The 53,374-nt window shown below is 59.3% G+C and carries 47 protein-coding genes, 4 tRNA genes and 1 pseudogene (1 of these 52 only partly in view); 28 read left to right on the top strand and 24 right to left on the bottom strand.

Going from position 1 to position 53,374, the window contains the following annotated elements; all coding sequences use genetic code 11:
• Positions 1–51 precede the first annotated feature (51 nt).
• The 14 genes from gluQRS (at position 52) to NL64_RS11825 (ending at position 20,020) form a co-directional block, all read left to right on the top strand.
• Positions 52–948 (top strand): tRNA glutamyl-Q(34) synthetase GluQRS, encoded by an 897-nt coding sequence (gluQRS, locus tag NL64_RS11890; protein WP_034148270.1) that lies wholly within the window; start codon positions 52–54, stop codon positions 946–948.
• 77 nt (positions 949–1,025) lie between these two features.
• Entirely contained in the window at positions 1,026–1,202 is a 177-nt protein-coding gene (locus NL64_RS30115; protein ID WP_003176118.1) for a hypothetical protein, read from the top strand.
• Positions 1,186–4,140 (top strand): sensor histidine kinase, encoded by a 2,955-nt coding sequence (locus NL64_RS11880; protein WP_172668664.1) that lies wholly within the window; start codon positions 1,186–1,188, stop codon positions 4,138–4,140. The genes NL64_RS30115 and NL64_RS11880 overlap by 17 nt, the downstream gene beginning before the upstream one ends.
• A 22-nt stretch (positions 4,141–4,162) precedes the next feature.
• Entirely contained in the window at positions 4,163–5,596 is a 1,434-nt protein-coding gene (locus NL64_RS11875; RefSeq protein ID WP_034148268.1) for a sigma-54-dependent transcriptional regulator, read from the top strand.
• Positions 5,597–6,332: 736 nt separating this feature from the next.
• On the top strand, positions 6,333–7,733 hold the full coding sequence (locus NL64_RS11870; RefSeq protein WP_034148267.1) for a polynucleotide adenylyltransferase PcnB: 1,401 nt from the start codon (positions 6,333–6,335) through the stop codon (positions 7,731–7,733).
• Positions 7,734–7,735: 2 nt separating this feature from the next.
• Entirely contained in the window at positions 7,736–8,221 is a 486-nt protein-coding gene (folK, locus tag NL64_RS11865; RefSeq protein ID WP_034148266.1) for a 2-amino-4-hydroxy-6-hydroxymethyldihydropteridine diphosphokinase, read from the top strand.
• Positions 8,222–8,603: 382 nt separating this feature from the next.
• Complete coding sequence (gene panB / locus NL64_RS11860; protein ID WP_034148265.1) at positions 8,604–9,404, top strand: 3-methyl-2-oxobutanoate hydroxymethyltransferase; 801 nt, start codon at positions 8,604–8,606, stop codon at positions 9,402–9,404.
• Positions 9,401–10,261, top strand: a complete 861-nt coding sequence (gene panC, locus NL64_RS11855; protein ID WP_034148264.1) for a pantoate--beta-alanine ligase — start codon at positions 9,401–9,403, stop codon at positions 10,259–10,261. Before panB ends, panC begins: the two co-directional genes overlap by 4 nt.
• Before the next feature lie 137 nt (positions 10,262–10,398).
• Complete coding sequence (gene panD, locus NL64_RS11850) at positions 10,399–10,779, top strand: aspartate 1-decarboxylase (RefSeq protein ID WP_003228271.1); 381 nt, start codon at positions 10,399–10,401, stop codon at positions 10,777–10,779.
• Between the two features lie 247 nt (positions 10,780–11,026).
• Positions 11,027–12,691: a glucose-6-phosphate isomerase gene (pgi, locus tag NL64_RS11845; RefSeq protein ID WP_034148263.1), complete on the top strand. Its 1,665-nt coding sequence runs from the start codon at positions 11,027–11,029 to the stop codon at positions 12,689–12,691.
• Positions 12,692–12,862: 171 nt separating this feature from the next.
• A complete protein-coding gene (gene acs, locus NL64_RS11840) occupies positions 12,863–14,800 on the top strand; it encodes an acetate--CoA ligase (protein ID WP_034148262.1) in 1,938 nt (645 codons plus the stop codon).
• A gap of 106 nt (positions 14,801–14,906) precedes the next feature.
• Positions 14,907–15,779: an oxygenase MpaB family protein gene (locus tag NL64_RS11835; protein ID WP_034148261.1), complete on the top strand. Its 873-nt coding sequence runs from the start codon at positions 14,907–14,909 to the stop codon at positions 15,777–15,779.
• Positions 15,780–15,955: 176 nt separating this feature from the next.
• A complete protein-coding gene (locus NL64_RS11830) occupies positions 15,956–16,972 on the top strand; it encodes a class I SAM-dependent rRNA methyltransferase (RefSeq protein WP_034148260.1) in 1,017 nt (338 codons plus the stop codon).
• A 93-nt stretch (positions 16,973–17,065) separates the two neighbouring features.
• Positions 17,066–20,020 (top strand): DUF748 domain-containing protein, encoded by a 2,955-nt coding sequence (locus NL64_RS11825; RefSeq protein ID WP_034148259.1) that lies wholly within the window; start codon positions 17,066–17,068, stop codon positions 20,018–20,020.
• Positions 20,021–20,330: 310 nt separating this feature from the next.
• Here the strand turns inward: NL64_RS11825 and NL64_RS11820 are convergent, their stop codons facing one another.
• Both NL64_RS11820 and NL64_RS11815 read right to left on the bottom strand, forming a co-directional pair.
• Complete coding sequence (locus tag NL64_RS11820; protein ID WP_034148258.1) at positions 20,331–20,684, bottom strand: BON domain-containing protein; 354 nt, start codon at positions 20,682–20,684, stop codon at positions 20,331–20,333.
• A 308-nt stretch (positions 20,685–20,992) separates the two neighbouring features.
• On the bottom strand, positions 20,993–21,412 hold the full coding sequence (locus tag NL64_RS11815; RefSeq protein WP_034148257.1) for a pilin: 420 nt from the start codon (positions 21,410–21,412) through the stop codon (positions 20,993–20,995).
• Positions 21,413–21,637: 225 nt separating this feature from the next.
• Between NL64_RS11815 and pilB the strand changes: the two genes are divergently transcribed.
• The 5 genes from pilB to yacG are packed head-to-tail and all read left to right on the top strand — an operon-like array spanning position 21,638 to position 26,249.
• Positions 21,638–23,338 (top strand): type IV-A pilus assembly ATPase PilB, encoded by a 1,701-nt coding sequence (gene pilB / locus NL64_RS11810; RefSeq protein WP_034148256.1) that lies wholly within the window; start codon positions 21,638–21,640, stop codon positions 23,336–23,338.
• Positions 23,339–23,340: 2 nt separating this feature from the next.
• The gene (locus tag NL64_RS11805; protein WP_034148255.1) at positions 23,341–24,558 is read left to right on the top strand and encodes a type II secretion system F family protein; all 1,218 of its coding nucleotides are present in this window, start codon (positions 23,341–23,343) and stop codon (positions 24,556–24,558) included.
• A 1-nt stretch (position 24,559) separates the two neighbouring features.
• Complete coding sequence (locus NL64_RS11800) at positions 24,560–25,432, top strand: prepilin peptidase (protein ID WP_034148254.1); 873 nt, start codon at positions 24,560–24,562, stop codon at positions 25,430–25,432.
• On the top strand, positions 25,429–26,052 hold the full coding sequence (coaE, locus tag NL64_RS11795) for a dephospho-CoA kinase (protein WP_034148253.1): 624 nt from the start codon (positions 25,429–25,431) through the stop codon (positions 26,050–26,052). Before NL64_RS11800 ends, coaE begins: the two co-directional genes overlap by 4 nt.
• Positions 26,049–26,249, top strand: coding sequence for a DNA gyrase inhibitor YacG (yacG, locus tag NL64_RS11790; RefSeq protein WP_034148252.1), 201 nt, complete (start codon positions 26,049–26,051; stop codon positions 26,247–26,249). The genes coaE and yacG overlap by 4 nt, the downstream gene beginning before the upstream one ends.
• Positions 26,250–26,274: 25 nt before the next feature.
• Here yacG and NL64_RS11785 read toward each other — a convergent pair whose 3' ends face one another.
• Positions 26,275–26,964, bottom strand: coding sequence for an energy-coupling factor ABC transporter permease (locus tag NL64_RS11785; protein WP_034148251.1), 690 nt, complete (start codon positions 26,962–26,964; stop codon positions 26,275–26,277).
• Positions 26,961–27,428 (bottom strand): hypothetical protein, encoded by a 468-nt coding sequence (locus NL64_RS11780; protein ID WP_034148250.1) that lies wholly within the window; start codon positions 27,426–27,428, stop codon positions 26,961–26,963. The genes NL64_RS11785 and NL64_RS11780 overlap by 4 nt, the downstream gene beginning before the upstream one ends.
• A gap of 128 nt (positions 27,429–27,556) precedes the next feature.
• Between NL64_RS11780 and NL64_RS11775 the strand changes: the two genes are divergently transcribed.
• From NL64_RS11775 to NL64_RS11760, 4 genes are read left to right on the top strand one after another with little or no spacing between them, the layout of a single operon-like run.
• Complete coding sequence (locus NL64_RS11775) at positions 27,557–28,183, top strand: DUF1780 domain-containing protein (protein ID WP_007970534.1); 627 nt, start codon at positions 27,557–27,559, stop codon at positions 28,181–28,183.
• A complete protein-coding gene (locus NL64_RS11770; RefSeq protein WP_034148249.1) occupies positions 28,180–28,680 on the top strand; it encodes an MOSC domain-containing protein in 501 nt (166 codons plus the stop codon). Before NL64_RS11775 ends, NL64_RS11770 begins: the two co-directional genes overlap by 4 nt.
• 51 nt (positions 28,681–28,731) lie before the next feature.
• Positions 28,732–28,905 (top strand): DUF3094 domain-containing protein, encoded by a 174-nt coding sequence (locus tag NL64_RS11765; RefSeq protein WP_007970531.1) that lies wholly within the window; start codon positions 28,732–28,734, stop codon positions 28,903–28,905.
• A gap of 60 nt (positions 28,906–28,965) precedes the next feature.
• Complete coding sequence (locus NL64_RS11760) at positions 28,966–30,264, top strand: NAD(P)/FAD-dependent oxidoreductase (RefSeq protein WP_034148248.1); 1,299 nt, start codon at positions 28,966–28,968, stop codon at positions 30,262–30,264.
• A 99-nt stretch (positions 30,265–30,363) separates the two neighbouring features.
• Here the strand turns inward: NL64_RS11760 and NL64_RS31070 are convergent, their stop codons facing one another.
• The 9 genes and pseudogenes from NL64_RS31070 to rluD all read right to left on the bottom strand — a co-directional run bounded on the left by NL64_RS31070 (position 30,364) and on the right by rluD (position 37,504).
• On the bottom strand, positions 30,364–31,227 hold the full coding sequence (locus NL64_RS31070; RefSeq protein ID WP_437176912.1) for a methyl-accepting chemotaxis protein: 864 nt from the start codon (positions 31,225–31,227) through the stop codon (positions 30,364–30,366).
• Positions 31,219–31,989, bottom strand: a pseudogene (locus NL64_RS31065) (MCP four helix bundle domain-containing protein); the annotation flags it as partial. The gene NL64_RS31070 and the pseudogene NL64_RS31065, both read right to left, overlap by 9 nt.
• Before the next feature lie 419 nt (positions 31,990–32,408).
• Positions 32,409–32,485 (bottom strand) — tRNA-Pro (locus tag NL64_RS11750).
• A 96-nt stretch (positions 32,486–32,581) separates the two neighbouring features.
• A tRNA-Lys gene (locus NL64_RS11745) sits at positions 32,582–32,657 on the bottom strand.
• 5 nt (positions 32,658–32,662) lie between these two features.
• A tRNA-Pro gene (locus NL64_RS11740) sits at positions 32,663–32,739 on the bottom strand.
• Positions 32,740–32,748: 9 nt separating this feature from the next.
• A tRNA-Asn gene (locus tag NL64_RS11735) sits at positions 32,749–32,824 on the bottom strand.
• Between the two features lie 300 nt (positions 32,825–33,124).
• A complete protein-coding gene (gene clpB / locus NL64_RS11730; RefSeq protein ID WP_034148246.1) occupies positions 33,125–35,689 on the bottom strand; it encodes an ATP-dependent chaperone ClpB in 2,565 nt (854 codons plus the stop codon).
• A gap of 130 nt (positions 35,690–35,819) precedes the next feature.
• A complete protein-coding gene (pgeF, locus tag NL64_RS11725) occupies positions 35,820–36,545 on the bottom strand; it encodes a peptidoglycan editing factor PgeF (protein ID WP_034148245.1) in 726 nt (241 codons plus the stop codon).
• Entirely contained in the window at positions 36,542–37,504 is a 963-nt protein-coding gene (gene rluD, locus NL64_RS11720) for a 23S rRNA pseudouridine(1911/1915/1917) synthase RluD (protein ID WP_034148244.1), read from the bottom strand. Before rluD ends, pgeF begins: the two co-directional genes overlap by 4 nt.
• Positions 37,505–37,655: 151 nt before the next feature.
• Between rluD and NL64_RS11715 the strand changes: the two genes are divergently transcribed.
• The 4 genes from NL64_RS11715 (at position 37,656) to NL64_RS11700 (ending at position 41,958) form a co-directional block, all read left to right on the top strand.
• Positions 37,656–38,678: an outer membrane protein assembly factor BamD gene (locus NL64_RS11715; RefSeq protein WP_034148243.1), complete on the top strand. Its 1,023-nt coding sequence runs from the start codon at positions 37,656–37,658 to the stop codon at positions 38,676–38,678.
• A gap of 136 nt (positions 38,679–38,814) precedes the next feature.
• Entirely contained in the window at positions 38,815–39,048 is a 234-nt protein-coding gene (locus tag NL64_RS11710) for a PP0621 family protein (RefSeq protein ID WP_034148242.1), read from the top strand.
• The gene (locus tag NL64_RS11705) at positions 39,038–40,627 is read left to right on the top strand and encodes a sensor histidine kinase (protein ID WP_034148241.1); all 1,590 of its coding nucleotides are present in this window, start codon (positions 39,038–39,040) and stop codon (positions 40,625–40,627) included. The genes NL64_RS11710 and NL64_RS11705 overlap by 11 nt, the downstream gene beginning before the upstream one ends.
• 2 nt (positions 40,628–40,629) lie before the next feature.
• Positions 40,630–41,958 (top strand): sigma-54-dependent transcriptional regulator, encoded by a 1,329-nt coding sequence (locus NL64_RS11700; protein WP_034148240.1) that lies wholly within the window; start codon positions 40,630–40,632, stop codon positions 41,956–41,958.
• Positions 41,959–42,144: 186 nt separating this feature from the next.
• On the opposite strand, the gene thiO is transcribed toward NL64_RS11700, so the two are convergent.
• From thiO to NL64_RS11665, 7 genes are read right to left on the bottom strand one after another with little or no spacing between them, the layout of a single operon-like run.
• Positions 42,145–43,245 (bottom strand): glycine oxidase ThiO, encoded by a 1,101-nt coding sequence (gene thiO / locus NL64_RS11695; protein WP_034148239.1) that lies wholly within the window; start codon positions 43,243–43,245, stop codon positions 42,145–42,147.
• Between the two features lie 58 nt (positions 43,246–43,303).
• Positions 43,304–43,705: a type IV pilin protein gene (locus NL64_RS11690; protein ID WP_034148238.1), complete on the bottom strand. Its 402-nt coding sequence runs from the start codon at positions 43,703–43,705 to the stop codon at positions 43,304–43,306.
• A gap of 14 nt (positions 43,706–43,719) precedes the next feature.
• Positions 43,720–46,803: a pilus assembly protein gene (locus NL64_RS11685; protein ID WP_034148237.1), complete on the bottom strand. Its 3,084-nt coding sequence runs from the start codon at positions 46,801–46,803 to the stop codon at positions 43,720–43,722.
• Positions 46,790–47,254, bottom strand: coding sequence for a pilus assembly PilX family protein (locus NL64_RS11680; RefSeq protein ID WP_172668663.1), 465 nt, complete (start codon positions 47,252–47,254; stop codon positions 46,790–46,792). Before NL64_RS11680 ends, NL64_RS11685 begins: the two co-directional genes overlap by 14 nt.
• 11 nt (positions 47,255–47,265) lie before the next feature.
• Positions 47,266–47,979 carry a prepilin-type N-terminal cleavage/methylation domain-containing protein gene (locus tag NL64_RS11675; protein ID WP_034148235.1) on the bottom strand — a complete coding sequence of 238 codons (714 nt, stop codon included), beginning with the start codon at positions 47,977–47,979 and terminating at the stop codon, positions 47,266–47,268.
• On the bottom strand, positions 47,976–48,425 hold the full coding sequence (gene pilV, locus NL64_RS11670; RefSeq protein WP_034148234.1) for a type IV pilus modification protein PilV: 450 nt from the start codon (positions 48,423–48,425) through the stop codon (positions 47,976–47,978). Before pilV ends, NL64_RS11675 begins: the two co-directional genes overlap by 4 nt.
• Complete coding sequence (locus NL64_RS11665) at positions 48,422–48,895, bottom strand: GspH/FimT family pseudopilin (RefSeq protein ID WP_034148233.1); 474 nt, start codon at positions 48,893–48,895, stop codon at positions 48,422–48,424. The genes pilV and NL64_RS11665 overlap by 4 nt, the downstream gene beginning before the upstream one ends.
• A 127-nt stretch (positions 48,896–49,022) precedes the next feature.
• Here NL64_RS11665 and NL64_RS11660 point away from each other — a divergent pair, with 127 nt between their 5' ends.
• A complete protein-coding gene (locus NL64_RS11660; RefSeq protein ID WP_034148232.1) occupies positions 49,023–49,580 on the top strand; it encodes a GspH/FimT family pseudopilin in 558 nt (185 codons plus the stop codon).
• Here the strand turns inward: NL64_RS11660 and ispH are convergent.
• The 4 genes from ispH to ileS all read right to left on the bottom strand — a co-directional run.
• Complete coding sequence (gene ispH, locus NL64_RS11655) at positions 49,549–50,496, bottom strand: 4-hydroxy-3-methylbut-2-enyl diphosphate reductase (protein ID WP_034148231.1); 948 nt, start codon at positions 50,494–50,496, stop codon at positions 49,549–49,551. The genes NL64_RS11660 and ispH overlap by 32 nt on opposite strands.
• A gap of 141 nt (positions 50,497–50,637) precedes the next feature.
• On the bottom strand, positions 50,638–51,075 hold the full coding sequence (fkpB, locus tag NL64_RS11650; RefSeq protein WP_172668667.1) for an FKBP-type peptidyl-prolyl cis-trans isomerase: 438 nt from the start codon (positions 51,073–51,075) through the stop codon (positions 50,638–50,640).
• 7 nt (positions 51,076–51,082) lie between these two features.
• A complete protein-coding gene (lspA, locus tag NL64_RS11645) occupies positions 51,083–51,595 on the bottom strand; it encodes a signal peptidase II (protein WP_034148230.1) in 513 nt (170 codons plus the stop codon).
• Positions 51,588–53,374, bottom strand: the 3' portion of a protein-coding gene (gene ileS, locus NL64_RS11640) for an isoleucine--tRNA ligase (RefSeq protein WP_034148229.1). The gene runs 1,045 nt beyond the window's last position; the window shows 1,787 of its 2,832 coding nt (coding positions 1,046–2,832); its start codon lies off the right edge, out of view; it ends in the stop codon at positions 51,588–51,590. The genes lspA and ileS overlap by 8 nt, the downstream gene beginning before the upstream one ends.

Genomic DNA, 53,374 nt, shown 5'->3' with positions numbered 1-53,374 from the left:
ATCGCCAGCAAGCCGGCTCCCACGAAATGCTGATCGCGTAATATCTGGCCCATGACCTCCACCACTTCCCCCACCTACATCGGGCGCTTCGCCCCCACGCCGAGCGGCCATCTGCATTTCGGTTCGCTGGTTGCTGCGCTGGCCTCGTATCTCGACGCGCGCTCGGTGGGGGGCCGCTGGTTAGTGCGCATGGAAGACCTTGACCCGCCGCGAGAAGAACCCGGCGCTCAGGCGGCGATTCTCAAGGCTCTGGAAGGCTACGGCTTTGAGTGGGATGGCGAAATGGTCCGCCAAAGCGATCGCCACGATGCCTATGCCGAAGTGCTCAATCGCCTGTTCAATCACGGCCTGGCCTACGCCTGCACCTGCTCGCGCAAACAGCTGGAGCCGTATCACGGCATTTATCCGGGACTGTGCCGCAATGCCGGGCATGGCACCGAAGACGCCGCCATTCGCATACGCGTCCCCGAACTGGACTACCACTTCATAGATCGGGTGCAAGGCGAGTTCCATCAGCACTTGGGCCGGGATGTCGGTGACTTCGTGATTCGCCGCCGTGACGGGCTCTACGCCTATCAACTGGCGGTGGTGCTGGACGATGCCTGGCAAGGCGTCACCGACATCGTCCGTGGTGCCGACCTACTGGACTCCACGCCGCGCCAGCTCTACTTGCAGGAACTGCTCGGCCTGCGCCAGCCGCGTTACCTGCACATCCCGCTGATCACTCAGCCCGATGGCAACAAACTCGGCAAGTCCTACCGCTCACCGCCGTTGACCGAAGATCAAGCCACGCCGTTGCTGCTGCGGGCACTGCGCGCATTAGGGCAGAAGCCTGGCGTCGAACTGGCTTACGCCGCGCCGCGCGAGGTGTTGAACTGGGGCATCGCTCACTGGGACGCCTTGCTGATCCCGCGCACACTGACCCTGCCCGAGGCCCAGCTACAGTGATCGTACTTGCAGTGACGCGCCCATCCGTTACCATCGCCGCACGTTTTCGGGCACGCGCATAAAAAAGAGAGGCCGGGATGTACATCTATCGCTTGGTCCTGCTTTTGGTAGTGGGGATTTATCTGTTTTCCCCAGCCATCATGGATTGGTGGATCGACGCCACTGGCGCCTGGTATCGCCCTTATCTGCTCTGGCTGATTCTGATCGTCGTGACCTTCATCCTGCAGAGCCAAAAAGATGCCGATGAGCTTTAGCCTGACCCAGATGATCCTGATCAGCGCCGCGTACCTGGCGGTGCTGTTCGGCGTGGCCTGGATCAGTGAAAGGGGCATGATCCCCCGGGCGATCATTCGCCACCCGCTCACCTACACCCTGTCGCTGGGGGTCTATGCCAGTGCGTGGGCGTTTTATGGCACGGTCGGCCTGGCGTATCAGTACGGCTACGGCTTTCTGTCCAGCTATCTGGGCGTTTCCGGGGCGTTTCTGCTAGCGCCGGTTCTGCTCTACCCGATCCTGAAGATAACTCGCACCTATCAGCTGTCGTCCCTGGCCGATTTATTCGCCTTCCGCTTCCGCAGCACCTGGGCCGGTGCACTGACGACAATTTTCATGCTGGTCGGCGTGCTGCCGTTGCTGGCGTTGCAGATTCAAGCGGTGGCCGACTCCATCGGTATTTTGACCCGCGAGCCGGTGCAACATCGCGTCGCCCTGAGCTTCTGCGCGCTGATTACGCTGTTCACGATTTTCTTCGGTTCCCGCCACATCGCCACCCGCGAGAAACACGAAGGCTTGGTATTCGCGATTGCCTTCGAGTCGGTGATCAAGCTGATCGCCCTCGGCGGTGTCGGCCTGTATGCGTTGTACGGCGTGTTCGACGGCCCGCAACAGCTGGAGTTGTGGCTGCTGCAAAACCAGACCGCCCTCGCCGCGTTGCATACGCCATTGCAGGAAGGCCCGTGGCGCACGCTGCTGCTGGTGTTCTTCGCCTCGGCGATCGTGATGCCGCACATGTACCACATGACCTTCACCGAAAACCTGAATCCACGCTCGCTGGTCAGCGCCAGCTGGGGTTTGCCGCTATTCCTGCTGTTGATGAGCCTGGCGGTGCCGCTGATTCTCTGGGCCGGCCTGAAACTCGGCGCCACCACCAACCCGGAATACTTCACGCTGGGCATCGGCATCGCCGCCAACAGCAAGGCCTTGGCATTGCTGGCGTACGTCGGCGGGCTGTCGGCTGCCAGTGGCCTGATAATTGTTACCACCCTGGCACTGTCGGGGATGGCGCTTAGCCATCTGGTGTTACCGCTGTACCAGCCTCCCGCCGAAGGCAACATCTACCGCTGGCTGAAGTGGACGCGCCGAGCGCTGATCGTTGCGATCATCATGGCCGGCTACGGCTTCTACCTGCTGTTGGGGGCCGAGCAAGACCTGGCCAACCTCGGCATCGTCGCCTTCGTTGCCACCTTGCAGTTCTTGCCCGGCGTGCTGTCGGTGCTGTACTGGCCGACCGCCAACCGTCGCGGCTTCATCGCCGGGTTGCTGGCGGGGATTCTGGTGTGGCTGGTGACCATGCTCCTGCCGCTGGTCGGCAATCTGCAAGGCTTCTACATTCCACTGCTGAACATGATCTACGTGCTCGACGACACCAGTTGGCACATGGCAGCGATCGCTTCGCTGGCCGCCAACGTGCTGATGTTCACCCTGATCTCGCTGTTCACCAACGCCAGCACCGAGGAAGCCAGCGCCGCCGAAGCCTGCGCTGTGGACAACGTGCGTCGCCCGCAGCGCCGCGAATTGCACGCCGCCTCGCCCCAGGAATTTGCCACGCAACTGGCCAAACCGTTGGGCGCCAAGGCTGCGCAAAAGGAAGTCGAGCAGGCGCTGCGCGACCTCTACCTGCCGTTCGACGAACGCCGACCTTATGCCTTGCGTCGCTTGCGTGACCGGATCGAAGCCAACCTTTCCGGCCTGATGGGCCCGAGTGTGGCTCAGGACATGGTCGAGACGTTCCTGCCTTATAAGGCGGGCGGCGAAAACTATGTCACCGAGGACATCCACTTCATTGAAAGTCGCCTCGAGGATTACCACTCGCGCCTGACCGGCCTGGCCGCCGAACTCGATGCCCTGCGCCGCTATCACCGCCAGACCCTGCAAGAATTGCCGATGGGCGTCTGTTCGCTGGCCAAGGACCAGGAAATCCTCATGTGGAACAAAGCCATGGAGGAACTCACCGGCATCGCCGCGCAGCGCGTGGTCGGTTCGCGCCTGAGTACCATTGCCAACCCGTGGAAGGAGTTGTTACAAGGCTTTATCAACGTCCCGGACGAACACTTGCACAAACAGCACCTGGCCCTCGACGGGCAGACCCGCTGGCTGAACCTGCACAAAGCAGCGATCGATGAACCGCTCGCGCCGGGCAACAGCGGCCTGGTGCTGCTGGTGGAAGACCTGACCGAAACCCAGATGCTCGAAGACAAATTGGTGCACTCCGAACGTTTGGCCAGCATCGGCCGACTGGCGGCCGGCGTGGCCCATGAAATCGGCAACCCGATCACCGGCATCGCCTGCCTGGCGCAGAATCTGCGCGAAGAGCGTGAAGAGGACGGCGAACTTAAAGAAATCAGCGGGCAGATCCTTGAGCAGACCAAACGCGTGTCGCGCATCGTTCAGTCGCTCATGAGCTTCGCCCATGCCGGCAGCCACCAGCACAGCGACGAGCCCGTTTGTCTGGCCGAAGTCGCCCAGGATGCCATCGGCCTGCTGGCCCTGAACCGACGCAATTTCGAAGTGCAGTTCTACAACCTGTGCGACCCCGATCACTGGGTCGAAGGCGATCCGCAGCGGCTCGCCCAGGTGTTGATCAACCTGCTCTCAAACGCCCGTGACGCCTCGCCTCCCGGCAGCGCGGTGCGGGTCAAGAGCGAAGCCGGCGAGCACACGGTCGATCTGATCGTGGAGGACGAAGGCAGCGGTATTCCGAAGAACATCATGGACCGATTGTTCGAACCCTTCTTCACCACCAAGGATCCTGGCGAAGGCACCGGTCTGGGCCTTGCACTGGTCTATTCCATCGTTGAAGAGCATTATGGACAAATCACCATCGACAGCCCGGCTGATGTTCAGAGCCAACGCGGCACCCGTATCCGGGTGACATTGCCGCGTCATGTCGAAGCGACGTCCGCTGTGAACTGAGACCGTCGAGAGTATCGAATCAATGCCGCACATTTTGATCGTCGAAGACGAAACCATTATCCGCTCCGCCTTGCGCCGCCTGCTGGAACGTAACCAGTATCAGGTCAGCGAAGCCGGTTCAGTGCAGGAAGCACAAGAACGCTTCACCATTCCCACGTTCGACCTGATCGTCAGCGACCTGCGCTTGCCTGGCGCGCCTGGCACCGAGTTGATCAAACTCGGCCAGGGCACTCCTGTGCTGATCATGACCAGCTACGCCAGCCTGCGCTCAGCCGTCGACTCGATGAAAATGGGCGCGGTCGATTACATCGCCAAGCCTTTCGATCACGACGAAATGCTCCAGGCTGTCGCGCGAATCCTGCGTGATCGGCAAACCGTGCAAGCCAGTGAACCGGTTGCCGGCAAAGTCGCCAATGGCGCGGCAAAACCGGGTGTCGACAACAGCAACGGCGAGATCGGCATCATCGGCTCATGCCCACCCATGCAGGATCTGTACAGCAAGATTCGCAAAGTGGCACCGACTGACTCCAACGTTTTGATTCAGGGTGAGTCCGGCACCGGTAAAGAGCTGGTAGCGCGTGCGCTGCACAACCTCTCAAAACGCGCCAAGGCACCGATGATTTCGGTGAACTGCGCGGCCATTCCGGAAAGCCTGATCGAGTCCGAACTGTTCGGCCACGAAAAGGGCGCGTTTACTGGCGCCAGCGCCGGGCGTGCCGGTTTGGTGGAAGCGGCGGACGGTGGCACCCTGTTCCTCGACGAAATCGGTGAACTGCCACTGGAAGCCCAGGCTCGCCTGCTGCGCGTATTGCAGGAAGGTGAAATTCGTCGCGTGGGCTCGGTCCAGTCGCAGAAAGTCGATGTGCGCCTGATCGCCGCGACGCACCGTGACCTCAAGAGCCTGGCGAAGATCGGCCAATTCCGTGAAGACTTGTATTACCGCCTCCACGTAATCGCCCTGAAACTCCCTGCCCTGCGTGAGCGTGGTGCGGACGTCAACGAAATCGCCAATGCGTTCCTGGCGCGACAGAGCGCGCGGATCAACCGCACCGACCTGAAGTTCGCCCCGGACGCCGAGCAAGCGATTCGTCATTACTCGTGGCCGGGTAACGTTCGTGAGCTGGAAAACGCCGTCGAGCGCGCCGTGATTCTGTGCGAGAGCCCGGAGATTTCCGCCGAGCTGCTGGGTATCGACATCGAACTGAGCGACCTGGAAGACGACGAGTTCATCGGCCTGGCGCCGCAACAGGGCAACAATGCTGCCAACAGCAGCCATGAACCGACCGAAGACCTGTCGCTGGAAGACTATTTCCAACATTTCGTGCTCGAACACCAGGACCACATGACCGAAACCGAGCTGGCGCGCAAACTCGGGGTCAGCCGTAAATGCCTGTGGGAACGCCGTCAGCGCCTGGGCATTCCACGACGCAAGACCGGGGTGGCCAGCGAGAGCTGAACCACGCCTGTCTGATGTGGGGGTAACACGTGAGTTTGTGAAAAAACTGTTACCTCAGCTTTTTCACGTAACAGAAGCCGGGGCTTACGGTAACGAAGCCCCGGCTTTTTTTGGCCTGCGAAAACCCCATCGGCATGCCTAACCCCTTGTTTTACTGGGGTTCGCAAAAGTTGGCACGCACCCTGCTATATGTTTGGTACAAGAACAATAACAAGCAATGCACAAGACAATAAAAATAAGACGAATCGACTCACGCACAATAAAAACAAGACGGCGAGAGGCGCAGCTAACTGATTCTTTTGGAGAGGCGTTGTATTTGGGGCTTGCCCCACGACCAGGCTGAGAACAACAAAAAACTGTCACTCAGACAGAGCCTGTACTGGTTGGATCGAAAGATCACTGCAATTCAGCGACCAAAGCAATCCGTTTGCTCTTGGCTCCCGATTGGGAGGGTCATGAAGGAAGCTTCATGGCGAGGGCACTTAACAAAAACAAAAAGCCCGAAACCAATAACAAAAATAGAGCATGCAACTACTTCTTGGGGAGCTTCGGCTCCCCTTGTAGTTTCCGCGATTTGGAAATCCCCGCGAATCAGCCCGTTTCTGCCTTGAAGCATGCGGCTTACAGCTCATATCTGCTGCGTCCTACACCATCCCCCGACTAAATGCTAGAATCCCCGCCCATCATGCGGTCATTCTTCGTTTTTGGCCGAACATTCCTTCAAACAGTGCATCCCATGCTGAAGAAGTTGTTCCAGTCATTCCGCACTCCCGTGCGTCGTACGCAACACATCCGCAGCACGCCTGAAGTGCTTAATAGCGGCCAACATTCGCTGCAAAAGGCGCAATTCAGCCGTTACGCGGTGAACATCGTCGAACGCCTGCAGGGCGCCGGTTACCAGGCCTATCTGGTCGGCGGTTGCGTGCGCGACATGCTGCTCGGCATCACGCCGAAAGATTTCGACGTCGCCACCAGTGCCACGCCTGAACAGGTACGGGCCGAATTCCGCAACGCGCGGATCATCGGTCGCCGGTTCAAACTGGTGCACATCCACTTCGGCCGCGAAATCATCGAAGTCGCGACCTTCCGCGCCAACCACCCGCAAAACGAAGAAGAGGAAGACAGCAACCAGTCTTCTCGCAACGAGAGCGGGCGCATCCTGCGCGATAACGTCTACGGCACCCTGGAAGAAGACGCGCAGCGCCGCGATTTCACCATCAACGCCCTGTATTACGATCCGGTCAGCGAGCGCATCCTCGATTACGCCAACGGCGTACACGACATCCGCAATCATCTGATCCGTCTGATCGGCGATCCAAAGCAGCGCTACCAGGAAGACCCGGTACGGATGCTGCGCGCCGTGCGTTTCGCCGCCAAGCTGAATTTCGGCATCGAAAAACACAGCGCTGCGCCAATCCGCGACCTGGCACCAATGCTGCGCGAGATTCCGTCGGCCCGCCTGTTCGAAGAAGTACTCAAGCTGTTCCTCTCCGGCCATGCCGCGGACACCTTCGAGATGCTGGTCGACCTGCAGTTGTTCGACCCACTGTTCCCGGCCAGTGCCGAGGCGCTGGAATACAACCCGACTTACACCCACACCCTGATCAGCGAAGCACTGATCAACACCGACCTGCGCATCAAGCAGAACAAGCCGGTGACCCCGGCGTTCCTGTTTGCGGCCCTGCTCTGGCCAGCCCTGCCCGCCCGCGTCCTGCGCCTGCAAGAACGCGGCATGCCGCCGATTCCGGCAATGCAGGAAGCAGCGCACGAGTTGATTGCCGAGCAATGCCAGCGCATCGCGATCCCGAAACGCTTCACCATGCCGATCCGCGAGATCTGGGACATGCAGGAACGCCTGCCCCGCCGCAGCGGCAAACGCGCCGATCTGCTGCTGGACAATCCACGCTTCCGCGCCGGTTACGACTTCCTTCTGCTGCGCGAAAGCGCCGGCGAGCAGACCGATGGCCTGGGCGAATGGTGGACGGATTATCAGGACGCCAACGAAAGCGAGCGTCGCGACATGATCCGCGACCTCAGCGGCAAGGACGAAGGCACCGGCGCACCGCGCAAACGTCGCCGTAGCAGCGGTTCCAAGCGCAAACGCGTTGCCGGCGCGCCGAGCGCTTCGGGCGAGTAGTCATGGAGCGCATCTACATCGGCATGGGCAGCAATCTGGCTGAACCCGCCGAACAACTGCGCAGCGCTGTCGAAGCGCTGTCGCGGTTGCCGCAATCGAAACTGGTCGAGGTTTCGGCGTTTTATCAAAGCGACTCGCTGCTCCCCGGCCAACCGCGTTACACCAACGCGGTCGCGGCCCTCGACAGTGCGTTGGCGCCGCTGGATTTGCTGGACGCCTTGCAAGCCATCGAGAACGAACAGGGTCGCGAGCGTCTTGAACGTTGGGGACCGCGCACGCTGGACCTCGACATTGTGTTGTTCGGTGACCGTCTGATCGACGAGCCTCGCCTCAAGGTGCCGCACTATCACCTGCAGGAACGGGCCTTCGTCCTGTATCCGCTGGCTGAATTGGCGCCTGCTGATTTGCGTCTGGCGGACGGTCGCCATCTCAGCGAGTTGCTCGCTGACTGCCCGTTCGTCGGGTTGGAACGCCTAACTACAAATTGACACAAATCCCTGTAGGAGTGAGCCTGCTCGCGATTAGCGATCCGGCATTCAGCAGAAATGTTGACTGCCATTACGCCATCGCGAGCAGGCTCGCTCCTACATTGGTTTGTAGAGGACGAAAATCCGCGACAAACCCCACCCAGCCTGCTGAATCGCATCAGTCCCCACCGGTAACACCCCCGACGTAACAATGCGGTAACACATGCAATTGACTTCCCGAGTTCTCCTCACGACTATAGGCGTCCCGCTGCCGCCAACACGGCGTTGAAGGGCGCAATCCAGGCCTTACAAGCACGACAACAGACCGTGCGCCTGTATTTAACGAAGAATCACGCGCGTTACTCGCAGTAGTTTCCACAGCGCCTGAATGAGGAACATTTTCATGCCAGCCATCACCCTGACCACCCTGCAAGGTCTCAAGCAAAAAGGTGAAAAAATCACCATGCTGACCTGCTATGACGCGACCTTCGCCCACGCCTGCAATCAGGCTGGCGTTGAAGTGCTGCTGGTGGGCGACTCCCTCGGCATGGTTTTGCAGGGCCACGACAGCACCCTGCCCGTCACCACTGCCGACATGGCTTACCACGTGGCAGCCGTCAAACGCGGTAACACCGATGCGTTGATCCTCGCCGACCTGCCCTTCATGGCTTATGCCACCACCGAGCAAGCCATGATCAACAGCGCCCTGTTGATGCAGGCCGGCGCGCACATGGTCAAAGTCGAGGGCGCATTGTGGCTGGCGGACTCGATCCGCCTGCTCGCCGAACGTGGCATTCCCGTCTGCGCGCACCTGGGTCTGACGCCGCAATCGGTGAACATCCTCGGCGGCTACAAGGTTCAGGGCCGTAATGAAAACCAGGCGCGGCAGATGCGTGCCGACGCGATTTCCCTGGAACAGGCCGGCGCGGCGATGCTGCTGCTCGAATGCGTGCCGAGCGAACTGGCCGAAGAAATTACTCAGGCGGTGAAAATTCCGGTGATCGGCATCGGTGCCGGCAACCGCACCGATGGCCAGGTGCTGGTCCTGCACGACATGCTCGGCCTGTCGATTACCGGTCGCGTACCGAAATTCGTGAAGAACTTCATGACCGGCCAGGCAACCATTCATGCCGCCCTGAGCGCTTACGTCACTGAAGTCAAAGCGGCGACATTCCCTGGCATCGAACACGGATTCTCTGCATGAACACCGTAAAAACCGTACGCGAACTGCGCGCCGCCGTGGCCCGCGCCCGTGGCGAAGGCAAGCGCATCGGCTTCGTGCCGACCATGGGCAACCTGCACAGCGGCCATGTCGCGCTGATTACCAAAGCCACCCAACGGGTGGATTTCGTAGTCGCGAGTATTTTCGTCAACCCGCTGCAATTTGGTGCCGGTGAAGACCTCGACAAGTATCCACGCACCCTCGCGGCCGATCAGGAAAAACTGCTCGAAGCCGGTTGCGACTTGCTGTTCGCGCCGACCGTTGAAGAAATGTACCCCGACGGCATGGCCGGCCAGACCCGGGTCAGCGTTCCGCAATTGTCCGAAGGCCTGTGCGGCGCCAGCCGTCCGGGGCATTTCGAAGGTGTGGCAACGGTGGTCAGCAAGCTGTTCAACATGGTCCAGCCGGACCTGGCGATTTTTGGCCAGAAAGACTTCCAGCAACTGGCGGTGATTCGCGCATTGGTCCATGACCTGAACATGCCGATCCAGATCATTGGCGAGCCGACCGTTCGCGCGGCCGATGGCCTGGCGCTGTCGTCGCGCAATGGCTTCCTCAGCGAAGATCAGCGCGCCGTTGCGCCGGTGGTGTATCGCACGCTGAGCGAGATCGCTGATTCGATCAAGCAGGGTCAACGGGATTTCCCGGCGCTGATCAACGCACAGGTAAAGCAGCTCGAAGCCGCTGGCCTGCGTCCGGATTACCTGGAAATCCGCCATGCGCTGACCTTGCGCCCGGCGACTCCCGAAGACCGCGACCTGGTGATTCTGATGGCGGCCTTCCTGGGCTCGACGCGGTTGATCGACAACTTGCATCTGAACCTCGATACGCCAGCTTAAAGACAAGATCAAAAGATCGCAGCCTTCGACAGCTCCTACATGGATTTGCGCAAGGCTGCGATCTTTTGTGGCGTATTGCCGCCCCCAATACCATTGGGCACAATACCCGCCGTTCGATTCCGACCTGGGAAACACTCATGCACGCCATCATGCTCAAAGCCAAGCTGCATCGCGCCGAAGTCACCCACGCTGTTCTCGATTACGAAGGCTCTTGCGCCATCGACGGCGAATGGCTGGACCTGTCCGGCATCCGTGAGTACGAACAGATCCAGATCTACAACGTCGACAACGGCGAACGCTTCACCACCTACGCCATTCGTGGCGAAGAGGGTTCGCGCATGATCTCGGTCAACGGTGCCGCCGCGCACAAGGCCAAGGTCGGCGATCGCGTAATCATCTGCGCTTACGCTCATTACAGCGAAGCCGAACTGCTCAACTTCAAGCCGCGCATGCTCTACATGGCGCCGGGCAATGAACTGAGCCACACCAGCAACGCCATTCCGGTTCAGGTCGCCTGATCGAACCCGCCATTCTCCTCCCCGGAAACCCCCTCTATTGTCCTCGCCTGCCGTACCGGTATAAAAAAGTACCGGTCGCAGGTCAGACAAAGCCAAGACAGATCACCCCGCGAGGTTTACTGTTACCGGTCTGCGCTATTTAATCGTGTGCACGCAGGCTGACCGGACTTCGCCCAATCAGTGGTCGAGACATTCCGGGACTTTCAGTGTCATAAAAGCCGTTCAAGTAAAAAGGAAACCCGCAGCGATGGCGTATTACCGCACCCCTCACGACGTTACCGCTCTGCCTGCCTGGCAAGCGTTGAAAGACCACCGCCAAGCCATGCAGGATTTCAGCATGCGCGAGGCCTTCAATGCCGACCCGCAGCGCTTTACTCAATTTACCCTCAGCAGTTGCGGCCTGTTTCTCGACTATTCGAAAAACCTGATTAACGCCGAGACCCGCGACTTGCTGGTGGGCCTGGCCAATGAAGTCGATCTCAAGGGCGCGATCAAGTCGCTGTTCGACGGCGAAATCGTCAACGCTTCCGAGGGTCGCCCGGCCCTGCACACCGCGCTGCGCCGTCCAGTCGGCGACAAGCTGTCGGTCAATGGCGTCAACGTGATGCCTGAAGTGCACAAAGTGCTGAACCAGATCACTGACCTTGTGGGCCGCATCCACGACGGTCTGTGGCGCGGTTACACCGAGAAGCCGATCACCGACGTGGTGAACATCGGCATCGGTGGCTCGTTCCTCGGCCCTGAACTGGTGTCCGAAGCGCTGCTGTCCTACGCCCAGAAAGGCGTGCGTTGCCATTACCTGGCGAACATCGACGGCAGCGAGTTCCACGAACTGGCCATGAAGCTGCGCGCCGAGACCACGCTGTTCATCGTCTCGTCGAAATCCTTCAACACCCTCGAAACCCTGAAAAACGCCCAGGCTGCCCGCGCGTGGTACCTGGCCCAGGGTGGTTCGGAAGCCGAGCTGCACCGTCACTTCATCGCGGTATCGAGCAACAATGCCGCAGCCATCGCGTTCGGCATCCGTGAAGAAAACATCTTCCCGATGTGGGACTGGGTCGGCGGCCGCTACTCTCTGTGGTCCGCCATCGGCCTGCCGATTGCCCTGGCCATCGGCATGTCGAACTTCAAGGAACTGCTGTCCGGTGCCTACACCATGGACCAGCACTTCCTGACCGCCCCGTTTGAACAGAACATGCCAGTGCTGCTGGCCTTGCTCGGCGTGTGGTACGGCAACTTCTGGGGCGCACAGAGCCACGCGATCCTGCCGTATGACCACTACCTGCGTAACATCACCAAGCACTTGCAACAGCTGGACATGGAATCCAACGGCAAGAGCGTGCGCCAGGACGGCACTCCCGTCAGCACCGACACCGGCCCGGTCATCTGGGGCGGCGTGGGTTGCAACGGTCAGCACGCCTACCACCAGTTGCTGCACCAGGGCACCCAACTGATCCCGGCCGATTTCATCGTGCCGATCGTCAGCTTCAACCCGGTGGCCGACCACCATCAGTGGCTGTACGCCAACTGCCTGTCGCAGAGCCAGGCGCTGATGCTCGGCAAAACCCTTGCCGAAGCGCAAGCCGAACTGCGCGACAAAGGCATGAGCGAAGAAGAAATCCAGAAACTCGCGCCGCACAAGGTGATCCCGGGCAACCGTCCGAGCAACACCCTGGTGGTGGAACGCATCAGCCCGCGTCGTCTCGGCGCTCTGGTGGCGATGTACGAACACAAAGTTTTCGTGCAAAGCGTGATCTGGGGCATCAATGCCTTCGACCAATGGGGCGTGGAGCTGGGCAAGGAACTGGGCAAAGGCGTCTACAACCGTCTGGTCGGCAGCGAAGAAGCGCCGGCTGACGACGCGTCCACCCAAGGGCTGATCAACTACTTCCGTGGTCGTCACCGCGGGTGATCTGACGCGACCCTGCGTGTGGTACTAACCTTGTAGGAGCCGGCTTGCTGGCGAAAGCGGTGTCTCAGTCGACAAAAATGTTGAATGACACATCGCTTTCGCCAGCATGCCGGCTCCTACGAGGGTCGCGCAGCTCCCCTCTTGTCGCCAAAACAACAAGAAGGAACCGTCATGTTCGATATCAGCACGTTCCCCAAAGCCGATGCCGTCCGCCGGGCTGCACAACTGAGTCAAGACGACTACCACCGTCTGTACCGCGAATCCATCGAACACCCCACCACGTTCTGGGCCGAACAGGCCACCCGCTTCCTCGACTGGAGCGCTCCATGGGACACCGTTCAGCGCTACAACCTGAAAACCGGCGAGGCCAGCTGGTTTGCCGGCGGCCAGTTGAACGTCAGCTACAACTGCATCGACCGTCATCTTGACAAGCGCGGCGATCAAATCGCGATCATCTGGGAAGGCGACGACCCCGCTGAATCCACGCAAATCACTTACAAAAAACTGCATCACTACGTCTGCCGCCTGGCCAACGTGCTCAAAAGCCGTGGCGTGAAAAAAGGCGACCGCGTGTGCATCTACATGCCGATGATCCCCGAAGCGGCCTACGCCATGCTCGCCTGTACGCGCATCGGTGCGGTGCATTCGGTGGTGTTTGGCGGTTTCTCCCCGGATTCCTTGCGTGACCGGATTCTCGATGCCGATTGCCGCACGGTGATCACCGCCGATGAAGGCGTGCGCGGCGGCAAATTCGTGCCTCTCAAGCAGAACGTCGACAAGGCACTGCAAAGTTGCCCGGACGTCAGCACCGTGGTCGTGGTCGAGCGCACGCAGAACCCGGTGAACTGGGTCGAGGGCCGCGACCTCTGGTATCACCAGGCACTGCGCGACGTCAGCGACGATTGCCCGCCCGAACCGATGGACGCCGAGGACCCGCTGTTCATCCTCTACACCTCCGGCAGCACCGGCAAACCCAAAGGTGTGTTGCACACCACTGGCGGCTACCTGCTGCAAGCGGCGATGACCTTCAAATACGTGCTCGATTATCGCGACGGTGAAGTCTTCTGGTGCACCGCCGATGTCGGCTGGGTCACCGGCCACAGTTACATCGTCTACGGTCCACTGGCCAACGGCGCCACCACGCTGATTTTCGAAGGCGTGCCGAGCTACCCGAGCACTTCGCGTTTCTGGCAAGTGATCGACAAACACAAAGTGAACATCTTCTACACCGCCCCCACTGCCCTGCGTTCCTTGATGCGTGAAGGTCCCGGACCGTTGAAGGAAACGTCCCGCGCCAGCGTCAGACTGCTCGGCACTGTAGGTGAGCCGATCAACCCGGAAGCGTGGGAATGGTATTTCCATGTGGTCGGCGAAGAGCGTTGCCCGATCGTCGATACCTGGTGGCAGACCGAAACCGGCGGCATCATGCTCAGCCCGCTGGTGAGCGCGCAACGGATCAAACCCGGCTGCGCCACACAACCGATGTTCGGCGTACAACCGGTGCTGCTCGACGAACAGGGCAAGGAAATCAAAGGCGCCGGCAGCGGCGTTTTGGCGATCAAGTCCAGCTGGCCGGCGCAGATCCGCAGCGTCTACCGCGACCCGCAACGGATGGTCGACACCTACTTCAAACCCTACCCCGGCTATTACTTCACCGGTGACGGTGCACGCCGCGACGAGGATGGCGACTACTGGATCACCGGGCGTATAGACGACGTGATCAACGTGTCCGGACACCGCATCGGTACCGCTGAAGTGGAAAGCGCATTAGTGCTGCATGACAGCATTGCCGAGGCCGCCGTGGTCGGGTATCCCCATGACGTCAAAGGCCAGGGCATCTACGCCTTTGTCACGCCCATGAACGGCACCGATCCCAACGATGAGCTGAAGAAAGAATTGCTGGCCCACGTCAGCAAGGAAATCGGCAGCTTCGCCAAACCGGACCTGATCCAATGGGCACCGGCCTTGCCGAAAACCCGTTCGGGCAAGATCATGCGGCGTATCCTGCGCAAGATCGCCTGCAATGAATTGGATAGCCTTGGGGATACCTCGACCCTGGCCGATCCGAGCGTGGTACAAGGTTTGATCGAAAAACGCCTGAATCAGTAAATTGCTTTTCGTAGGAGCCGGCTTGCTGGCGATGGCGGTCTTGAGGACGCTATCGCCAGCAAGTCGGCTCCTACAGGTTGTTATTAATCTTCGCCACTGAGTCGCCATGGAATTCATCCGCACCCGCATCGAAACCCAAGTCATGAGCCTGACCGGTCTGTCCCTGGGCAAGCTTGATCTGGAAAACCCCAAGGGTGATCCCGGGCTGTTCGGGCCGGATTCGGTGAGCTGGCAAGTGCACGGCGATTTCAGCAGCATGCTCATCGGCGGCATCAGTGCCCTGATGCTGCAAGCGCTGCATCCGCTGGCCCTGGCTGGCGTGTGGGACCACTCGAATTTTCGCGAAGACATGCTCGGCCGCCTGCGCCGAACCGGGCAGTTCATCTCCGGCACCACCTTCGGCTCAAAGCAGGACGCCGACTGGCTGATCGAAAAAGTCCGCACCATTCACCTGCAAGTCACCGGCACCGCGCCCGATGGCCGACCCTACGCCGCCAGCGATCCCGACCTGCTGACCTGGGTACACGTGGCTGAGGTCAGCAACTTCCTCGCCGCGCATTTGCGCTATCGAAATCCGCACTTGTCCCTGGCCGATCAAGATCGGTATTACGCTGAAATCGCGCTGGTGGCAGAACGCCTTGGCGCCCGTGACGTGCCGCGCTCACGGCAGGAAATTTCCGATTACCTGGAGAGCATTCGTCCGCAACTGCTGTGCGACGCGCGCAGCCGTGAAGTGCTGCGGCTGTTGTTGAACGCCCCGTCGCCCAGCCGCTTGGCCAGGCCTTTTGGTGGTTTGATGATGCAGGCTGGCATTGACCTGCTGCCGGACTGGGCCAGTGACATGCTCGGCGTGAGTCAAGGCCCATTGCAACGCAAACTGATCCGCGCCAGCGTCAATCGCAGTGCGCCGATGTTGCGCTGGGCAGTGCGCAATGGCTCGGTGCAGCGGGCCAAGCGGCGGATGGGTTTGCTGACCTGACCTCCGGACTCTGTGGCGAGGGAGCTTGCTCCCGCTGGGCTGCGAAGCGGCCCCAAAATTCCGGGACATTTCGATTTTTTGCGAGCGCTGCGCACTCGAGCGGGAGCAAGCTCCCTCGCCACAGGTGCAATACTGTTAAACTCCCGCGCCAAATTACCTCCTGCAAGGCGCTCAGCATGTCTTCCTTGAATCAGGCGCTGCGCGCCGCCCTCGATCATCGTCAGGACCTGCTCGCCGAGCTGCACAGCCAGGGCACCGACTGCTATCGCCTGTTCCACGGCAGCCAGGAAGGCGCTGGTGGCCTGACCATCGACCGTTACGGTCCGCAACTGATGGTGCAAAGTTTCCATCAGTCGCTGGAACGCGAAGACCTGCTGCACCTGCACGAAACGATCAACAGCCATTTGGGCCTGGAAACCCTGTTGGTCTACAACGACCGCTCCCGCGGCAACTCGCGCATCGACCGCGAAGATACCGTCTACCGCGCCGACGAAGCCGCGCTGCAAGACCTGGTTGGCCACGAATGGGGTCTCAATTACCGGGTCCGTGGCCGCCACGCCGGGCAGGATCCGCTATTGTTCCTCGACCTGCGCAACACCCGCGGCTGGGTCAAGGACCACAGCAAAAATAAAAGTGTGCTCAACCTGTTTGCCTACACCTGTGGCGTCGGCCTCAGTGCTGCGGCCGGTGGCGCCAGCGAGGTGTGCAACCTCGACTTCGCAGAAGGCAACCTGGCGGTCGGTCGTGAAAACGGCCTGCTCAACCCGCAATTGCCAACCATGCAATTCATCCAGTCCGATTACTTCCCGGCGATCCGCCAATTGGCCGGTCTGCCCATCAGCCAGCGTCGCGGGCAAAAACTGCCGAGCTATCAGCGCCTGGATCAGCGCCAGTACGACCTGGTGCTGCTGGATCCGCCAGCCTGGGCCAAGAGTGCTTTCGGCACCGTCGACCTGCTGCGCGACTACCAGAGCCTGCTGAAACCGGCCCTGCTGACCACGGCCGACAACGGCGTACTGATCTGCTGCAACAACCTCGCAAAAGTCAGCATGGACGATTGGCGCGAGCAGGTTTTGCGTTGCGCGGAGAAATCCGGTCGCCCCGTACGCGAGTGGACGGTGATGAAACCGGGCGGCGATTTCCCGTCGATGGATCAGCAACCACCGCTGAAAACCTTGATTCTGCAGCTCTGAAGGACGTCGGACTAATCTGAAAGATCGTCAATCGGCGGATTGCTTCGGAACCGGAATCGCGTGCCATACTCCAAGGCACTCCGATTCAGACAGATGAAGCCATACATGTACAAAGGATTGATTCGCGCCCTCGGCGCCTTGTTGACTGCTCTGGCTCTCTACAGTCTGCTGGGCTTTCTGATTTTGCCGGGCATCGCGTTGCGCGTTGCCAACCAACAATTGGCCAACTACGCCACGACGCCCGCCACCATCCAACGGATCGAACTCAATCCGTTCAGCCTCGAACTGACCGTTTGGGGCCTGAACATCGGCGACCCCGGCAAGGAACAGATCGGCTTCGAACGCCTGCACGCCAACTTGCAGATCGACAGCCTCTGGACCAAGGCGCTGCATCTGTCCGACATCGAACTGGAAAAATCCAAGACCGAAGTCATCTTCACCAAGGACGGCAAACTCAATCTGCGCAGCTTGTTCAAACTGCCAGTGAGCGAGCCAACGCCGGACGACCCCAATGCCAAGCCGTTCCCGCTGCGCATTGACCGGATCAAACTGGCTGGCGGCGCCTTGCACTTCAAGGATGAACGCCCCAGCGAACCCATCGAATTTCTCTACGACCAACTCGACTTCGAACTCAAACACCTCAGCACCCTGCCCGAAGACAGTGCGGACATGGAGTTGGTGGCTGTCGGCCCCAATGGTGGACAAGTCGACTGGACAGGCAACTTCAGCCTGATTCCGTTCGCCTCTGAAGGTAAGTTGAAAATTACCGATGGCAAGATGAAAGCCTTTTGGCCCTATGTTCGCGATGCGGTGCCTCTGGACCTCGAAAGCGGGGTAATGAGCCTCAGCACTGACTACAAACTCAGCCTGGCCAAGGAAACCGAACTGCTGCTGAGCAATGTCGCCGTCAGCGTGGCGCCCTTCGCCATCAAGGCTCCGGACGGTCGGCCGCTGGTGAAACTTGAGCGACTGGACGTCAGCGAAACCACCATCGACCTGGCCAAGCAGCAGGTAGTGGTCGGCAAGGTCCGCAGCCATAAACTCGAAACCTGGGCCGCCCTCGAAGCCGACGGCCAACTCGACTGGCAAAAATTGTTCGCCAGCCAACCGTCCAGACCGGTCGCCAAGGCCAACGCCGAGCCCATCAGCGCGCCGGCCGCCGCCGATTCTCCGAAACCTGAGCCGGCGGCACCGAGCAAACCCTGGCAAGTGCTGCTCAACGATGTGCAATTGCGCGATTACCAGGTGCATCTGGCCGACCGCAAGGCGCAACCCGCCGTGGCGCTGGAACTGGGCCCGCTGAACCTCGACTTGCAGAAATTCGACAGCCTCAATGGCTCACCCTTTACGCTCAAGCTCGATACCGGGGTGGGCAAGCAAGGCAAGCTCACGGCGGACGGCGAGGTCAATCTGGCGCCGGTCAGCGCCAAACTCAATGTACAGACCAAAGACATCGACCTGCGCGTCGCCCAGTCTTACATCAACCCGTTCATTCGCCTGGAACTGCGCAGCGGCATGCTCGGCAGCGATCTGGCGGTCAACCTGAAAAGCACCGAACCGCTGGCCTTGACTGTCACCGGCCGCGCCCAGGTCGATCAACTGCACACCCTCGACACCTTGAAAACCCGCGACTTCCTCAAATGGCAGCAGCTGGTGGTTGAAGGTCTGAACTATCAGCACGGTGACAGCCTGACGATCGACAAGGTCAACCTGTTCCAGCCCTATGCGCGCTTCATGATCAACGACGACCGCACCACCAATATCGATGACCTGCTGATCCCGCAACCGCCCGACTCCGGCGCGAAGACCGCTGGGGCCAAACCCGCCGCCAGCAAAGACAAGCCACTGGGTATCCACATCGGCGGCATTGCGATCAATGACGGCTCGGCCAACTTCGCCGACTTCAGCCTGACGCCGAACTTCGCCACCGCCGTCCAACAACTCAACGGGCAGATCGGCACCATCGACAGTCGCCAGGCGAAACCGGCGAGCGTCGACATCAAGGGCAAGGTCGACCGCTATGCACCGGTGACCATCAAGGGCGCGGTCAACCCGTTCGACCCGATGGCCAGCCTCGACATCGCCACCAGTTTCAAACGTGTGGAGCTGACCACGCTGACGCCCTACTCCGGCAAATTCGCCGGCTACCGCATCCGCAAGGGCCGGCTCAATCTCGACCTGCATTACAAGATCACCAAGGGCCAGCTCCAGGCCGAAAACAAAGTGGTGGTCGAACAACTGCAACTGGGTGAAAAAGTCGACAGCCCGGACGCCGTGAGCCTGCCGTTGAAACTGGCGATTGCCTTGCTTAAGGACGTCGACGGCAAGATTTCCATCGAACTGCCGGTGACGGGCGACTTGAATAACCCGCAGTTCAGTGTGATGCCGATTGTCTGGCAGACCCTGCGCAACCTGATCGTCAAGGCTGCCGCGGCACCGTTCAAACTGATTGGCGGCCTGGTCACCGGCGGTGGTTCGGAAGACTTGGGCACCGTGTCCTTCGCACCAGGCTCAAGCGACCTGAGCAAGGACGCCGAAGCCGCGCTGGTCAAGCTGTCCCAGGCCCTCAAGGAACGCCCGGCCCTGCGCCTGGAAATCGAAGGCACCGCCGCCAAGAGCAGTGACGGCCCGTTGATTGCCGAACAACGACTGGAGCGTGAATACCAGTACAACTACTACAAAATGCTCCAGCGTCGCGGCGATAAGGTGCCGGCGAAAGCGAATCTGCTGGAAGTGCCCGACAGCGAGAAAGGTCCGCTGCTGGAAGGGATCTACCGCACACGCCTGAAAACCCAACCGCCGGCCGAATGGAAAGACCTGGGCAAAGAAGAACGCACCGCGAAAATGCGTGCTGACGTGATTCAGTTCTGGAGCTCCAGTGAGGTGCTGTTGCGGGAGTTGGGTCAGGAACGCGCCAGCAGCATCAAGGACTATCTGGTCGACAAGGGTCAACTGGCCGATGACCGTGTGTACTTCATCGATGCCCAGTTGGGTGAGGCGGAGAAGGACGGCAAGGTCATTACGCCGATGCACCTGGACGCCGAGTGATGGGTACCGATTGGTACAGATCAACAATAGACGCGGCAGTTGAATACAGCACATAACCATGTGGGAGTGAGCCTGCTCGCGATAGCGGTGTATCAGTCAACGTAGATGTTGGCTGATACATCGCTATCGCGAGCAGGCTCACTCCCACACTTGTTTTGTGCAGTCCACAATAGAACAGGCCCCGACACGAATGCCGGGGCCTGTAATGGCCACATCCCTATGGCCGTTCGCATGAACTCCTCAGATGCGGCAGACGTATGACTCGGCCCGTCTACCGCGCCTTCTCCCGGTTCAGGCGAGAAGTCTTGCCTTACTCGGCTTTCAGGCCGTCAGCGGAGACCGCTTTGACGCCTTTGATTTTCTTGGTGATCGCCACGGCAGTAGCTTTCTGACTCTCAGTCACTGCAACAGTGGAGGACAGGGAAACCACACCTTTGTTGGTTTCAACCTTGATGTCAGTGCCAGGAATGCCTTTTTCGGTTACCAGGTCGGTTTTGACTTTGGTCGTGATCCAGGTATCGGAAGTGGCTTCTTCGGCTTTGGTGACTTCACCGGTGGCCACCATCAATGGAGCTTGTGTGGCCTGAGTCTGGGCAAATGCAACGTTGGCCATGGTCAGGGTCAGCGCGGTAGCAGTAGCGGCAGCGATAGCGAACTTCTTCATACGAGTAACTCCTGTTTTTCTGGAAAGTCTGCTGGGTTGATTGTCAGCAGGGTTACCAGAGATATTGCGAACGCTGTGCCAACTTTGAAACACTCAACAAATCGTTATAAATCAATAGGTTATAAAATCACCCAATTTTCGGAATCATGCAAAATGCAAGACTTCGACATTCTCTACATGCAAGTTGCCGGTTTTGAGCAAGGCCTAAGGCCATGAATTATCGAAACTTTCTCATTTACATTGGATTTTCATCCGCTGAATAAAAAATACCCCGCGCAAGGCGGGGTATCTGGCTACAAAACGCTGGATCAGACCTTCGGAACAACACCTGCACAGCCTTTAGGCGCGTAGTCCTGATCGACGCCGGTGGCGCATGTCCAGCCAGCCAATGTGCGCGTCAGGGTAATTGTTTTGTTCAACACCGGCCCCGGAGCATTGAGAATCGTGCAAGCGATCGTTCCCGTGCCGTCAGCCGCCTTGCCCGAAGCCGTCGTGGTGCAGTTGGAGGTCGTTGCTGTACCGCCAATTTTGGTCAGATCTGGATCGGTCCCTTGATTCAGCACGTCTTCGAACGGCACCTTCAATGCCGAAATCTCCGCCAGACCCGCCGTCACTTTGGCCCGCGCCTGATACTTCGAATAAGCCGGGATCGCAAACGTTGCCAGAATCCCGATGATCGCCACCACGATCAACAGCTCGATCAGGGTAAAACCTTTTTGATTGTTCATAGACAGCCTCCGTGCATGAGTCGAAATCTCATGATCTGGATCTGTATCAGCACAGCCCATGCCAAGGCCCACGAGGCTTGTTCACTGGGAGCGCGTTGGCGGCAGCGCCCTTTCCTACCCCCAGGATCCGCACTATCTGACAGTTTTTGTCACCTCACCGCCCCTGGTTTGGTTACGCCCGTTGACTAGGCTATAAGTCATGAATTGTCTGCGTCCGGTATCTCAATGAATGACATCGCCCTCAGCGGTCTGGCCAAGCAATTGGTCCTGGTCGAGCTGCTCACTGACAAAAGCGCGCAACAGGCGTATCAGCAAGCTCAACGCAATCACCTGTCCCTGGTCAGTTACCTGGTGCAGAACAAACTGGTGAAAAGCCGCCAGGTCGCCGAGATCGCTTCGGAACACTTCGGCATGGCCCTGATGGATCTCAACACCCTGGACAGGGAAACCCAGCCCAAAGACCTGGTCAGCGAGAAACTGGTGCGCAAGCACCACGCCCTGCCCCTCTGGCGTCGCGGCAACAAGCTGTTCGTGGGGATTTCCGATCCGACCAATCACCAGGCCATCAACGACATCCAGTTCAGCACCGGACTCACCACCGAAGCCATCCTGGTGGAAGACGACAAGCTCAGCGACGCCATCGAGAGATTCTTCGACACCTCTGGCTCCGGCCTGGAAGACATGGCCGACGTTGACCTCGACAGCCTCGATATCGAAGCTACCGACGAAAAGCGCCAGGACGCCATTGTCGGCCAGGATGCCGATGACGCGCCGGTGGTGCGCTTCGTCCACAAAATGTTGCTTGATGCGATCAGGAGCGGCTCTTCCGACCTGCATTTCGAGCCCTACGAGAAGATCTACCGTGTGCGGATGCGCACCGACGGCATTTTGCGTGAAGTGGCCAAGCCACCAATCCAACTGGCCAACCGCATCGCCGCACGCCTGAAAGTCATGGCCAGTCTCGACATCTCCGAGCGCCGCAAACCCCAGGACGGGCGAATCAAGATGCGCCTGACCAAGAGCAAATCCATCGACTTGCGGGTCAACACCCTGCCAACCCTGTGGGGCGAAAAAGTGGTACTGCGGATTCTCGACCCGTCCAGCGCGCAAATCGGCATCGACGCCCTCGGCTATGAACCCGATCAGAAAGACCTGTACATGACCGCCCTCAGGCAGCCACAGGGGATGATTCTGGTGACAGGCCCCACCGGCTCGGGCAAGACCGTATCGCTCTATACCGGGCTGAACATTCTCAACACCGTGGACATCAACATCTCCACCGCCGAAGACCCGGTAGAGATCAACATGGAAGGCATCAACCAGGTCAACGTCAATCCGAAGCAGGGCATGGATTTCGCCCAGGCACTGCGCTCCTTTCTGCGTCAGGACCCGGACGTGATCATGGTCGGCGAGATACGCGACCTCGAAACCGCCGAAATCGCCATCAAGGCAGCCCAGACCGGTCACCTGGTGCTGTCGACCCTGCACACCAACAGCGCCGCGCAAACTCTGACCCGCCTGCACAACATGGGCATTCAGGGCTTCAACATTGCCACCTCGGTCAGCCTGATCATCGCCCAGCGTCTGGCGCGCAAGTTGTGCAGTCATTGCCGCGTGCCGCTGGAGATTCCCCGCGAGACGCTGCTCAAGGAAGGCTTCCCCGAGGAACGCATCGGCACATTCACGATCTATGGGCCGGTCGGTTGCGATCACTGCAACGGCGGCTACAAAGGGCGAGTGGGGATTTATGAAGTGGTGAAGAACACACCGGACTTGCAACGCCTGATCATGGCCGAGGGCAACTCACTGCAAATCGACGAGCAGATGCGCAAGGACGGATTCAATGACTTGCGCACTTCCGGCCTGCTCAAAGCCATGCAGGGCATTACCAGCCTTGAAGAAATCAACCGGGTCACCAAGGACTGAACATGGCGGTCAAAGCAGCGAAAATCAGCGTGTACGCCTGGGAAGGCACCGACCGCAAAGGCACGAAAATCAACGGCGAACTGACCGGCCAGAATCCCGCGTTGATCAAAGCGCAATTGCGCAAACAAGGCATCAAACCCGGCCGGGTGCGCAAGAAAACCGTCTCGCTTTTCAACATGGGCAAACGCATCAAGGCCCAGGACATCGCCCTTTTCACCCGTCAGATGGCGACCATGATGAAAGCCGGCGTGCCGCTGTTGCAGTCGTTCGACATCATCGGCGAAGGCTTCGATAACCCAGCCATGCGCAAGCTGGTGGACGAGGTGAAACAGGAGGTCGCGGCGGGCAACAGCTTCGCTGCGGCACTGCGCAAAAAACCTCAATACTTCGATGAGTTGTACTGCAACCTGGTGGACGCCGGCGAGCAGGCGGGTGCGCTGGACACCCTGTTGGAACGGGTAGCGACCTACAAGGAAAAGAGCGAAAGCCTCAAGGCCAAGATCAAGAAAGCCATGACCTACCCGCTGGTGGTGGTGTTCGTGGCGATCATCGTCACTGGCATTTTGCTGGTCAAAGTGGTGCCGCAATTCCAGTCGGTGTTCGAAGGGTTTGGCGCGCAGTTGCCCGCCTTCACGGTGATGGTCATCGGCCTGTCGCGGTTCATGCAGGACTGGTGGTGGATGATGCTCGGCGTGTTGATCGTTGGGTTCTTCACTGCCCGCCACGCCTTCAAGACATCGCAGGTTTTTCGCGACCGGATGGACACCTGGCTGCTGAAACTGCCGTTGGTGGGCACTTTGATGTACAAGTCCGCCGTGGCCCGTTATGCCCGCACGCTGTCGACCACTTTCGCCGCCGGCGTGCCCTTGGTGGAAGCCCTTGAGTCGGTGGCCGGTGCCACCGGCAACGTTGTGTTCAAGCGTGCGGTGCTGCGCATCAAGCAGGACGTTTCGACGGGCATGCAGCTGAACTTCGCCATGCGCACTTCCGGTATTTTTCCGAACATGGCGATACAGATGACGGCCATTGGCGAAGAGTCCGGCGCCCTTGACGATATGCTCGACAAGGTCGCGGGCTTCTACGAGGACGAGGTCGACAATATGGTCGATAACCTCACCAGCCTGATGGAGCCGTTCATCATGGTTGTGCTGGGTGCTATTGTCGGCGGCCTGGTGGTTGCGATGTACCTGCCCATCTTCCAACTTGGCTCAGCGATCTGACATGCCCTTGAACGAAATTCTCGCTCACAACCCGCTGGTCTTCATCATCATTGCCGGGGTGATCGGCCTGTTGGTCGGCAGCTTTCTCAACGTGCTGATCTGGCGCCTGCCGAAAATGCTCGAACGCGATTGGCGCGTGCAGGCCCACGACATTCTCGGGCTGCCCGGCGAAACGCCGCTGCCGACCTTCAACCTGATGCTGCCCCACTCCCAATGTCCCAACTGCGCTCATCGGATTCGCGCCTGGGAAAACATTCCCGTACTCAGTTTTGTGTGCCTGCGTGGTCGCTGCTCGGCCTGCAAGACGCCAATCAGCAAACGCTACCCGCTGACCGAATTGGCGTGCGGTTTGTTGTCGGCATTTATTGCCTGGCACTTCGGTTTCGGCTGGCAAGCCTGCATGACGCTGCTGCTGACCTGGGGCCTGTTGGCCATGAGCCTGATCGACGCCGAGCATCAACTGCTGCCGGATGTGCTGGTGCTGCCGCTGATGTGGCTGGGGTTGATCGTCAACAGCCTCGGTTTGTTCGTGCCATTGCATGAAGCGTTATGGGGCGCAATTGCCGGCTACATGGCGCTGTGGTCAGTGTTCTGGCTGTTCAAGCTGATCACCGGCAAGGACGGCATGGGCCATGGCGACTTCAAGTTACTGGCGATGCTTGGCGCCTGGGGCGGCTGGCAGATCTTGCCGCTGACCATCCTTTTATCGTCCCTGGTCGGGGCAGTGGTCGGCGTGATTTACCTGCGTTTGCGCAACGCGAAAACCTCGACACCCATACCCTTCGGCCCGTATCTGGCCATCGCTGGCTGGATTGCCTTGCTCTGGGGTGTTCAAATAACCGACTTCTATTGGCAGTTTGTCGGTTTGAAATGAATACCCCTGTGGAAAAACCCTGGATTCTCGGCCTGACCGGCGGCATCGGCAGCGGCAAAAGCGCGGCGGCCCAACACTTCATCGATCTCGGTGTGCATGTGGTCGACGCCGATCACGCCGCACGCTGGGTCGTAGAGCCTGGCCGTCCGGCGCTGGCAAAAATCGCCGAGCACTTCGGCCCCGGCGTGTTGCAGGCTGATGGGCAACTGGACCGCGCCGCGCTGCGCAAGCTGATCTTCGAAGTGCCGGATGAACGCCGCTGGCTCGAAGCCTTGCTGCATCCGCTGATCGCAGAAGAAATCGCTCATCATCTGGCGCTGGCAAAATCACCTTACGCGATTCTGGTTTCGCCACTGCTGATTGAATCCGGGCAGTACGCCATGACCCAGCGGGTACTGGTGATCGATGCCCCCGAACAGCTACAGATCGACCGCACCCTGCAGCGTGACCAGACCAGCGAAGAGCAGGTCAAGGCGATCCTCAAGGTTCAATCCAGCCGGGAGGACCGCATAAGCCATGCCGACGAGGTGCTGGTCAACGATCGCGACCTCGCCTGGCTGCACAGTGAGGTTGAACGCCTGCACCACCTTTACCTAACTTTGCCTGGAGGCCAGTCATGAGCCAGATCCCAACCGTCGAATGCCCGACCTGCGGCGCCCCCGTCGAATGGAGCGCCGAGAGCAAATTCCGGCCGTTCTGTTCCGACCGTTGCAAACTGATCGACCTCGGCGCCTGGGCGTCGGAAGAGCACAAGATCCCGGTGGCACCGGATGCCGAGGACGAATTGTTCAGCGGCGATTTCGATCCGCGTCACTGATTCACGGGAACGTCGACGATTTCAATCAAGACTTGGGATCGTCGTCTTTCCAGGGCGCCGACAGGTAGCGCGTGCGGTTGAAGGTTTCCAGCCATTCCGGGCAGAACACCACCAACGCACTGACCACCATGCCGTTGATAAAAGCCTCCGGAAAAACCAGCAGCCATAGATAACCGACAAAATCTTCCAGCCAGTACGGCATGGCAAATATCCCGTCGAACCAAAGCAACCAAAGCGCCAGCAACAGGCACAGCAACGCCGACAACGCCGCTGCAAAAAAACCGGAAACGAAGATATACACAAAGGGATTACGCGGCTGCGCACGCTCCACCAGGATCGCGCAGCACTCGGTCACCAATACCGGCAGCACGATCAATAGCGCGCCATTGACTCCCATCGCCATCAGGTCCTGACGACCCAACAACATCAGGCCGGTTTGTGCCACCAGTCCACCGACAATCGCCAGCGGCCAGTCCAGCAACAACGTCACCGCCGTCATGCCGATGAAGTGATAGGACACGCCGGTATCGAAATCCCGCCGCACCAGCCACAGCATGAACAACGCGAATACCGTGCCGAACAGCAAATGCTGACGGCGACTGTCGGTGAACAACTCGACCCACGGCGCGCGCCAGATCGCCCACAGCACCACTGGCCCGAAAATCAACCAACCGACCGTCAGGCTCTGCGGTGACAGCAGTTCGGCGCCGATCATGGGCGAGACATCTCCAATGCCTCATGCAATTGCGCGGCGGTGGCGTACTCGTGCTGTGCCACCACCTGGCCTTCCTTGAGTTGTAACCACAGCACTTTATCCACAGGGCCGGGATAACGCGGTGCCACGCGCCCTTCTCGATCCAGCATCACCCGATAGTTGTAATCTCGCATGGCCGGTACCGCGAACATCTTGGCGACGAGCCGTGGCATGCGCTGAATATCAGCGATAAACACTGCGTGACGAGCCTCCAGATAGCCTTTGGGCTGACCTTGCAGCGCCGCATCGACCAGTTTCGCGCCATCCATGCTGCGTGCCACCAGCAGCGTCTCAGTGCGACTATCGAGGGTGAACGCCTGATCGAACTGATCGAGCAACGTCCACGGGGCCAGCCGATCGCCCACCTCAAGCGCATTGGCCCACAGCGGCAGAAGTCCAAGCAGCAACACCGTCCAATATTTCACATTCGACTCCTTGATCGATCGCACAGGTAGTGGCCATCAGTCTACACCGCCACCTTCAAGCGACCCGTAAAGCTGTTTTACCGTCTAACGCTTTCTGCTTGTCGCATTTGAACGCTAAGCTTGGGCCTATGGATGACTCAGATTATTTACGCCTGCTGACCATCGCGGCCGAGCAAGCCAACGCGTTCCTGTCCAATGCCCGCAAATGGGAGCGTGAGCGTTGGGTCTGCCAGCGCCTGCTGCAAGGCTTGAACATTCCTTATCGCGCCGACGAATTTGCCCCGGCCGGCGAGCCCCCGGACGTATTGTTTCGCGATGCCAGTTTCGAGGTGTTCTTCGTCCTCGACGAGGGCCGGCGCCTCAATGACGAATGGCGCGACGAGTTGCAACGGCGGCGCAGTGCGTTCTCCCTGAGCCAACTGGTTCGGCGCGAGGCCAAGCCCCGACGCATTCCGGCCAACGAGTTCTTGCTGCGACTGGCACCGACCTTGCGCAAAAAAGCGCACAACTACAAAGAACGCGGCATGGATCTGGGCGAACTGGACATCATTGCCTTCGCCAGTCTCAAGCGTGAAGTGCTTGACCTCAATAGCCATTTCCCACCACCCACCGAATACCTGCGCCAGGGCTGGCGTTCTCTGTCGTTGGTCGGTCCGACCTTCGCCCGCGTGTTGTTCGCCCATCCCGACGCCCCGGATTTCCTGCGCAGCAACCTGGGACGTAGCATCGTCTTCGATGTCGGGATCAGCCTGTGAGTCCATTGCAGGAGCTGATTGCCGATGTCCCGCAAACCGGCCGCGTACGCTGGATCGGCGTGCGCCCGGAGCGTCACGCGCCGATGATCGAACTGGATGCAGTGGAAGCGCGACTGGAGGCTGGCTTGACCGGTGACCGCGCCCGGCCGGGCGTACGCAATGCGCGGCAGGTGACGCTGATTCAGTGGGAACATCTGGCGGTAATCAGTTCGCTGATGGGCCGCCCGCTGCGGCGCAATCTCGTTATCAGTGGGATCAACCTGTTCAGTCTCAAGGGCCGGCGTTTCCGGATCGGCCAGGCGATTTTCGAAACAACGGGCTGGTGCCAGCCTTGCGCACGCCTGCAAAACAACCTCGGCCCGGGCACCTTTCAAGCCGTACGCGGACATGGCGGAATCACTGCCCGAGTGTTACAAAGTGGCATCATTCGCCTGGACGACACGGTGAGCGTCGAGCCCATTCCGGACACCGGCTATGCTCCGTTCATCGTTCGTTAAATCAGCCTGTAGCTTCTACACATTCAGCAACGTCTACCTGACGAGGCCTTTATGACCAGCCGCCTGAACCCCGACGACCAGAAGCATGTCGAAGAGTACCTGCAACTGTCCCAGCACCAAGTCGAGCGCCGGCCTTTCCGGCCGTGGATGCTCCTTGTACTGGTATTGGCAGTGACCATTGGTTTAGGCCTGTTGAGCCGACTTATCAGTTATCTGACGCTATGAGCTGCCTTGCGCTCGCTCGGTTGACTGCACCGATTTCCTTTAGCCTTGCGAGTTATCCCCATGTCCCATCGTATTGTTATTGTCGGCGGCGGCGCCGGCGGTCTGGAGTTGGCTACCCGTCTGGGTAAGACTCTGGGCAAGCGCGGCACGGCCAGTGTGATGCTGGTCGACGCGAACCTGACCCACATCTGGAAACCGTTGTTGCATGAAGTGGCGGCCGGTTCCCTGAACTCTTCCGAAGACGAACTCAACTATGTGGCCCAGGCCAAATGGAACCACTTCGAGTTCCAACTGGGGCGCATGAGCGGGCTCGATCGCACGCAGAAGAAAATCCAGCTCGCTGCCACTTATGACGAAGCCGGCCTGGAATTGGTGCCGGCGCGGGAAGTGGCTTACGACTCGCTGGTAATCTCCGTCGGCAGCACCACCAACGATTTCGGTACCCAAGGCGCGGCGCAACACTGCCTGTTCCTCGATACGCGCAAACAGGCTGAACGCTTCCACCAGCAATTGCTCAACCACTACCTGCGCGCCCATGCCGGGCAGACGGACAAGGTCGAGCAAATCAGCGTGGCGATCGTCGGCGCCGGTGCCACCGGGGTTGAACTGGCTGCCGAACTGCACAACGCCGCCCATGAACTGGCGGCTTACGGGCTGGACCGGATCAAACCGGAAAACATGCACATCACCCTGATCGAAGCCGGGCCTCGGGTACTGCCAGCCCTGCCGGAGCGGATCGGCGGACCTGTGCATAAAACCCTGGAGAAACTCGGGGTCAACGTCATGACCAATGCAGCGGTCAGCGAAGTCACGGCAGACAGCCTGATCACCGTGGATGGCAAAGTGATTAACGCCAGCCTGAAAGTCTGGGCCGCCGGGATTCGCGCACCGGGTTTCCTCAAGGACATCGATGGCCTGGAAACCAACCGCATCAATCAGCTGCAAGTGTTGCCAACCCTGCAAACCACCCGCGACAAGAACATCTTCGCCTTCGGTGACTGCGCGGCCTGCCCGCAACCGGGCACCGACCGCAACGTACCGCCGCGCGCCCAGGCCGCGCATCAACAGGCATCGTTGCTGGCCAAATCGCTGAAACTGCGGATCGAAGGCAAGGCGTTGCCGGAGTACAAATACACTGACTACGGCTCGCTGATCTCGCTGTCACGTTTTTCGGCTGTGGGTAACTTGATGGGCAACCTCACCGGCAGCGTGATGCTAGAAGGTTGGTTGGCGCGGATGTTTTACGTGTCGCTGTACCGCATGCACCAGATGGCGCTGTACGGACCGTTCCGCACGGCGATGCTGATGCTGGGCAGCAAGATCGGCCGCGGGACCGAGCCACGCCTGAAACTGCACTAATACCGCTCCCTGTAGGAGCTGCCGCAGGCTGCGATCTTTTGACTTTGCTTTTTGAACGCAAGATCAAAAGATCGCAGACTTCGGCAGCTCCTACATTTTTTACACGCGGAAACGCCGCACCATCCCCTGCAAGGCATTCGCCAGTTTCGACAATTCATGGCTCGACGCGCTGGTTTGATCAGCCCCGGCAGCCGAACGCACCGACAGATCACGAATGTTCACCAGGTTGCGATCAACCTCCCGCGCCACTTGCGCCTGTTCCTCAGCCGCGCTGGCGATCACCAGGTTGCGCTCATGAATTTCGTGCACCGACGCGGTAATGGTTTGCAGCGCCTCACCTGCCCGCTCAGCCAGAACCAATGTGCTGGCGGCACGGGAGGCACTGGCGTTCATGGCATCCAGGGCCAGACTCGAGCCGTTGCGCATGCCCTGCACCATTTGCTCGATTTCCTGAGTTGATTGCTGTGTGCGATAGGCCAGTGCACGCACTTCATCAGCCACCACCGCAAAACCTCGACCGCTCTCCCCCGCGCGCGCCGCCTCAATCGCCGCATTGAGCGCCAGCAGGTTGGTTTGCTCGGCAATCGCACGAATCACATCCAGCACCTTGCCGATGTCCTGGGACTGATTGGCTAGGGACCGAACCAACTCACCGGTGCTTTGCACTTCATTGGCCAACGAACTGATAGCGCTGGCAGTTTCGCTGACCCGCTCTTGCCCCAGATGCGCCGATTCACTGGACTGGCGGGTTGCGTCGGAGGTGGACACCGCGTTGCGTGCGACCTCTTCCACAGCAGTGGTCATTTCATTGACTGCCGTCGCGGCCTGTTCAATCTCGTTGTTCTGTTGTTGCAGACCTTGGGTGCTATCGAGGGTGACAGCGTTCAACTCATCGGCCGCCGTAGCCAATTGCGTGGCCGAACCACTGATGCCCTGCAGGGTTTCCCGCAGGTTTTGCTGCATGGTTGCCAAGGCCTTGAGCAAACGGCTGACTTCGTCACTGCCATGGGTTTCGATCGGCCGGGTCAGATCGCCCTGCGCTACATGTTCTGCGGCGCTTACGGCTTCGATCAGAGGACGGACGATGCTGCGGGTCAGCAGCATGGCCAGGCCAACGGTCGCCAACGCGGCAAGCGCGATGAACAGGCTGACGATCGTCCGCGATGTTTCGTAGTGAGCCGCGGACTTCTGACTTTCCGCGGCGACCTGCTTGGCGAACAGATCGGCCAAGTCGTTGAGCTGTTTGCCCGAACCATCGACTACAGTCTTCATGTCGACCAACAGCAGTTTGGTCAATTCGTCACGGCGACCTTGGTCGGCCAGGGTGAACGACTGGGCGATGCCGGTGCGGTAGGCAGCGAATGTGGTTTTGAATTGATCATACAAGGCCTGACCTTCGGCGGTGTCCACCAGCTTGTCGTAAGCGGCAATCTTCTCGCTCAGCTCTTTATCGCGGGTGTCCATCTGGCTGCGATAGACCGGAATATTCTTCGGGTCCTGATCCAGAGCCATGCGCAAGGAAATGGTGCGGATGCGCAGCATCAACTCGCGGATCTCGTCACCGCCGCGAATACTTGGCAACCATTGTTTCTCCACCGCCACCTCGCTCTCGCGAATACTCGACATTTGCCCCAGGGCAAAAATCCCGAGCAATGCTACGAGCACTGCGATCAAGGCAAACCCCAGTGCGGCACGAGGGGCAATATTCAACTGGCGAAGAAACATAACGAGTGCCTTTATTTTTGTTGGCTTTTGTGGAAGGCGATGCCCTGACAGCTCGTTATCGGCAGGTTGTACGACGACTTGAAAAGCGACGGACAAAAAAGGGGCTTCATGCAATCCCGCAAGACACGGATACCGCAAATCTCGTAGGAGCCGGCTTGCTGGCGATGGGTGCCTCGCGTTCACCCAGTCATCACGCGCTATCGTTATCGTTAACGCGCATCACGGGGTACGCATTCCCATGTAGGAGCTGCCGAAGGCTGCGATCTTTTGACTTTGCTTTTTGAAGGGCAAGATCAAAAGATCGCAGCCTTCGGCAGCTCCTACAGGGGTACGTGGGGTGGAACGATTGCGGTCGCAGTGCTCACCAGAAAAAAAGGCAAAAAAAATCCCCGTATCTTTCGATACGAGGATTTTTAATATGGTCGGGGTAAGGGGATTCGAACTCCTGACATCCTGCTCCCAAAGCAGGCGCGCTACCGGACTGCGCTATACCCCGGTAAAAAAAAGGCGACCTTTACAAGTCGCCTTCTTCGATCAGCGCTTTTGGCCTCTGATCTTAAGATCTGATCCCAGCGTTAACTGGTTTCAAAAATGGTGGGTCGTGTGGGATTCGAACCTACGACCAATTGGTTAAAAGCCAACTGCTCTACCAACTGAGCTAACGACCCAAAAATGGTCGGGGTAAGGGGATTCGAACTCCTGACATCCTGCTCCCAAAGCAGGCGCGCTACCGGACTGCGCTATACCCCGGTTTGAAATTGGCTCCGTGACCAGGACTCGAACCTGGGACCCAATGATTAACAGTCATTTGCTCTACCGACTGAGCTATCACGGAACTACATATTTCAATTTACAACTTTGAAGCTTTACTGCGTTCTCTTCGACCCGTTCGCATCGCTGCGTTCGTGTGTCTGAGGCGCGCTATTCTACAATCTTCAGAACCTCTGTCAACCCCCTAAATTGCTTTCAAGTTAATGATTTGCAACTTATTTTGGATTCCTGCTTGGGGAGCGGAAACCCTGGCGGGTGACTTACTGCGGGGCGCACTTTACAAGCCTTTTCCTTTGAGTTCAACAGCCTAACGAAAAAAAGGCCTCGCAATGCGAGGCCTCTTTCATTTTGCTGCCGTCGTGGATCAGACGAAGACGATTTCGTCGTTCTCCACAACCCCCTTGGCGGTCTCGCCGGGCATGAAACGACCCGACAGAATCAGCTGTGCCAACGGGTTTTCGATCCAGCGCTGGATCGCACGTTTCAGCGGCCGTGCGCCGTACACCGGGTCGTAACCTACTGCGATCAGCTTATCCATGGCCTCAGGGCTGAGTTCCAGCGTCAGTTCGCGCTCGGTCAGGCGACTGCGCAGACGACCCAACTGGATCTCGGTAATGCCAGCGATCTGATCCCGCGCCAATGGCTCGAAGATCACCACTTCGTCGACCCGGTTGATGAACTCCGGCCGGAAGTGCGAGGAAATCGCGTCCATTACCGCTGCACGCTGCGCTTCTCGATCACCCACCAGCTCCTGGATCTGCACCGAGCCCAGGTTGGAGGTCATGACGATCACGGTGTTCTTGAAGTCCACCGTACGGCCATGACTGTCGGTCAGACGGCCATCTTCCAGCACTTGCAGCAAGATGTTGAACACATCCGGGTGCGCCTTCTCGACCTCGTCCAGGAGGATCACCGAGTAAGGCTTGCGACGCACCGCCTCAGTCAGGTAACCGCCCTCTTCATAGCCTACGTATCCCGGTGGCGCGCCAATCAAGCGAGCCACGGAATGTTTCTCCATGAACTCAGACATGTCGATGCGCACCATTGCCTCTTCAGTATCAAAGAGGAATTCGGCCAGCGCCTTGCACAGTTCGGTTTTCCCAACACCGGTCGGGCCGAGGAACATGAACGAGCCGCTCGGGCGATTCGGGTCGGACAATCCGGCACGGGAGCGCCGCACTGCGTTGGAAACTGCGACCACCGCTTCGTCCTGGCCAATCACACGTTGGTGCAACAGGCTTTCCATCTTCATCAGTTTGTCGCGCTCGCCTTCGAGCATTTTCGACACGGGAATGCCGGTCCACTTCGACACGACTTCCGCGATCTCTTCTTCAGTTACTTTGCTGCGCAGCAACTGGTTTTCGCTTTTGCCGTGCTGGTCGACCATTTGCAGGCTGCGTTCCAGGTCCGGGATTACCCCGTACTGCAATTCGGCCATGCGGTTCAGGTCGCCTTTGCGGCGTGCGGTTTCCAGTTCCTGACGGGACTGTTCGATTTTCTGCTGAATCTGAGCAGAACCTTGTACCTCGGCTTTTTCCGAGTTCCAGATTTCTTCCAGATCCGAATACTCACGCTCAAGACGAACGATTTCTTCCTGGAGTTTTTCCAGACGCTTGATCGCCGCTTCGTCGCTTTCTTTCTTCAGCGCCTGGGATTCCACCTTCAGCTGAATCAGGCGACGTTCCAGACGGTCCAGCACTTCCGGCTTGGAATCGATCTCCATACGGATGCGGCTGGCGGCTTCGTCGATCAGGTCGATGGCCTTGTCCGGCAACTGACGGTCAGTGATGTAGCGATGGCTGAGCTTGGCCGCCGCGATGATTGCACCGTCGGTGATCGCTACCTTGTGGTGAACCTCATAACGCTCTTTGAGGCCACGCAGGATGGCGATGGTGTCTTCTTCGCTCGGTTCGTCCACCAACACTTTCTGGAAGCGTCGCTCGAGCGCGGCGTCCTTCTCTATATATTGGCGGTATTCGTTGAGCGTGGTCGCGCCGACGCAGTGCAGCTCACCGCGAGCCAAGGCTGGCTTGAGCATGTTGCCCGCATCCATCGAGCCTTCGCCTTTACCGGCGCCGACCATGGTGTGCAGTTCGTCGATGAACAGAATGATCTGCCCTTCCTGCTTCGACAGTTCGTTAAGCAGGGATTTCAGGCGCTCTTCGAACTCACCGCGATACTTGGCACCGGCAATCAACGCCCCCATGTCCAGGGACAACAGACGCTTGCCCTTGAGGCCGTCCGGCACTTCGCCATTGATGATGCGCTGGGCCAGGCCTTCGGCGATGGCGGTTTTACCCACACCAGGCTCACCGATCAGGACCGGGTTGTTCTTGGTGCGGCGTTGCAGCACCTGAATGGTCCGGCGAATCTCGTCGTCACGGCCGATCACCGGATCGAGCTTGCCGTCTTCGGCGCGCTTGGTCAGGTCAACGGTGTATTTATCCAGGGCCTGGCGCGACTCTTCGTGGTTGGGGTCATTGACCGCCTCGCCACCGCGCAGGTTGTTGATCGCGTTTTCCAGGGCTTTCTTGCTCACGCCCTGGCCGAGCAACAGCTTGCCGAGCTTGCTGTTCTCATCCATGGCGGCGAGCAATACCAGCTCACTGGAAATGAATTGGTCGCCCTTTTGCTGGGCCAAACGGTCGGCCTGATTGAGCAGACGTGCCAGATCCTGCGACATGTTCACGTCGCCGGTCGGGTTCTGGATTTTTGGCAGCTGATCGAGCTCTTTGGTCAGCTCTTTACGCAGGCTGTTGATGTCGAAGCCCACCTGCATCAACAGGGGCTTGATCGAACCACCCTGTTGTTCGAGCAGGGCTTGCATCAAATGCGCCGGCTCGATGGCCGGATGATCGAGACCGACGGCCAGGGATTGGGCGTCGGACAAGGCTAACTGCAACTTGCTGGTTAAACGGTCTATACGCATGGGTCACCTTCCTTTTGAGCAGGCCGGACCTATAAAACATCCTGAATGAAGAAACCTGCCAGATATCACAATAGATGTGGTCGATTCTGGGAGTTTCAAGCGTCGAGACGTTGATGCAGGTCAGACAAGTCTAGCGTTCGAGCCAGATAAGGGAGGCGAATCGACCGGTGCGAGGCGCACGACGATAAGAAAAGAAACGTGGATCGGTCACGGTGCAGAAACCGCCGCCGTAAACAGCAGTTACACCGCGAGCCGCCAGACGCAGTCGCGCGAGCATATAGATGTCAGCCATGAACTTACCGGCGTTTTGACTGGGCACAAAAGCTTGCGCCGCTTGCGGCAATTGCTGGACGAAGGTCTCGCGCACTTCCGGGCCGACTTCAAACGCTTGCGGGCCAATGGCTGGGCCGAGCCAGACCAATACTTCGGCAGGTGGCACGTCAAGGCAGTCGAGCGTGGCTTCAAGCACACCCGACGCCAACCCGCGCCATCCCGCATGAGCTGCGGCAACGCGAGTGCCGGCGCGGTCGCAAAACAGCGCTGGCAGGCAATCGGCGGTCATCGCCGCACAGGCGATGCCGGGGGTTGCCGTCCAACTGGCATCGGCAGTCACTACCTGGCTCGGGTCCGCGTGCGCCACGACAATGCCGTGGACCTGCTGCAACCAGGCCGGTTGAATGGAAAATTGATCGGTAAGACGACGGCGATTTTCGGCGACAGCTTCGGGGCTGTCATCGACATGATCGCCGAGGTTGAGGCTGTCGAACGGCGCCAGACTGACGCCGCCCGCACGGGTGGTGACGCAAGCTTTGACCCCGGCCGGCGCGGGCCAGTCAGGAATCAGCCAGTCATTCATCCGATGAACGCCTCGCGGTCTTGCTTGAGCAGGGTCAGCAACCAGACGAAGTCTTCCGGCAACGGCGACTCCCAGCTCATGCGCTGACCGGTGGTCGGGTGATCCAGTTCCAGGAAACGCGCATGCAGCGCCTGACGCGGGAAGTTTTTCAGGGACTCGACCATGGTTGGGTTAGCCGCTGGCGGAATGCGGAAACGACCGCCGTAGGCAGGATCTCCGACCAACGGGTAGTTGATGTGCGCCATGTGCACGCGAATCTGGTGGGTACGACCGGTTTCCAGCTTCACCCGCACGTGGGTGTGGGAGCGGAAACGCTCGAGCACGCGGTAATGGCTGACGGCTTGCTTGCCACCTTCCATCACGGCCATGCGCTGGCGTTGCTGGCCATGACGACCGATTGGCGCATTGATCTTGCCGCCCGCCGTCACCACGCCGATCACGATGCACTCATAGATGCGGCTGACGCTGCGGCTCTGCAACTGTGTAACCAGCTGCGTCTGCGCTTGAATGGTCTTGGCCACCACCATCAGACCGGTGGTGTCCTTGTCCAGGCGATGCACGATACCGGCGCGGGGCACATTAATAATGTCCGGCACGTGGTGCAGCAAGGCGTTGAGCAAAGTGCCATCAGCGTGGCCGGCAGCCGGATGCACCACCAGGCCCGCAGGCTTGTTGATCACCAGGATGTCGTCGTCTTCATAGACGATGTCCAGCTCGATGTCCTGAGCGATCCATTCGCCCTGAGCTTCCTGCTCGGCAGTGAGTTCAAGAATGGCGCCACCGTGAACGATGTCTCGCGGGCGGATAACCGCCCCATCCACAGTCAGGCGGCCGTCTTTGATCCAGGCGGAAAGGCGCGAGCGCGAGTGCTCAGCGAATAATTGTGCGGCGACTTGATCGAGGCGTTGGCCGCCCAATTCGGACGGCACCTCTGCGCGAAGTTCAATTTTATCGGACATGCTCAGACTAGGCGTCGGCACAGCTTTTGGTTTCGGCTGCGCGCTTGTGGTTAAATACGGCGTCTTTTGCCCCGAGGCTATTCAACGGGGCGCTCATCATAACAGGACGGCCACGCCCAAGACAGCGGCCGTCATAGGGACGCAAGCCGCCATGCAAGTGAAACACCTGCTGCTGATCGCCATCCTCGCATTGACCGCTGCTTGCTCATCGAAGGAAGTCGTAGACGAAAACCTGAGTGAAGTCGAGTTGTACCAACAGGCTCAGGCTGATCTGGACAACAACAGCTACACCAGCGCTACCGCCAAGCTGAAGGCTCTGGAATCGCGTTATCCGTTCGGTCGCTATGCCGACCAGGCGCAACTCGAACTCATCTACGCCAACTACAAGAATGCCGAGCCTGAGGCTGCGAAAGCCGCTGCCGAGCGCTTCATTCGCCTGCACCCGCAGCATCCGAACGTCGATTACGCCTACTACCTCAAGGGCCTGACTTCTTTCGACCAGGACGTGGGCCTGCTGTCGCGCTTCCTGCCGCTGGACATGACCAAGCGTGACCCGGGCGCCGCTCGCGACTCCTACAACGAGTTCGCCCAGCTGACCAGCCGCTTCCCGAACAGCCGCTACTCGCCGGACGCCAAGCAGCGCATGATCTACCTGCGCAACCTGCTGGCTGCCTATGAGATTCACGTTGCCCACTACTACCTGACCCGTCAGGCCTATGTTGCTGCCGCGAACCGTGGCCGTTACGTGGTGGAAAACTTCCAGGAGACCCCTTCGGTGGCTGACGGCCTGGCGGTGATGACCGAAGCCTATCAGCGTCTGCACCTGGACGAACTGGCGGCCACCAGCCTCGAAACCCTGAAGCTCAACTACCCGAACCACCCAAGCCTGGTGGACGGCCAGTTCGTGCCGTCGATGGACGAAGCCGACAACCGTTCGTGGCTGAGCAAGGCGACCCTGGGTCTGATCGAATCCCGTCCTCCGCTGCCACCGGGAGAAACCCGCGCCAACCAGGACGTGCAGAAGCAGTTCCAGGATGCCAAAGACGCGATTCCGAACGAACTCAAGCCTAAAGATGCAGACGGCGATGTGATCGAGGAAGAGGAACACGAAGCGGAAGGCAACAATGAAGACCGCTCGTGGTTCAGCTACATGACCTTCGGCGTGTTCGACTGACACGACCGGCGGTGCAGAAAGGGAGACTCTTGAGTCTCCCTTTTTTATTGCGCCGTTTTTATGCCGCGCGAATACGCTGTGCGCCTGTCATGTCCTTGGCTAAACTGGCGATTCATCCGTCATAAAGCAGCTCACCATGCTTCGTTTACTATTCTGGATCGCCGTGATTGCCGCCGCCGTGTGGTTCTGGCGCAAGTACAAGGGCCAGGCTTCGGCACCCAAGTCCTCCGCCGAGCTGGAAGCGGCGCCCATGGTCCGCTGCGCCCATTGCGGCGTTCACCTGCCCCGTGACCGCGCGCTAAGCCTTCAACAACAGTGGTACTGCAGCCAGGCTCACCTTGAGCAAGGCCCCGGTCCAAGTGATCGCTGAGGCCTCCAGTCCACGCGGCAAACAGGCCCAGCGACTGCTGCGCCTTTATCACCTCTACCGTTTAAGCGTCGGCATTACCCTGGTGTTGTTGATTTCCAGCAACATGGACAACCGGCTGTTGACCTCCGCCAATGACGACCTGCTGCGCATTGGCAGCTGGTTGTATCTGGTACTGAACATCCTGCTGGTGGTCTTCTTCGAGAACACCCGCCGCCCGACGCAATTATTTAGCCTGGCGCTAATCGATGTCCTGCTGTTGTGCGGCCTGTTCTACGCCGCCGGCGGCGTGGCCAGCGCCATTGGCAACTTGCTGATCGTCTCGGTGGCCATCAGCAATACCTTGTTGCGAAGGCGTATCGGCCTGCTGATTGCCGCTGTTGGCGCGCTCGGCATCGTCGGTTTGAGCTTCCTGCTGAGCTTTAGCTATCCCGCCAATCCCAACGACTATCTGCAAGTCGGCACCCTCGGCGCCCTGTGTTTTGCCGCGGCTTTACTGGTGCAAGCCTTGATCCGACGACTGGAAGTCAGCGAAACCCTGGCCGAACAAAAGGCCAGTGAAGTCGTCGGCCTGGAAACACTCAACGCGCTGATCTTGCAACGCATGCGCACCGGTATTTTGGTGCTCGATGAGCAACGACGCGTGCAATTGGCCAACCATAGTGCCCTGACCCTGCTCGATTGCGAGCGTCTCGAAGGCCGGCTGATAGACGATCACTTCCCCGCCTTGGTAGAACGCCTGCAACTGTGGCTCAACAACCCGACGCTACGCCCGCAGAGCCTGAAAATCCCCAGCAGCGGCCAGGAGCTGCAACCGAGCTTCATCGCGCTGGACACAAGCCCGAATCACCAGACGCTGATCTTTCTCGAAGACCTCGCCCAGATCGCTCAACAGGCCCAGCAGCTGAAGCTTGCCGCCCTCGGTCGCCTCACCGCCGGCATCGCCCATGAAATCCGCAATCCGTTGGGCGCCATCAGTCATGCCGCGCAGCTATTGCGCGAATCCGAGGAACTGAACGGCGCGGATCGACGTCTGACGCAGATTATTCAAGACCACTCTCAGCGAATGAATCGGGTTATCGAAAACGTCCTGCAACTGTCCCGGCGCCAGCAAACCTTGCCACAACGACTCGACCTCAAGCCGTGGCTGGAACAGTTCGTGGCCGAAACCCGTGAGCGAGCGACCGATCGCCAGCAGCTTCACCTGCGCATCGCTGCGGGAGACATCAAGACCTTGATGGACCCCAACCAGCTTCACCAGATTCTCGACAACCTGATCCGCAATGCATGGCGTCACAGTGCGCAGCATCACGACTTGGCACAGGTTTGGCTCGAGTTATTCATCGATCCAACCAGCCAATTGCCAATCCTCGAAGTCATCGACGACGGCCCCGGCGTGGCCCCCGATCTTCAAGCGCAATTATTCGAGCCCTTCTTCACCACCAGTCACCAAGGCACTGGCCTGGGGCTGTATCTGTCCCGTGAGCTGTGCGAAAGCAACCAGGCCCGCCTAGACTTCAAACCACGCCAAGGCGGCGGCTGCTTTCGGATCACCTTTGCTCACGGACGGAAACAAAGTTGAACATGTCACGGCAAAAAGTCCTGATCGTCGACGACGAACCGGATATTCGCGAACTCCTGGAAATCACCCTGGGACGGATGAAACTCGACACCTTCTGTGCCCGCAACGCTGGCGAGGCCCTAGCCCTGCTCAAGCGCGAGGCATTCGACTTGTGCCTGACCGACATGCGCCTGCCCGACGGCACCGGCCTTGAACTGGTGCAGCACATCCAGCAACGCTACCCACAAACCCCGGTGGCCATGATCACCGCCTATGGCAATGTCGAAACGGCGATCAACGCCCTGAAGGCCGGTGCTTTCGACTTCCTGAGCAAACCGGTGGACCTCACCCGCCTGCGGGAACTGGTCGGCAGCGCCCTGCTGTTGCCTGCACCGGGCGCGGCCATCGATCGTCGCTTGCTTGGCGATTCACTGCCCATGCGCATTCTGCGCAAACAGATCGACAAACTGGCGCGCAGCCAGGCGCCGGTTTACATCAGCGGCGAGTCTGGTAGCGGCAAGGAGTTGGTCGCACGGCTGATTCACGAACGCGGACCGCGCGCCAATCAAGCGTTTGTACCTGTCAACTGTGGCGCGATTCCGTCGGAGCTGATGGAAAGCGAGTTTTTCGGTCACCGCAAAGGCAGCTTCAGCGGCGCTATCGAAGACAAGCCCGGCCTGTTCCAGGCTGCTCATGGCGGTACCTTGTTTCTCGATGAAGTGGCTGATCTGCCGCTACCGATGCAGGTCAAACTACTGCGGGCCATTCAGGAGAAAGCCGTACGCAGCGTCGGCGGGCAACAGGAAGAAGTGGTCGATGTGCGCGTTCTTTGCGCCACCCATAAAGACCTCGATGCCGAAGTCGCCGCCGAACGCTTTCGTCAGGATTTGTACTACCGCTTGAACGTGATCGAGCTGCGAGTTCCGCCCTTGCGCGAACGCCGCGACGACATCGAGACGCTGGCCAGCCATGTACTCACGCGGCTTGCGGCGGACACCGGCCAACCGGTGGCAAAACTCCAGCCACAAGCCATCGATGCGCTGAAAAGCTATCGCTTCCCGGGCAACGTGCGGGAGCTGGAGAACATGCTCGAACGAGCTCACACGTTGTGCGAAAACAGACAGATCGAGGACAGCGACCTGCGTTTGGCTGAAGGCAACTGTGCGGTAGAAGACGGAGTGCCGGATCTGACGCAGATCGACAACCTGGAGGTCTATCTGGAGAACGTCGAACGCCAGCTTCTCCTTCAGGCCTTGGAGGAAACCCGCTGGAACCGTACGGCGGCGGCTCAGCGGTTGAATTTGTCGTTTCGCTCGATGCGTTACAGGCTGAAGAAGCTGGGCCTGGATTGATAGCCTTAAAAGATCACAGCCTGCGGCAGCTCCTACATTGGAATGCGTTCCCCCTGTAGGAGCTGCCGAAGGCTGCGATCTTTTGCCCTTGCTTCAAATCCGCCCAATCGGCGCATACGGCGCCGGATCAATAAAATGCGTTCCCCCTGTAGGAGCTGCCGAAGGCTGCGATCTTTTGCCCTTGATTCAGATCCGCCCAATCGGCGAATACGGCGCCGGATCAATGATCGGCGCCCTGCCCAGCATCACATTCGCAAACAACTGACACGACGCCGGCGCCAGCACCAACCCGTTGCGGAAATGCCCGCAGTTAAGCCAAAGCCCATCAAACCCCGGCACCCGGCCAATGTAGGGAATGCCTTCAGGCGAACCAGGGCGCAACCCGGCCCAATGCCCCACCACCTCGGCATCCGCCAACGCCGGAATCAACTCCACCGCCGATGCCTTCAGGCTTTCCAGCGCCGACTCGGTGGGCGTCTTGTCGTAGCCTTCGTGCTCCAGCGTACTGCCAATCAGGATATGTCCATCGCGCCGAGGAATCGCATAACGCCCCTTGGCCAGCACCATGCTTGGCAGGAAATCTGCCGCGCACTTGTAGAGAATCATCTGCCCTTTCACCGGCTCGACTGGCAGCTCGAGACCGAGACTCTTGAGCAAATCGCCGCTCCAGGCGCCAGCGGTCAGGACCACTTGGTCGCCGTGGATGGCACCTGTCGAGGTCTGCACACCGATGACTTTATCGCCCTCACGAACAAACCCGCTGACTTCACATTGCTCATGAATCGTCACGTTCGGCAGCGCCAACAACGCAGCCTTGAGCGACTTCACCAAACGCGGATTGCGCACGTTGGCCACATCAGCCATGTAGATCGCCCGGGAAAAACCGCCACCCAATACCGGCACCGCATCGTGGGCCGCCGAGATATCCACAGCCCGCAACGGGCGATTCTCCCGCACGGCCCAAGCCAGCGCTTCGGCCTCGTCATCCAGATCCAGCCAATACAGGCCGGTGGTATGCACCTCGGGATCAACGCCAGTGGCGGCAAACAAGCGCTCGCCCAGCTGTGGATAAAAATCCTGTGACCAATGGGCCAACGCAGTGACTGCCGGGTTGTAACGCCACGGATAGAGCGGCGAAACGATCCCGCCACCGGCCCAGGACGATTCCTGACCGACGTTCGAACGATCCAGCAACACAACGCTTTGCACTTCGGACGCCAGATTGAATGCCGTCAGCAGACCGATTACCCCGCCACCGACAATCACCACTTGCTGTTGCCTGGTCATGTTCTGATCCAACCGTTAAATAGACAGAGGGCGCAAAAGGCGCCCGAAAATGAAAAACTCAGCGACCCCAGCAATCTTTGGTAGTCAAACCCGCCGTCGCGTTGACCATGCTACGGACACCGGTATTGGTGATAGTGAAATCACCACACTTGTCAGTGGCCATGCTTGTGCCTGGCTTGCGTACCGCCGTCAGCAAAAAGGTCTGGTCGGTCAGGGTCGGGGTAATGGTGTAATAGTCATTGCCGGCGCTCAGGCCGGTGGCATTGGTGTAGACATTTTTCTGCGAATAAAAGCGCTCAAGGATCTGCGCCTGTTCGGAGAGCAGGCCAGCCACTTCGGTGCGACGCCCTTTATTCAGATACTCGGTGAAACTCGGGGCGGCAATGGTCATGACGATCCCGATGATCGCTATCACGATCATGATTTCGATCAGGGTAAAACCGCGGTTGGATCTGTGCATGCCTCAACTCTCACTTACTGTATTTGTCGCCACATGATGCGACGGCTGCCGCCGCCGGATTTTTCCACCAGCGTGGTGATGCCGCCACTGGAATCGTTCACGATCTTGCGGGTCGCGCCATTGACGATGGCGTTCAAGGTCGGGATACCGCCGGTGAAGATCACGCCGCTGGACACCGTATCGGTACTGTCGATCAACCCGTCGCCATTGGTGTCGAGCACCGCGTAGTTGAGCATCTTACCGCTGAACGCATCGAGTTCGACCAGTTTGCCGGTGCCGAAACTGGCGCAAGGGTCCGTGGTGTCCACACTGGCGGTGGTAAACACGATTCGCCCGAGTACCAGACTGGCCTGATTGATCACCCGCTCGCCCGTCAGCGCGTTGTTATACACCAGTGGCAAGTACCAACCTTTCTCCGCCGGGTAAGTCACCTCACTCTGGCTGGTGGTGATGAACTGCCCCGAACCGCCCGAGAACACACCGGTTACCGCCTGGGCCTGCAAACTGGAGGTGGTGATCTGACCCGAGCCGCCGTCCGCATCCCACACCGCATAAAACGCCTGCAAATCCTTGTTGGTCTTGTCCGCGGTTTCGTTGAATTTCCCGGTGCCGAAGAAGACTTCCTTGCCTCCCAGCGAATTGTCCGCCAGCAATGGCTGCGCGGTGATCGGTTGAGTCGCACCGCCCGCAGACGTAAATAGCGGCTTGCCGGAAAACGCCACGCCCCATGAATCGGTGCTGGTGCCACTCAAGTCAAATTTCCACAACCTCCCCTTGAGGTCGCCACCATAGGCTGCCTGCACCACGTTCTGCGAATTGACCTTGAGCTTCACCGAAGACAATCCGTTCGTGGATTCGCTGCTGTCGATGACGATTTTCCTGATCAGCGAACCGTCGCGGATATCCACCACGTATAACGCCGCCACCCCGGAGTGGCTGCCATAGCCATTGGAAATGAACGCCGCCCATCGACCGTCGGCCAAGCGTGCCACTTCCGGACGGGCATAGGCGTAACCCAGGTCATTGAAAGCGTTAGCCGTGTTGGCCGCGGCCGGCGCGCTGATTTCCCACAACGCCTTGGTCACGTTGCCCGCCGAAGCGTCGAACAGTTGCAGCGCATAGAAGGATCGCCCACCCGCCCCCGTTCCGCCCAGCGCGAGGGTTTTCCAGGCGCTGTTGAGTTGAGCATCGAATACACCCACCTGGCCATCCACCAGAAACTTGTGACTGACGCCGTTGATGTAGGTGGTATCAGCGATGTAACGCAGTGAAGGCAACACGCTCGACGGCAGGTAGGCGTAACGCCGAGTGCCGTTGCCGGTATTGATGACATTGACGAAACCGTCGTTGGCGTTGACCACCAGGCTGGCATTCATGTTGGCTGCTTTGGTAGCCAGATAGGTGCTGTAGCTGGTGTCGCCTGAAAGGTCGGAAGCGGTTTTATCCGAGGGTGACGCGAGGGCCAGCGGCGAGTTGATGATGTCGCCCAGCAACACGCTGCGCACTTTCAGGCCGGTCTTGTTGATGCCCTTGCTCCACTCCACCAGATCGCTGCCGGTGATGCCGGTCGGCAAACCCTGATTGAGGATGGTTTGCTGGGCCGGAGAAAAATTTGTGTAGGCCAGCGTCACCGCCGTGTTGGTCTGGTTGTTCCAGGATTGATAGGTAGGTGCCGTGGCCCCAGGCACAATAGCCGTGTCCGATGTCCACAGTACCGACCCGGTATTCACCGCACCGCTGGCAGTAAAGCCATAGGCCTTGATGGTGCCGCGCCAGTCCTTGGGGTCGTAACTGGTCTGGAAGTAACTGGTGCCGCTGCCGAGGATGGTGCCACTGGTGACACCACTGCCGCCGGAGCCGGCCTTGGAGGTAATGTCGCTCAGGGCTGAGGACAACGCGGCGTTGAGTCCGGTGCTGTCCGTCGCCTGGTAGTACTTGCCTTGTCCGTAATTAGCAGCGTCGGACAGCATCTGATTCGCCGCGGTAAAACCCACGGTGTAGGTGTTCATGTTTTGCTTGGGAAAATCCGTGGCGTTCCAGCTTTTGCCGGCCAGGTCGGTTCCGGTGGCGCGCATATCGATATCGAATGCGAATTTCGCGATGTCATCCAGGTAAAGGGTGTCACCTTCGCTATCACCATTGAGGTTGTCGCCGTCGTTGGTGCTGTTGCCGTCCCAATTCGGCAGACGGCTACCGCCAAGCGCGTCGTTGCTCGGGAAGGTCCGGTCGTACGTGGGCAGACCATCGGTGATCACTACTCCATAGTTTTTCTGGCAGCGGTACTGAATCGGGCTGGTATAGGTTGCAGGCGTCGAGTTGTAGTACGGCGCCATCCCACGCAGGTAACGGGTCACTTCGTAATAGGTTTCCGCCAGCGGTGTGTTGGCCACGGCACTCAAGCCGTTGATCGAGGCAACCAACGCGTTGTAGTTGGCCTCCACCGACAAATCGCTGATAGCGCGGGCGATGTAGCCACCGTTGCCCGGATTGTTACCGGCTGGCGGATTGAAGGTCGCCAGACCGATGCGCAGCGAGCGATTGCTGGAAACCAGGTTGTTGGAAACGTCCTGCGCCACACTGATGCGGTAATCGTTGGGGATCGCATTGGCCCCCGTGATGAAGTCTCGGCTTGAACCGTTGGCCAGCCCTAGCAAATACGCCAGGTAGTTAGCCGTGTAACGGGTGTTTTCATTGCCCACCGGGTCCGGCAGCTTGAGGCAGATTGGCGTCAACCCGAGAAAACCACGATAGAAGCCGTACCAGTTACCGTTACTCGAACAACCGCCGCGATTCAGGCTCGACAGGGCAATGTTGGCATCACTCATGTCGAGGTTTTGACCACCGATGCATGACAGCTTGGAATTGCACATCGCAATCTGCGCGCGGTTGACCGTGGGATCAAAACCCGGCGCCCAAATGATGTTGTTCATGCTTCCCGAATTGTCGATCATCAGCATCACGTTCGGCGCCACGGCTGCCGCGCTCAATAGCGGCGAATCCGACGGCGTGAAGGCATAGACCGGCGCCGCCAGATACAACCCCAAAGCAACGCCACACAACATCCGCCACAACCCGGCGCGCCCCTCAGTACTTCGCATAAATACTCTCCACCACACTGCGCGAGTTCCCCGCGATACCCACTGCGGTGACCCGGTACAGCGTCGCCGAGGTGTTGCTCGGCACGTTCACCGCCGTCAGGGTGGTACCGATGTTTTGCACGCCATAAAAGCCGCTGCCGGAGGCGATCCAGGTCACCCCCGAGGTGGAGTTGAAGCCAGCGGCTTTGACGGTCGATGACTCGGACGGCGGTGCGCATTGGCTGGTGCCGCTACACACTGCCAATGAATAACTATCAAGTTGCACCACACTTTCGCCCACCCGCAACGCGGCTTCGGCGGTCTGGAATGACTGATTACGCAAGCTAACGCTGCCGGCCATTTTTTCCTGCAAGGTCGCGTTCTGCATCGAAGAAAGACCGATCAGCGTCAGCAACAGCAGGAACACCAGACTGACCAGCAAGGCCATGCCGCGTTGGGCTTGAACAGTCATTCGCCCTCCCCTCATGGCAGGCGGTTGCGCAGCGCGGCAACCACGTTGAAGGTTTGATTGCTCACCCGATTATTCGGATCGGTGAGGGTCAGGCTCAGACGTACGCTGCGAATGCGTGCCGGGTCGGACGGGTTGCTGCTGTAGCTGGAGGCCGCTGAGTCCGCTGCGGAACTGGCAAGGCCGAAGCTGACGTTGAAGGCACTGACGTTATCTATCAGCACTTGCTGGGCCGGCGTACCTCTGCCGACGCCCATCGTCAGCTGACCGTTTTTCAGGCTGTAGACAAACCGCCGAATCGGAAACGCCAGCTGCCCCGTCGCCGGTGTCCGCGCTTCGGTATAGGCGGTCGCGCTGCTTCTGCAATCGGAAATCACTGTCCAGGTCGGCGTCCCGCCACTGTTACCCACGTCCGCCGTTACCAGCGTCAGCTTGAGGCTGGCATTGTCCCAACTGATCGGCGTGATCTGTGCGGCATTGAAGTCACCTGCCGAGCTGGCGTCGGTGATTGTCCCCAGGCAACCAAACATGCCAACCATGCGGATTTCCTGAATGATTTTGCTCAGCACGAAACGCGCATCTTCCTGCATGGTGGCCGAGGCGTTCTGGCTGACAAAAGTGTTCTTGGCGGCGATGAAAACCTGCACCACGCCCAACACCACAACCAGACTCAATGCCAGGGCGATCAGCAATTCAATCAGACCAAACCCTCTGCTTAAGCGGCTCATGGCGTCGCCACCGGATCGACGGTCGCGCGACTGGTCAGCACAAAACTGCGTCGGGAGTTGGCGCTGTTGGCCGCGCGTGAATCGTCCCAATTGATGGTGATGGTGTACACGCGCTGATTGAGAGTGATGCTGCCGGTAGCCGTGGGGCCACCGAAATTGACGATGTTGCTGGTGAAGTCGTAGAGGTCCTGGTCCCGGGCGACGCTCAGGTTGCCCGAGGTCGGTGGCGTCACCGTGTAGTCGGCAGCCGCGTTGGCGCGGATGCGGTCCATCATGTCGTAGGCGATAAAACTGGCCTGACTGGCCATGCGCGCACTGTCCGTGTACTTCAGCGCATTCAGTTGAAACGCCGCCGCCCCCAACAACCCCACGCTCAGAATCAACAATGCAACCAGGACTTCGATCAACGTCATGCCTTCCTGTGCACGCTTGCTCCATTCCCTCATCCGCAACTTCCACCCGATAGAATTCGTCCGTTCAAACACACGTTCAGCGTCCTGCTTTGCGTGCCCAGCACATAGTTGATCACCACCGCCGTCGAGGATGACGACAAGCCGCCGAGATTGTTGAAATCGATGGCGGTCACTCCTGAGGTTAGCGTCAGAGTTGCGCCGCTGCTCATCGCTGGAACAACCCGCAATACATTCGCCGGAGTGCCAGTACCGTCATAAACCGTCAACTCCCCGGTCCAGACGCTGCCGCCCGCGGTCGGACGAACGCGCGTGGTCATGCCCCGATCAATCGCCTCCAATCGGGCGAAATTCAGGCCACGTTGCAGATCACCGACCTCGATATCGGCCTTGGTGATTTGCGTCGAACGGGTGAACGCCGGGACCGCCAGAGTGATCAGGACCAGGAAGATCCCCAACGCGACCAGCAACTCGATCAGCGTGAAACCTTTTGTACGATCTTCCATCGTTGCCCTCCGTTGCCGTCGGCTATACCTGCTTTACACGCTAGAACATTCGACCGCCGAGATGCGGTTGGTCTGCCATTGAGTGCACGAATCGCACGGGCCACGACATTCCAGGGAGGAAGGTGTCATGCATCAGCAAGGTTTCAGCCTGATCGAACTGCTTATGGGACTGACGATTGTCGGGATTGTTCTGCATTTGGTCAGTCCGGCGCTTGCGCAAGTCACCGAATCGAACCATCGCGAACTGGCTGCGCAGTCGCTTTTCAGTGACATTCGCAACGCCAGGACTGAAGCGATCGCACGCCATCAGGCCGTTGTGATTCACGCCATCAACGGCGACTGGGGCCAAGGCTGGCGGATCATTCTGGACATAAGCGGCAAGGGATATAAGGACAGCAACAATCCGTTGCTGGTCGAGCGCCAAAACGCCTCAGGGCTGCCGATTGTTGGCAATGGACCTGTCAGGACTTCGGTAAAATTCAGCAGCCTGGGCGAACCACAATTAGGCAACGGTGCGTTTCGGGCGGGGACACTGCACATTTGTGCAAGCCGCGAGCCGGTGAGCCAGCATCAGGTAGTGCTGGCCCCATCAGGCCGCGTCAGCCTGCGCAGCATCAAAGCTGAACAGGCATTGTGCGCAGAAGAGAAAGGATTCAGAGCAGGGAACGAACGCGCAACTCTTTAGGCATGGAGAACGTAATGTTCTCCTCGCGACCGGCCAGCTCATCGGCACCGGTAGCGCCCCACGCCTGCAACTGCTGGATCACGCCACGCACCAGGACTTCCGGAGCAGATGCACCAGCGGTGATGCCGATACGCTCGACGCCGTCGAACCAGCTCTTCTGCAGATCTTCGGCACCGTCGATCAGATAGGCCGGGGTGGCCATGCGCTCGGCGAGTTCACGCAGGCGATTGGAGTTGGAACTGTTCGGGCTGCCGACCACCAGCACTACATCGCACTCGTCAGCCAATTGCTTGACCGCGTCCTGACGGTTTTGCGTGGCGTAGCAGATGTCGTCCTTGCGCGGGCCACCGATGGCCGGGAAACGCGTACGCAGTGCGTCGATAACGCGGCTGGTATCGTCCATGGACAGGGTGGTTTGGGTGACGAACGCCAGTTTTTCAGGGTTGTTCACCTGAAGTGCAGCGACGTCTTTTTCGTCTTCGACGAGGTAGATAGCGCCGCCATTGCTGGCATCGTACTGGCCCATGGTGCCTTCGACTTCCGGATGACCGGCGTGGCCGATGAGGATGCATTCACGACCGTCACGACTGTAGCGTGCGACTTCGATGTGCACCTTGGTCACCAGCGGGCACGTGGCATCGAACACTTTCAGGCCACGACCGGCGGCTTCAGTACGTACGGCTTGGGAAACGCCGTGAGCACTGAAGATCACGATCACGTCGTCCGGCACCTGATCCAGTTCCTCGACGAAGATCGCGCCACGATTGCGCAGGTCTTCGACGACGAATTTGTTGTGGACCACTTCATGGCGCACGTAGATCGGCGGCCCGAAGACTTCCAGGGCGCGGTTGACGATTTCGATCGCCCGGTCCACGCCGGCGCAGAAGCCACGGGGGTTGGCGAGTTTGATTTGCATGCTGTGCCTCGTGTCTTGCGCGCAAGAATTCAGATCATTACAACTTACTGCAGGAGCCGGCTTGCTGGCGATGAGGCCATTGGACTCACCGCAAGGCTTCATGGCCTCTTCGCCAGCAAGCCGGCTCCTACAGAAAAGCGATTACAGCGCTTTGACAGAGATGATTTCCACGTCAAAGGTCAGGGTCTTGCCTGCCAGCGGGTGGTTGAAGTCGATGGTCACTTGCGCGTCATCGAACTCTTTGACCACACCCGGCAACTCAGTATTGGCCGCATCGTTGAAGATCACCAGCAAACCGGGCGACAGGTCCATGTCCTGGAACTGCGAGCGCGGGATGATCTGCACGTTTTGCGGGTTGGGCTGACCGAAAGCGTTTTCCGGCTCGATGCTCAGTGTGCGCTTGTCGCCAGCCTTGAAGCCGAACAGCGCCGCTTCGAAACCTGGAAGCAGGTTGCCATCACCCACCTTGAAGGTCGCCGGGGCTTTATCGAAGGTGCTGTCCACCGTGTCGCCGTTCTCCAGGCGCAATGCGAAATGCAAGGTGACTTCCGTGTTCTGGCCGATGCGTTGCTCAGCCAATACCTGTTCAGTCATGAACGGCTTCTCCGGTCTTTTTACTTTTGAACATATCCAGTGCCAGCATGACAGCGCCCACAGTAATTGCACTGTCGGCAAAGTTGAACGCCGGGAAATGCCAGCTGTTCTGCCAATGCACCAGGATGAAATCGATCACATGGCCCAGGGCAATGCGGTCATACAGGTTGCCTAGCGCACCGCCGAGCACCAGCGCCAGCGCAATGGCCAGCCAGGTCTCGTTGCGCCCCAGACGCTTGAGCCACACCACCAGCACCGCACTGACCACCACGGCGATCAGGGCAAACAGCCAGCGTTGCCAGCCGGAGCTGTCGGCCAGGAAGCTGAACGCCGCACCGGTGTTATAGGCCAGGGTCCAGCTGAACAAATCGGGAATCACCACGATTTGCTGATACATCTCGAGCTTGCCTTCGAAGTAGAACTTGCTGGCCTGGTCGATGACCAGAACCAACAAGCTCAACCAGAGCCAGCCCAGCCGTCCGAAACGGCCAACGGCATTAGGCATAGTGACGTACCTCGCCCGCACCGCTGATGTTGTCGACGCAACGGCCGCAGATTTCCGGATGCTCCGGGTTCACGCCGACGTCTTCACGGCAGTGCCAGCAACGGGCGCACTTGGCGAAGGCCGACTTGACGATTTTCAGCTTCAAACCGCTGACTTCGGTGACTACCGCGTCCGCTGGCGCCTGAACAAAAGGCGCAACGCTGGCGGTCGAAGTGATCAATACGAAACGCAGTTCGTTGCTCAGCTTGGCCAGGTCGGCGGTCAGCGCATCTTCGGCAAACAACGTGACTTCCGCTTGCAGATTGCCACCGACGGCCTTGGCCGCACGCTGGATTTCCATCTCTTTGTTGACCGCGACCTTCACTTCCATGATGCGATCCCAGTAGGCGCGACCCAGCTCGAAGCCTTCCGGCAGTTCGGTCAGACCTTCGTACCAGGTGTTGAGCATGACCGACTCGTTACGCTCGCCCGGCAGGTATTGCCACAGTTCGTCAGCGGTGAACGCCAGGATCGGCGCGATCCAGCGAACCAGCGCTTCAGAGATGTGGAACAGCGCGGTCTGGCAGGAACGGCGAGCCTTGCTGTCGGCGCCAGTGGTGTACTGACGGTCTTTGATGATATCGAGGTAGAAACCGCCCAGCTCCTGCACGCAGAAGTTGTGGATCTTCGAGTAGACGTTCCAGAAGCGGTACTCGTCGTAGTGCTCTTGCAACTCGCGTTGCAGCAACAGGGTGCGATCCACAGCCCAACGGTCCAGCGCGAGCATTTCTTCGGCCGGCAGCAAGTCGGTGGCCGGGTTGAAACCGGTCAGGTTGGAAAGCAGGAAGCGCGCGGTGTTACGGATACGCCGGTAGGCGTCCGCACTGCGTTGCAGGATCTGCTCGGAAACCGCCATTTCACCCGAGTAATCGGTCGACGCAACCCACAGACGCATGATGTCGGCGCCCAGGGTGTCGTTGACTTTTTGTGGCGCAATCACGTTGCCCAACGACTTGGACATCTTGCGGCCAGACTCGTCGACGGTGAAACCGTGGGTCAGCAGCTCGCGGTACGGGGCGTGGTTGTCGATGGCGCAACCGGTCAGCAGCGACGAGTGGAACCAGCCGCGATGCTGGTCCGAACCTTCCAGGTACAGGTCGGCGCGTGGACCGCTTTCGTGGCCCATCGGGTGCGAACCGCGCAGGACGTGCCAGTGCGTGGTGCCCGAGTCGAACCAGACGTCGAGTGTGTCGCTGATCTTGTCGTACTGCGGTGCTTCAGCGCCCAGCAGTTCGGCGGCATCCAGCTTGAACCAGGCTTCGATGCCTTCGACTTCGACGCGCTTGGCGACTTCTTCCATCAGCTCAACGGTACGTGGGTGCAGCTCGCCGCTTTCCTTGTTCAGGAAGAACGGGATCGGCACACCCCAGTTGCGCTGACGGGAAATGCACCAGTCCGGACGGTTGGCGATCATCGAGTGCAGGCGCGCCTGGCCCCAGGTCGGAACGAACTTGGTGTCTTCGATGGCTTTGATCGAACGCTGGCGCAGGGTGTCGCCGGTGGTTGGCTGCTTGTCCATGCCGATGAACCATTGCGCGGTGGCGCGATAGATCAGCGGAGTCTTGTGGCGCCAGCAGTGCATGTAGCTGTGTTCGATGATGGTGGTGTGCAGCAGCGCACCGACTTCGGTCAGCTTGTCGACGATGGCCGGGTTGGCCTTCCAGATGAACTGCCCGCCGAAGAATTCCAGCGAGGTCGCGTAAACGCCGTTGCTTTGGACCGGATTGAGGATGTCGTCGT

It is taken from the genome of Pseudomonas fluorescens, from assembly GCF_000802965.1.
Taxonomy (GTDB): domain Bacteria; phylum Pseudomonadota; class Gammaproteobacteria; order Pseudomonadales; family Pseudomonadaceae; genus Aquipseudomonas; species Aquipseudomonas fluorescens_A.
This window is presented reverse-complemented; position numbering and strand designations above follow the sequence as displayed.

What these genes read in the sequence shown, in the direction of transcription:
- panB (WP_034148265.1), top strand. Translation starts at nt 8,604, where the DNA reads ATGCCAGCCATCACCCTGACCACCCTGCAAGGTCTCAAGCAAAAAGGT.
- NL64_RS11710 (WP_034148242.1), top strand. Translation starts at nt 38,815, where the DNA reads ATGCTTCGTTTACTATTCTGGATCGCCGTGATTGCCGCCGCCGTGTGG.
- NL64_RS30115 (WP_003176118.1), top strand. Translation starts at nt 1,026, where the DNA reads ATGTACATCTATCGCTTGGTCCTGCTTTTGGTAGTGGGGATTTATCTG.
- NL64_RS11665 (WP_034148233.1), bottom strand. Translation starts at nt 48,895, where the DNA reads ATGGAAGATCGTACAAAAGGTTTCACGCTGATCGAGTTGCTGGTCGCG.
- pilV (WP_034148234.1), bottom strand. Translation starts at nt 48,425, where the DNA reads ATGAGGGAATGGAGCAAGCGTGCACAGGAAGGCATGACGTTGATCGAA.
- NL64_RS31070 (WP_437176912.1), bottom strand. Translation starts at nt 31,227, where the DNA reads ATGCAGCAAAACCTGCGGGAAACCCTGCAGGGCATCAGTGGTTCGGCC.
- folK (WP_034148266.1), top strand. Translation starts at nt 7,736, where the DNA reads ATGGAGCGCATCTACATCGGCATGGGCAGCAATCTGGCTGAACCCGCC.
- NL64_RS11875 (WP_034148268.1), top strand. Translation starts at nt 4,163, where the DNA reads ATGCCGCACATTTTGATCGTCGAAGACGAAACCATTATCCGCTCCGCC.
- NL64_RS11820 (WP_034148258.1), bottom strand. Translation starts at nt 20,684, where the DNA reads ATGAAGAAGTTCGCTATCGCTGCCGCTACTGCTACCGCGCTGACCCTG.
- NL64_RS11830 (WP_034148260.1), top strand. Translation starts at nt 15,956, where the DNA reads ATGTCTTCCTTGAATCAGGCGCTGCGCGCCGCCCTCGATCATCGTCAG.
- thiO (WP_034148239.1), bottom strand. Translation starts at nt 43,245, where the DNA reads ATGACCAGGCAACAGCAAGTGGTGATTGTCGGTGGCGGGGTAATCGGT.
- panD (WP_003228271.1), top strand. Translation starts at nt 10,399, where the DNA reads ATGCACGCCATCATGCTCAAAGCCAAGCTGCATCGCGCCGAAGTCACC.
- NL64_RS11680 (WP_172668663.1), bottom strand. Translation starts at nt 47,254, where the DNA reads ATGACTGTTCAAGCCCAACGCGGCATGGCCTTGCTGGTCAGTCTGGTG.
- lspA (WP_034148230.1), bottom strand. Translation starts at nt 51,595, where the DNA reads ATGCCTAATGCCGTTGGCCGTTTCGGACGGCTGGGCTGGCTCTGGTTG.
- NL64_RS11760 (WP_034148248.1), top strand. Translation starts at nt 28,966, where the DNA reads ATGTCCCATCGTATTGTTATTGTCGGCGGCGGCGCCGGCGGTCTGGAG.
- NL64_RS11660 (WP_034148232.1), top strand. Translation starts at nt 49,023, where the DNA reads ATGCATCAGCAAGGTTTCAGCCTGATCGAACTGCTTATGGGACTGACG.
- yacG (WP_034148252.1), top strand. Translation starts at nt 26,049, where the DNA reads ATGAGCCAGATCCCAACCGTCGAATGCCCGACCTGCGGCGCCCCCGTC.
- NL64_RS11675 (WP_034148235.1), bottom strand. Translation starts at nt 47,979, where the DNA reads ATGAGCCGCTTAAGCAGAGGGTTTGGTCTGATTGAATTGCTGATCGCC.
- acs (WP_034148262.1), top strand. Translation starts at nt 12,863, where the DNA reads ATGTTCGATATCAGCACGTTCCCCAAAGCCGATGCCGTCCGCCGGGCT.
- panC (WP_034148264.1), top strand. Translation starts at nt 9,401, where the DNA reads ATGAACACCGTAAAAACCGTACGCGAACTGCGCGCCGCCGTGGCCCGC.
- NL64_RS11880 (WP_172668664.1), top strand. Translation starts at nt 1,186, where the DNA reads ATGCCGATGAGCTTTAGCCTGACCCAGATGATCCTGATCAGCGCCGCG.
- clpB (WP_034148246.1), bottom strand. Translation starts at nt 35,689, where the DNA reads ATGCGTATAGACCGTTTAACCAGCAAGTTGCAGTTAGCCTTGTCCGAC.
- NL64_RS11825 (WP_034148259.1), top strand. Translation starts at nt 17,066, where the DNA reads ATGAAGCCATACATGTACAAAGGATTGATTCGCGCCCTCGGCGCCTTG.
- rluD (WP_034148244.1), bottom strand. Translation starts at nt 37,504, where the DNA reads ATGTCCGATAAAATTGAACTTCGCGCAGAGGTGCCGTCCGAATTGGGC.
- NL64_RS11700 (WP_034148240.1), top strand. Translation starts at nt 40,630, where the DNA reads ATGTCACGGCAAAAAGTCCTGATCGTCGACGACGAACCGGATATTCGC.
- NL64_RS11765 (WP_007970531.1), top strand. Translation starts at nt 28,732, where the DNA reads ATGACCAGCCGCCTGAACCCCGACGACCAGAAGCATGTCGAAGAGTAC.
- gluQRS (WP_034148270.1), top strand. Translation starts at nt 52, where the DNA reads ATGACCTCCACCACTTCCCCCACCTACATCGGGCGCTTCGCCCCCACG.
- pgeF (WP_034148245.1), bottom strand. Translation starts at nt 36,545, where the DNA reads ATGAATGACTGGCTGATTCCTGACTGGCCCGCGCCGGCCGGGGTCAAA.
- NL64_RS11805 (WP_034148255.1), top strand. Translation starts at nt 23,341, where the DNA reads ATGGCGGTCAAAGCAGCGAAAATCAGCGTGTACGCCTGGGAAGGCACC.
- NL64_RS11685 (WP_034148237.1), bottom strand. Translation starts at nt 46,803, where the DNA reads ATGCGAAGTACTGAGGGGCGCGCCGGGTTGTGGCGGATGTTGTGTGGC.
- ispH (WP_034148231.1), bottom strand. Translation starts at nt 50,496, where the DNA reads ATGCAAATCAAACTCGCCAACCCCCGTGGCTTCTGCGCCGGCGTGGAC.
- NL64_RS11715 (WP_034148243.1), top strand. Translation starts at nt 37,656, where the DNA reads ATGCAAGTGAAACACCTGCTGCTGATCGCCATCCTCGCATTGACCGCT.
- pilB (WP_034148256.1), top strand. Translation starts at nt 21,638, where the DNA reads ATGAATGACATCGCCCTCAGCGGTCTGGCCAAGCAATTGGTCCTGGTC.
- pgi (WP_034148263.1), top strand. Translation starts at nt 11,027, where the DNA reads ATGGCGTATTACCGCACCCCTCACGACGTTACCGCTCTGCCTGCCTGG.
- coaE (WP_034148253.1), top strand. Translation starts at nt 25,429, where the DNA reads ATGAATACCCCTGTGGAAAAACCCTGGATTCTCGGCCTGACCGGCGGC.
- NL64_RS11690 (WP_034148238.1), bottom strand. Translation starts at nt 43,705, where the DNA reads ATGCACAGATCCAACCGCGGTTTTACCCTGATCGAAATCATGATCGTG.
- NL64_RS11815 (WP_034148257.1), bottom strand. Translation starts at nt 21,412, where the DNA reads ATGAACAATCAAAAAGGTTTTACCCTGATCGAGCTGTTGATCGTGGTG.
- NL64_RS11800 (WP_034148254.1), top strand. Translation starts at nt 24,560, where the DNA reads ATGCCCTTGAACGAAATTCTCGCTCACAACCCGCTGGTCTTCATCATC.
- NL64_RS11835 (WP_034148261.1), top strand. Translation starts at nt 14,907, where the DNA reads ATGGAATTCATCCGCACCCGCATCGAAACCCAAGTCATGAGCCTGACC.
- NL64_RS11785 (WP_034148251.1), bottom strand. Translation starts at nt 26,964, where the DNA reads ATGATCGGCGCCGAACTGCTGTCACCGCAGAGCCTGACGGTCGGTTGG.
- NL64_RS11870 (WP_034148267.1), top strand. Translation starts at nt 6,333, where the DNA reads ATGCTGAAGAAGTTGTTCCAGTCATTCCGCACTCCCGTGCGTCGTACG.
- NL64_RS11775 (WP_007970534.1), top strand. Translation starts at nt 27,557, where the DNA reads ATGGATGACTCAGATTATTTACGCCTGCTGACCATCGCGGCCGAGCAA.